The organism is Streptomyces sp. NPDC054770 (assembly GCF_053611985.1).
This window is the reverse complement of the sequence record NZ_JBSHBL010000027.1, coordinates 1-57,671: the sequence shown is the minus strand read 5'-3', so window position 1 is coordinate 57,671 and position 57,671 is coordinate 1. Positions and strand designations below refer to the sequence as shown.

Genomic DNA, 57,671 nt, shown 5'->3' with positions numbered 1-57,671 from the left:
TCCGACGTCCCCATCTCCTGCTCCCCCGCTTCCCCCCACTGTGTTCGTAATCCCAAACCCGGTTCGATATATCGACCGAGTTCCTTCCGTAAACAAAGAGATGTCGGCCCGTGTGCCGACGTATGGGTGAGGTGTGCAATGAAGCGCTCCGGGAGACTGCTCGCAGTCGCCACCACGGTCGCCGCCCTGGCGACGACGCTCGCCGCCTGTGGCGGTGGCTCCGGCTCGTCCTCCGCGGACGGGAAGGTGCACATCAAGGTCGAGGCGTGGAAGGGCGGCGGCGCGGAGCCCGCGAACGTCGCGGAGATCAACAAGGCCTTCGAGAAGGCCCACCCCGACATCAAGGTGGACTTCGAGTACATCACCGCGAACGACACCTACACGCAGAAGCTCCAGCCCGAGCTGCTGGGCGGCAAGGCCGGCGACGTGATCATGGTCGACACGGACAAGATGAACAAGTGGGGCGCCTCCGGCTACCTCGCCGACCTCTCCAAGGAGTCCTGGGCGAGCAAGGTCTCCGACGCCGCCAAGCCGTTCGCGACCAGCGACGGCAAGGTCCTGGCGATGCCGATGGAACTGATCGGCATCGGCCTGTACGCCAACATGGACCTGCTGAAGAAGGCCGGCATCACCGAGGTCCCGGCGGACTGGCCGACGTTCCTCGCCGACCTCGCCAAGGTCAAGAAGGCCGGCATCACCCCGATCGCGCTGCCCGACAAGTCCGGCTGGACCGGCAGCTCCACCTTCCAGGCCGCCGGTTCCACGCTCGTCTACCAGAAGAACAAGCAGTGGGACGCCGACTTCCTGGCCGGCAAGACCTCCTTCGGCACCGACTGGAAGAGCTCGCTGGAGCAGCTGAAGACCCTCGCGGACAAGGGGTACGTCAGCTGGAAGAACGAACTCGGCGTCGACGAGTGGTCGCAGGGCCCGCAGGACTTCAGCGCCGGCAAGAGCGCCTTCTGGTACCAGGGCGCCTGGCAGGTCTCCAACGTGGCGAAGGCCGGCTTCCCGGTCCAGTTCGCCCCCTGGCCGGGCGGCGCGGCCGGCACCAAGCCCAACGCGATGCTCTTCTCCGGCACCATGTGGGGCGTCAACTCCCAGTCGCAGCACGCCGACGCGGCCAAGGAGTACGTCGATTTCTGGTCGCAGAGCGAGAACCTCGCCAAGTACCTGGACGCCGAACACGCCGAGTCCCCGTTCACCGGCGGTACCACCCCGGACGCCACGGAGACCAAGACCTTCAACGCCGCCTTCAACGAGGGCCGTTACCGGGTCCTGCCGTCCAACTCCTGGTACGGCGCGACCGCCGAGACCACCGTCGGGTCCAAGATCCAGGCCTACCTGCTGGGCCAGGCCTCCGAGGCGCAGACGCTGAAGGACATCCAGACGGCGGCCTCCGCCAAGTAGACCGGCCGCCCAGTCCAGTCCCGTCCCGGGACCGCCGCGGTGCGGGTGCGGCCGCTTCCCCGCTCCTCTCGCCCGCCCCACCGCGGCCCCCGGCCAAGGAGGATCGATCCTCGTGTTCCACCGTCGGCGTGCCACCATGGCCGCCTTCCTGCTCCCGGCGATCGCCGTGTACAGCGTCTTCATGCTGTATCCGCTGGTCCGGGGCCTGTACCTGAGCTTCACCGACAGCCTCGGCGGCCCGGTCTCGCACTTCGTCGGGCTCCAGCAGTACCGGGCCATGGCGGACGACCCCGCCGTCTCGGCGGCCCTGTGGCACACCGTGCTCTACGCCGTGGTGGTCGTCGTCGTGCAGAACGGCCTCGGGCTGCTCTTCGCGTCGATGCTGTTCCGCCGGCCCCGGGTCCGCCAGGCGCTCAACGTCGTGCTGCTGACGCCGACCCTGATCTCCCCGGTGATGGCCGCGTTCATCTGGTCGTACCTGTTCGCACCCGGCGGCGGACTGAACGGCCTGCTCGACGCGGTCGGCCTCGGCAGCCTGAGGCATGTCTGGCTGGGGGACCCGCACACCGCGCTGTACGCGGTGGCCGCCGTCAACATCTGGATGTTCACCGGCTACTCGTGCGCGATCTTCCTCGCCAGCTACATGAGCATGCCGACCGAGTTGCTGGAGGCGGCCGCGCTGGACGGCGCCCGCGGCTGGCGGCGGTTCCGCAGCATCGAGTGGCCGCTGCTCGCCCCCGCCCTCACCGTCAACGTCACCCTCAGCCTGATCGGCTCGCTGAAGGTCTTCGAGTTCCCGCTCGTCCTGACCAACGGCGGCCCGGCCGGCGCCACCGACACCCTGACCCTGCTGGTGTACCGGAACATCTTCGGCGGCGGGAAGTTCGCCCTCGGCGTCGCGCTGTCGGTGCTGCTCCTGGTGACCGTGGTCGTCCTGTCCAGCGCCACCAACTCCCTGCTCAGGCTGCGCGAGCGGCGCATCTGACGGCGCCCGTCACGCCGTACGCCCCTGATGACGGCCGCTGTGACGCCGTACGCCCCTGACGACGGCCGCCGTGACGCCGTATGCACCTGATCGAACCGGACGGATCGCCACCATGACCTCTGAGACCTCCCCACTCCCCGCCACCGCACGCATCACCAGTCCCCGGCACCCGCGCCGCGCGGGCCGCCTGGGCAGCGGCCTCGGCACCGCCCTGCTGTGGCTGGGCACCGTGCTGTTCGTGCTGCCGTTCCTCTTCACGGTCGTCACCTCGCTGCGCACCGCGGCCGATGTCGCCCGCTCCCCGCTGGGCATCCCGCACTCCTTCACCCTGAAGAACTTCAGCGACGCCTTCCACCAGATCCACTACGGGCCGAGCACCCTCAACACCCTTCTCATCACCGGGCTCTCGTGCGTGTGCATCACCGTGCTGGGCTCGCTGGCCGGCTATCCGCTGGCCCGGATCACCGCGGGCTGGTCGACGGCGGTGTACCGGCTGTTCATCCTCGGCACCTCCATCCCCGTCTTCGTGGTGGTGGCGCCGCTGTACCTGCTGATGCGGGACATGAACCTGCTCGACACCTACGCGGGCGTCGTCTTCATCTACACCGCGATCAACCTGCCGCTGGCCGTGTTCTTCTACACCAGCTTCATCCGCTCGATCCCGGTCGACCTGGAGGAGGCCGCCGCACTCGACGGCTGCGGCGCCTTCCGCACCTTCTTCGTGGTCGTGCTGCCGCTGCTGCGGCCGGTCACCAGCACCCTGCTGACCTTCGTCGCCCTCCAGGTCTGGAACGACCTGCTGGTGCCGCTGGTGTTCCTCCAGGACCCGGGCAAACGCACCGTCATGGTGAACGCCTACTCCTTCATCGACCCGCACACCGTGCAGCCGACCACCCTGTTCCCGGCCGCCCTGCTCGGGGTGCTGCCGCTGCTGGTCATCTTCGTGTTCTTCCAGCGCCAGGTCGTGGCCGGCATGTCCGCGGGAGCGGTCAAGTGACCCTGCGCCCCGCCCTCACCCCCCAGCTGGCCGACACCCGCGTGATGGCCATCCTCCGCTCGGCCGACGCCACCGGGCTGCCCGCCGTCGCCCGCGCGCTCGCCGCCGGCGGGGTCACCTGCCTGGAGGTCACCCTCACCACCGCGGGCGCCCTGGACGCGCTCGCCCGGATCCGGGAGGAGCTGGGCACCGACGTCTCGGTCGGCGCCGGTACCGTCCTGACCCGGGCCGATCTGCGGGACGCGGTGGCCGCGGGCGCGCGGTTCCTGGTCGCCCCCAACGTCGAACCCGAGGTCATCGGCGCCTCCGCCGACCTCGGGGTCCCCTTCTACCCCGGCGCCTGGACGCCCACCGAGGTGGCCACCGCCTGGCGGGCCGGCGCCGCCGCCGTCAAGCTCTTCCCGGCCTCCACGGGCGGCCCCGCGCACCTGCGGCAACTCCGCGCGCCGCTCCCGGAGATCCCGCTCGTCGCGGTCGGCGGGGTGGGCCTCGCCGAGGCCGCGGACTACCTGGCCGCCGGGGCCTGTGCCGTGGGCGTCGGCAACCCGCTGCTGCGCGGTGCCGACCGAACCCCCGCCGACCCGGCCGCCCTCGACGCGCTCACCGGGAGAGCACGCGCCTTGCTGGAGACGGTCAGGTCCGCGACGCGGGCCGGGAAGGGCGACCTGTGAACGGTTCCGCGCACGACCCGCACGACCCGGAGGCGTCGCGGCAGCCCTACCTCGTCACCGTGGGCGAGACCCTCGCCGTCCTCTCCGCCGCCGAGCCCGGCCCGCTCACCATGGGCGCCGAGCTGCGCCTCGGGGTCGCCGGGGCCGAGTCCAACGTCGCCGTCGGGGTGAGCCGGCTCGGCGGGCGGGCCACCTGGATCGGCCGGGTCAGCGAGGACCAGCTCGGCGAACTCGTGCTGCGCGAGCTGCGCGCCGAGGGTGTGACCGCGCTGGCCGTCCGCGACCCCGCGCCGACCTCGCTGCTCCTCAAGGAGCGGCGCACCGCCACCCACCACCGCATGCGCTACTACCGCACCGCCACCGCCGGGGTCCGGCTCGCGCCCCAGGACATCCCGGAAGAGGTCGTCGCCGGCGCCGCGGTCCTGCACCTCACCGGGATCACCCCGGCCCTCGGCGACGCGCCCGCGAGCGCGGTCCGGCGGGCGGTTGGGATCGCCCGGGACGCCGGGGTCCTCGTCTCCTTCGACATCAACTTCCGCTCCCTGCTGTGGAGCGAGGAGGACGCCCGGCGGGCCGTACTGCCGCTGCTGCGCGACAGCGACCTGGTGTTCGCGGGGCCGCACGAGGCCCGCCTCGCGGTGCCCGACCTGCATGAGCCGGCGGAACTCGCCAAGGGGCTGTGCGAGTTGGGTCCGCGGGGTGCCGTGGTGAAGCTGGGCGCGGAGGGGGCGTACGCGCTCCTCGACGGGGTGCCCTACCGGCAGCCCGCGCTGCCCGTACGCGTGCACGACTCCGTGGGCGCCGGGGACGCCTTCGTCGCCGGCTACCTCGCCGAACTGCTGGCCGGTGAGCCGCCGGAGCGCCGGCTGTGCACCGCCGCCCGGCTCGGCGCGTTCGCCGTCACCACCACCGGCGACTGGGAGGGCCTGCCCAGACGCACCGAACTCGCTCTTCTCGACCACCATGACGACGTTCTGCGCTGACCGGCCTGCCGTGCTGACCGATGTATTGCGCTTCTGCCGCGCCGACCGACCCGAGGAACCCCCATGCCCACAGTTCTCGCCGGCTCCTACACCCCCGACACCGGCGGCGAAGGTGTCGGCCTCACCCCGCTGCGCCTGGCCGGTCCGGTGCTGACCACCGAGGCGGCGCCGGTTCCCGCGAGCGGCGCCTCCTTCCTGGCCGCCCATCCGGCCCTTCCCGTGGTCTACAGCACGCACGAGTCCACCGAGGGCGCCGTCTCCGCCTTCACCGTCGACGCCGCCGGGGTCACCGCCCTCGGCGTGCCCGTCGGCAGCGGCGGCGCCAACCCCTGTCACCTCGCCGTCCACCCCGGCGGCGACTGGCTGCTGACCGCGAACTACGGCACCGACACGCTGCCCGGCACGGTCGCCGTGCACCGGCTCGACGCGGCAGGCCGGATCACCGGGCCGACCGACGTGGCCGAGCACCGGGGCTCCGGGCCGGTCGCGGGGCGGCAGGAGGGCAGCCACGCCCACCAGGTCCTGGTCGACCCGGCGGGCCGGTTCGTCCTCGCCACCGACCTCGGCGCCGACGCGGTGTTCACCTACCGCCTGGACCCGGCGCGGGGCACCCTGGAACGTACGGCGGTGAACCGGCTGCGGACCGGTTCCGGGCCCCGGCACCTCGCGTTCACGCCGGCCGGTGACCTGGTGTTCAGCGCCGACGAACTCTCCTCGACGGTGACCTGCCATCGCTACGACCCGGAAACCGGCACCCTCGCCGAACTGTCCAGGGCGCCGGCCACGGCCGCCGGGGTGCCCAACCAGCCCGGCGGGATCGTCGTCTCCGACCGGTTCGTCTGGGTCACCAACCGGGGCGCCGACACCGTGGCCGCCTTCCGAATCGAAGGCACCGCCCTGGTGCCGCTCGGCGAGACGCCGTCCGGGGGCACCTGGCCGCGCGGTCTGACCGCGGTCCCGGGACACCTCCTCGTCGCCAACCAGCACAGCGGCACCCTGGCCGCGCTGCCGGTCCTGGAGTCGGGCGCCCTCGGCGAGCCGGTCGCCACGGCGGCCGTTCCGTCAGTGGTGTGTGCGCTGGCGGTGTGAGGCCGACTCCGGCAACCAGGAGCGGTAGCGGCGCAGTTGGCGGCGCGCCACCCACTGCTCGGACACCAGGGCGCAGGCCGGGCGGGTGGCGGGCGCCGGTTCGGCGCCGCGGGCCAGCCGGCGCAGCTGACGGCGGACCAGGGCCATCCCGGCCGCCGCGGCGAGCGTCTTGTCCGACCAGGTCACCGGGCGCATCCGGCGGTCCGCCCCGCCGCCCTGCCGCCAGCGCGCGGGCAGGTCCGGGGTCACCGCCAGCGCGGTACCGATCCCGACCAGGTCGACGCCGTCGGCCAGCACCTGCTCGGCCGTCTCCCGCCGGGTGATGCCGCCCGTGAGCATGAGGGGGAGCGGACTGCCGGCGGCCAGGTCCTTCGCCAGATCCAGGAAGTAGGCCTCGCGGGCCCGGGTGCGGTCGTCGGCGGGGCGGCCCGACATGGCGGGACTCTCGTAACTCCCGCCCGACAGCTCCACCAGGTCGACGCCGAGCGGTTCGAGCAGGGCGATCACCCGGCGGGCGTCGTCGACGTCGAAGCCGCCGCGCTGGAAGTCGGCCGAGTTCAGCTTCACCGCGACCGCGAACTCCGGCTCCACCACGGCCCGTACCGCGCGCACCACGTCCAGCAGCAGCCGCGCCCGGTTCTCCAGCGGGCCGCCCCATCGGTCCGTGCGCCGGTTGACCAGCGGGGACAGGAACTGCGACAGCAGGTAGCCGTGCGCCGCGTGGATCTGCACCCCGTCGAACCCCGCCCGCGAGGCCCGCTCCGCGGTGACCGCGAACCGCCGCACGGTGGCCTCGATCTGCTCCGGCGTCATGGCGGTCGGCCGGCCGAACCGTCTGCTGTGCCGGCCCATCTCGACGCCGACCGCCGACGGCCCCCACACCACGCCGGGCATGCCGGCCTGGACCTGACGGCCCGGATGGTTGATCTGCATCCACATCGCCGCGCCCCCGGACCGGCCGGCCCGCGCCCACTCGGCGAACGGCTCCAGCGGGGCGGCCTCGTCGAGGACGATGCCGCCCGGGCCGGTCAGCGCCTCGGCGTGGACCATGACGTTGCCGGTGATCAGCAGCCCGGCGCCGCCACCGCCCCAGCGCCGGTACAGGGACAGCAGCCGCTCGTCGGGCAGCTGTCCGGCCCCGGCCATGCCTTCCTCCATGGCCGCCTTCGCGATCCGGTTGCGCAGGACCGGTCCGGACCGCAGCCGCAGGGGCGAGAACAGGGGGCTCGACATCGGGGTCTCCTCTCGGCCGCCATAGAATGTGTACGGCGCCAACAATGTGTACGGCGCTCACATTAGGCACGCAATGTCAGCGCTGTAAACATCCCTGAGGGTGACCCATGCCACCACCGAGTGACTCGTACCATCACGGCGATCTCCGGGTCGCCTGCCTGCGCGCCGCCCGGGAGCTGCTGGAGGAGGACGGCAGCGGGGCGCTGTCGCTGCGGGCGGTGGCACGGCGGGCCGGGGTCTCGCCCACGGCCCCCTACCGCCACTACGCGGACCGCGACGCGCTGGTCTCCGCCGTCGCCGCCGAGGGCTACCGCGAACTCGCCGGATCTCTCGCGGCCGCCCATCCCGCGCCCGCGGCCCCCGACGACCTGGTCGCCGTCGCCGTGGCCTACGTGCGGTTCGCTCTCGACCACCCGGCCCTGTTCCGGGCGATGTTCGCGGAGCCCTGCGACCCCGGCAGTCCCGAACGCGTCGAGGCGACCGCTGTGCTCTCCGCGTACGTCGACACCCTCGTCCGCAACGCCTTTCCCGGCGGGAACCGGGACGGCCTGCCGACCGCGGTGTGGGCCCTGGTGCACGGGCTGGCATTCCTGCACCTCGACGGCAAGCTCGACGCCTCCGGTCCGGAAACGGTCACGCGGCAGGTCCGCGCCGCCGTCCACGCGGTGCTCGGCCTCGGATAGCCCGGCACCGGGCCGCGAACCCACGGCGCCGGCCTGGTCCGGGCGGTGGGTTCGCGCCCTCCGTCGGTCCGGCCCGGGCGCCGGGATCTCACCCGGCGTCGTCCTGCTGCCGTTTCCGTCGGTACGCGGCGACGAGGAACACCCAGATCTCGCTGACCGTGGGAAACGGCGCGACGGCGTGCCGGAGGCGTTTCAGCGGGACCTCGCCGGCGACCGCGACGGTGGCCGCATGCAGCAGCTCACTGACTCCGGAGCCGACCATGGTCACCCCGAGCAGCACGTCCCGGTCGACGTCGACGACCAGCCGGGCGTGGCCGGTGTAGCCGTCGGCGTAGAGGTTGGCGCCCTGGGCGGCGTTCAGGTCCAGGTCGACCGTCTCGACGCGGTGCCCGGCGGCGGCCGCCTGCTCGGCGGTCAGGCCCACCGCGCCCGCCTCCGGGTCGGTGAAGAAGACCTGGGGGACGGCGTGCCGGTCGGCGGTCGTGGCGTGGTCGCCCCAGTCCCCGTCGTCCAGCGGCAGCCCGGCGGCCCGGGCGCCGATGGCGTCACCGGCCGTCCGTGCCTGGTACTTGCCCTGGTGGGTGAGGAGCGCGCGGTGGTTGACGTCCCCGAGGCCGTACAGCCACGCCCCCTCGACACCGTCGACCAGGCAGGTCGTGTCCACGTCCAGCCAGGAACCGGGGGTCAGGCCCACGGTCTCCAGGCCGATGTCGTCGGTGTTGGGCGTACGCCCGGTGGCGAACAGGACCTCGTCGGCCTCCAGCTCGCTGCCGTCGTCGAGCGTGAGCGTCACCGGCCCGTCCGGATCCGGGCGGCGCAGCGCGGTCACCTGGACGCCGATCCGCACGTCCGCGCCGGCCTCGGTGAGTCCCTGGGTGACCAGTTCCCCGGCGAAGGCCTCCATGCGGGGGAGCAGCCGCCGCCGGACGAGCAGCGTGACCTGTGACCCGAGCCCCTGCCACAGCGTCGCCATCTCCACGCCGACCCCGCCGCCGCCGACCACGACGAGCCGGCCGGGCACGGTGCTGGAGTCGGTGCCGTGCCGGTTCGTCCAGGGCCGGGCCTCCTCGATCCCCGGGATGCCGGGCAGCGCAGGCCGGCTGCCGGTGGCGAGGGCCACCGCGTGCCGGGCGACGAGGGTCTGCCGGGCGCCGTCGTCCCGGCCGACGGTGACCCGGCGCGGCCCGTCCAGCCGGCCCTGGCCGCGGAAGAGGTCGGCGCCGATGGACTTGACCCACAGCGCCTGCCCGCTGTCGTCCCAGTCGGTGACGTAACGGTTACGGCGGGCGAAGACCGCGGCGTCGTCGAGCCGCCCGGTGACGGCCTGCCGGGCGCCGTCCACGCGGCGGGCGTCGGCGACCGCGAGGACCGGCCGCAGCAGCGCCTTGCTGGGGACGCAGGCCCAGTAGGAGCACTCGCCGCCGACGAGTTCCCGCTCCACGACCGCCACGGAGAGCCCGGCGGCCCGCGCCCGGTCGGCGACGTTCTGCCCGACCGGTCCCGCGCCCAGGACGATCACGTCGTACGTGCTGCCTTCCTCGGTTGTGCTCGGTTCTGTGCTCGGTTCGCTCATTGCTGCCTCGCATGACGATCGGTGCCGGTCCGAACTGTTCCGGGCCGCCGGGGCCCCGAGCCGTACGGGTCATGTAACCGCGGGACGTGTGCAGTTGATCGAGGTACGGCCATGCGTCCGGCGAAGAGCCGCCATAAGCGCCGCCTCTGGCCGCCTTCCCAGCCGTGACCAGCCCATACGCGGCGCCACCGGGCAGGCGGTGCTCCGGACCGGACTCCGGGCGGGCCGCTTATGGGGGTCATCGGATCCGCTGATGAGGACAGCGGAATCCCCGGAACGCCGCAGCCGCTGTGGACTCCCGTCGCCTCACGGACGAGGCGGCGGGACGATGGATTCGCCCCACTTTCCACACTTTAGGGACATCTCATGAGTTCTGCTGAACTGACCGGACGCGTGGCCCTGCTGACCGGCGCGACCAGCGGTATCGGCGCCGCGACCGCGACGCTGCTCGCCGAGCGGGGGGCACATGTACTCGTCGCCGGACGGGACGCGGACCGCGGCGAACGGGTGGTCGCCGCCGTCCGGGAGCACGGCGGCAAGGCGGACTTCCTGGCGGCCGACCTGCGGAACGCCGACTCGGTACGGCGCCTGGCCCGCGAGGCCACCGTGCTGGGCGGCGGCCGCGTCGACATCCTCGTCAACAACGCCGGCGTCTTCCCGTTCGGCCCGACGGCCCAGGCCCCCGCCGAGCAGGTGGACGCCGTCTACGACCTGAACGTGAAGGCGCCGTTCTACCTGGTGGGCGAGCTCGCCCCGGCCATGGCCGAGCGCGGGCAGGGCGCCATCGTCAACGTCAGCACCATGGTCGCCGAGTACGGCGTCGCGGGGATGGCGCTGTACGGGTCGAGCAAGGCGGCGGTCAACCTGCTGACCAAGTCGTGGGCCGCCGAGTTCGGCCCGCAGGGGGTACGGGTCAACGCCGTGGAGCCCGGCCCGACCCGTACCGAGGGCACCGCCGCCATGGGCGACGACCTGGACGCCCTGGCCGCACAGGCACCCGCGGGCCGGCCCGGCGAGGCGCGCGAGATCGCCGAGGCGATCGCCTACCTGGTGAGCGACGCGGCGAGCTTCGTGCAGGGCGCGATCCTGCCGGTCGACGGCGGCCGTACGGCCGTCTGACGCGCAGCGGGCGCGGTAGCCCCCCACTGCTCCCGCGCCCCTACCGCTCCCGCTCCCGCCGATCCCGCACCGACCGGTCCAGCGCGGCGACGAACCGGCCCAGGTCCCGTCGGCGCGAGTCGGCCGGCCACACCACCCAGGTGCGCCGCACCAGCGGCTGCCCGACCAGCGGCGACCAGGCCACCCGGTCGGGCAGCGGCTGCCGCCAGCCCGGCGGGGCCAGTGCGAAGGCCTGCCCGGAGGCGACCGCGGCCAGCTTCACGTCGGCGATCAGCGCCTGCCCCTCGGGGGCCTCGGGGCCGAGATCGAGGCCGTGGCCGCGCAGCACCGCGGTCAGCTCGTCGTACCAGGCGGGGCTGCCGGCGCGCGGGAACCCGACCCACTGCAGGGTCCCGAGCGCGTCGAGCGGAATGCCGTCGGGTCCGGCGAGTTCGGCGGCCCGCTCCGCGGCGACCAGCACACCGAGCCGCTCCCGTACCACGAGCAGCGCGTCGAACTCCGGCCCGGACGGCCGCTCCCGCAGCAGGCCGACGTCCAGCTCACCGGCCCGCAGCGCGGCCAGCTGCTCCGCCGTGGACAGATGCCGGGCCTGCACCCGGGTCTCCGGATGCGCCTCGGCGAGTTCGGCGAGCGCCGGGTCGAGCAGGCCGGGCGGCAGTTCCAGGGGGATCCCGACGCGCAGCGCCCCGCCGCCCGGACCGGCGTACCCGGCCATCACCCGCAGCGCCCGGTCGTGCCGGGCGAGCACCGCCCGTGCCTCGCCCAGCAGGGCGGTCCCGGCCTCGGTGGCCTTCGTCCCGCTGCTCCCGCGCGCCAGCAGCCGCACGCCCAGCTGCCGTTCCAGCCCGCCGATCGTCTGGGACAGGGCGGGCTGACTCACGTGCAGCCGCCGGGCGGCAGCCGACAGGCCGCCCTCCTCCACCACCGCGACGAACGCCCGCAACTCCCGCAACTCCATGCCGGTATGCCATCACGGCTGCGGACGCGAGGCACGCCGGGCACCCCGGAGTGACGGCGATCTGCCCCTTCGGGAGAGAACGCCCGTCCTCGGCACGGAGCGGGGCATGGGGCCGGGTCCGCCGCGTCTACGATGGGGCGCATGGCGTCTGCGGTCGGGCACGAACAGGGCGAGCCCGTGCGGGCCGGGGCCGTGACGCCTGCCGACGGTGCGGGTGACCTCGATCCCGACTCGGCCTGCTGGGTGCGGGGACTGTCCTCGGACGGGGCGGCCTACGAAGAGGCGTGCGCCCGGCTGCACGGCGAGCTGCTGCGGATCGCCAAGAGCGAACTGGCCAGGCGGCGCTCCCGGTACCGCTTCGACGGTCCCGAGGTCGACGACCTCGCCCACCAGGCCGCCGCGGACGCCCTCCTCGCCATCACCAGGAAGGTCGGCGACTTCCGCGGCGAGAGCCGCTTCACCACCTGGGCCTACAAGTTCGTCGTCCTCGAGGTGTCGGCGAAGATCGGCCGCCACTTCTGGAGCACGCAGCGGGTGGAACTCGACGGCGAGGACTGGGACCGGCTGCCCGACCGGCTCGGCGCGGATCCCGCGGGGTCGGCCGAGGCGCGTGCCCTCGCCGCCGCCGTGCGCGCGGCGGCGGACCAGGTGCTGACGCACCACCAGCGCCGGGTCTTCGTCTCCCTGGTCCTCGACGCCGTACCGCTGGACGCGCTGGTCCTGGAGCTCGGGAGCAGCCGGAACGCGGTGTACAAGACGATGTTCGACGCCCGGCGCAGGCTGCGCGACCACCTCGCGGCCCAGGGGTATGTGGACGCGATCCCCGGGAGGCGGTCATGACGAACCCGGACCGGCTCTCCGCGCGGGCGGCGCTGGAGCGGTTCCTGACCACCGACCCGAGGGACGTGGGCTGCGAGGAGGCGCTGCGCGTGCTCCACGTGTACGCCGACCTCAAGGCCGCCGGAGAGGATCCCGGGCGGCACTGGCCGGGAGTCGCGGCGCACCTGCGCGCCTGCGGCCCCTGCGACGAGGACTACCGGGGGCTGCTCGCCGCCGTCATGGAGACCTGAGACCTGAGACCCGGGACCTGAACCCGGGCCTCAGGCCCGTCGGCGAGCGGCCTGCCGTCAGGAGGCGGCGATGCCCTCGCCGCCGGCGGCGCCGGGGACGACGACCGAACCCACGTGGGTCAGGGAGCCGTCGCGGTCGACGCGGAACCCGTCGACGCCGCCCGCCTTGCCGGTCTGCACGTACAGGAAGCGGCCGTTCGAGGAGACGTCGGCGTCCACCGTCCCGGCGCCGGTCGCCGTGGTGCCGACGGCCTTGAGCGCGCCGTCGGTGCCGACGCGCAGTCCGGACAGGGTGCCGCTGCCCGCGTTGGAGGCGTAGACGTGCGCGCCGTCACGGGTGATCCAGCAGGTCGCCGCCTGGCCGGTCGCCACCTCCGAGACCTTGGTCAGCCGCAGGTCCGCACCGACCCGGAAGGTGGCGACCGAGTTGGTTCCCGCCTCGGTCACCACCAGCCGCCCGCGCGCGTCGAAGGTGAAGCCGAACGGCACCGCGCCGGGGGTGGACGTGACCACGGGACGGGCCCCGATGCCGGACCGGCTCACCGGGAACACGTCTATCGAGTTGGCGCCGGCCTTCGTGGTCACCACCAGCGCACGGCCGTCCGGGGTGAAGGAGAGCTGCCCGGGGGTGTGCGTGAACTGGGGGGTGGCGGCCGGGTCCAGGCCGAGGGAGCGATGCCAGGCGGGCACCTTCACCAGCGAGCCGTGCACGTTCCGGAAGCCCTGCACGGAACCGCCGCCCAGCGCGTTGAGCACGTACACCAGGTCACCGTGGACGGCCACGCTGACCGGGAAGTCGCCGCCCGACGACACAATCTGACGGCGGACCAGCTTGTCGCCCTTGACCGAGAACACCGTGACCGTGTCGCTGCCGGCGTTCACGGCGTACAGCAGGCCGTGCGCCCTGTCGTACGTGAGCGACCCCTGCGAGGCGAGGTGGTCGACCGCCGAGCCGTCGAGGACGCCGCCGAGCCCGCCGGTCCGGTACACGCCGCTCTTGTGCAGCGTCCCGTCCGCGGAACGGCTGTAGGCCACCACGGCGTTGCCCTGCACCCCGTCCGTCTGGACGAACACGGCGGCGCGGGGACCGCCGGAGTAGGCCGAGGCGGGGCCGGCGCTCAGTGCGGCAGCCGCCGCGGCGGCCACGGCCACGGCGGCCGTCACGGCGGCCTTCGACTTCTTGCCCATCGTCATCGTTCCTGTGCTCCTGTCGACGCGGCGGCAGCGACCGCCGCCAGTGACGCGAGACCGGTTCGGCCTCACATCGGATCTGCGTCGTCGGCGCCGGCGTTCTTTCCTCGCCCGGGGGTGACGAAATATCTCTGTAAGAACTGGGAGCACAGGGCGGGGCTCAAGCGGGGCCGAGGTGGATGACGACCTCGCGCACGGCGGCCTCGACCGCCGCGGTGACCGCGCGACGGCGCATCGGGGCCGGTACGGCATCGATGTGAAATACGCGCTTGGCCCGCGACCGGGAACGCCGGACGGCCACTGCTGTCCCGGTAGCGAGCCGCCAGTGCCACCGACGATGATGGCTTGATCGGTGAGTTCTGACACCGGTTGTCCTTCGGCGGCGACACCGTCCGGTACGGGAGGCGATGCCGTTTTGCCCCGCACGCGAGGGCCCGGACGGCCTCCCGCTATTGCGGTGCGACGGCTTTGATCCAGTCCTCGACGGCAACCACATCTGCCCACTGCGGGAACAGCTTTTCGGTGAGCATCCGGTGCACCTCGGGGTCGGTGTCGAGGCAGGCATCCGCCAGGACGGTGAGGTCGAAGTCCAGGTCGATGGCGTGCCACAGGGTGGACAGCACTACAGCGCTGGTGGCGATGCCGGCGAGAACAAGGCTGTCGATACCGCGAGCCCTGAGCACCAAGTCGAGGTCGCTGCCCGAGAACGCGCTTCCCCGCCTCTTGGTGACCACGACGTCGCCCTGCTGGGGCGCGACGTCGTCATGGATCTCGGTGCCAGGGGCCCCCTCGGTGAACAGGCCCGCCCGTACGGCGTTTGTCATCACCCTGTTGCGGGGGCTGACTTCTGGATCGCCCGGCCGTAACCCGATCACCACGTAGATCACGGTGATACCTGCGGCCCGGGCACCGTCGATCGCCCTGCGCAAGCGCGGCAGATACCCGGAGCCATCATCGGCGATGGCCACGACGTCCCGCTGGACGTCCATCACCAGAAGTGCGCTGTTCGACATGCCTGCCGTCCCTTCTCCGTTGGGAACACGAGCAAGTCTGGTGGATCAACCGAACTGCGACGGAGGTTTCGGGGATCCTCGCAGCGTCGCGCCGCAGTGCGCTGCGTCATCTGGGGACCGGACTGTTCCGGTGTGCTCGGTCGCGCAGAACAAGCAGGGTCCAGCCTCGGCCGGCTGGATCGAGCGGTCTGGTCGCGGCGGTGAAGAGTTCTGCGACTCGGCGGTAGGAAAGCCTTCCTCGACCGGTGACCGGACAGCGGTCGGCTGCCGGTGTGGCGGCGGGGGCCCGTCGGTCCGTGACGAACACCGGCCCCGCAGTGCGCCCGGCCAGCAGCATGGGTAGCAGGCGTGCCGTGCCCGGTCCGTGCGAAGACACGACGCAGAGTCTGACCGCGGCTGCTCTGAAGGTGACAAGGCATAGGAGGACAACCAGTGCTTGACGATGCCAGCAGCATCAACCCGAACACGAACCCTGCTTCTGCAGTCCCGCAGGTCAACGCCTGGAGGGCCAGGGCCTCGGCGGCCTCCCCGAGCCACCTGCGGCGCTTCGACGCGCCCGTACGGCACGTCCTGCTCGCGGCCCTGCTGTTCCAGCGGCAGCGGGAGATCACCGACACCCTGGTGGAACTGCTGAACTCCACCGTGCAAGCTCCGCGGCAAGTCCTCCTACAGCAACCACTACCGCAGCGGCCTGATGAAGCTCCTGGAGGTGCTCGATTCTCCTGACGACTTCGAGGCCCGCCGCGCGGAGTACTGCGAGAAGTTCAACAAGCCGCGCGACGCCAAGCTGTTCATCGCGCCGCTCCAGAGCGAAATGCGCACCGAGCTGTCCGCCCTGGACACCAAGCTCCCGAAGCGCCCCGAGCCGGCCGCTGCGTAACCCGACAGTGCCCAGAACACCAGAGGACCCCGGCTACGGTCGGGGTCCTCTGGCGTCGTAGACGAGACGCCTTCGATCCGAAAGCCACTGGCGGGCGGCCTGGGGCCCGCCGGCCGGTCGGGAGCGTGGAGGGGGCGGCTCCCGGCCGGGCGGCGGCGTGCCGCCGGCCCGTGCCGTCGGCCTGAGGGGAGGGTGCGTCGGCCGTGGTGCGGGCGGTGGCGGCTTCCGTACCGCCCGCGGCCCGGTCCTCCCGGGTGCCGGGCCCGGCGGTGCCCCCGTGTGTGTCGGCTTCCTGCGGGGCGCCGACCACCGACAGCCAGAGTGGACTTCCGGTCAACGGCCGTCACGTCCTGTTCCGTTCAGCGGACCGGCACCGGCCCACGGTCCGTGCGGCCCGTCGGTCCGCCGCGTCCCGGAGACCGAGGGGATCGCGGTTGAGTAAGGTAAGCCTAAGTTTATTTGTCTTGTTGTTGAGGAGGGAGGCTCGATGACGGACTTCGTGACCACCCCGCGCCGGGCGGTGGCGGTGACGCTCGCCCGGGTGCGGCTGGGGGCCGGCGGACCGCCGGTCGCCGTGCGGGTGGCGGACGGCAGGGTCACTCATGTCGTACCGGAGCAGGGGGCCGTCGAGTCCGCAGCGGGGGAGCGGGTTCTCGATCTGGACGGGCGGGTACTGCTGCCGGGGCTGTGGGACGCCCACGTCCACCTCGCCGAGTGGGCGAGCGCGCGCCGTCGGCTCGACCTCTCCGGAACCGCCTCCGCGCGCGAGGTCGCCGACCGGGTGCGCGCACACGGCCGAACGGCGCCCGGCGCGGGGACGGTGCTGTTCGGGTACGGCTTCCGGGACGGGCTCTGGCCCGACGCCCCGGACAAGCGGCTCCTCGACGCGGCCCTGCCGGACCGGCCGGTCGTCCTGGTCAGCGCCGACCTGCACGCCGTGTGGCTGAACTCCGCCTGCCTGGCCCTGGTCGGCCGGGCCGACCACCCGAGCGGACTGGTCAGGGAGCACGAGGGGCACGAGGTCCTCTCGGCCCTGCCCGAGGTGCCGGCCGACACGCTGGACGGCTGGGTCGCCGATGCCTGCCGGGCCGCCGCCGCCCGCGGGGTCACCGGAGTCATCGACTTCCAGTACGGCGACACCGTGGGCGCCTGGGAGCGGCGCTCGGCACGGTTCCGGCCGGCGGTACGGGTGTCCGCCGCCGTCTACCCGAGCCACCTGGACGCGGCCGTGGCCCGCGGGCTGCGCACCGGGTCCGGGGTCGGCGAGCCGGGGGGCCCGGTGCGGGTCGGCCCGCTCAAGCTGTTCACCGACGGCTCGCTCAACACCCGTACCGCGCTGTGCCGTGACCCCTACCCGGGGCTTGAGAACACGGACGGCTCGCACGGCATCGAGCAGACGGCACCGGACGAGTTGGTACGGCTCATGCGCCGGGCCGCCGCACACGGCATCGAACCCGCGGTGCACGCCATCGGCGACCGGGCCAACACCGTCGCCCTGGACGCCTTCGAGGCCGTGCGCTGCCGCGGCCGGATCGAGCACGCGCAGCTGCTGAGCCCCGAAGACCTGCCGCGCTTCGCCGAGTTGGGGGTGACGGCGGGGGTGCAGCCGCGGCACGCGACGGACGACCGTGACGTGGCGGACCGGTACTGGGCCGGCCGTACCGGACGCGCCTTCGCCTACGCCGACCTGCTGGCCGCCGGGGCGCGGCTGGAGTTCGGCTCGGACGCCCCCGTCTCACCGCTCGACCCCTGGCTGGCCGTCGCCGCGGCCGTCGCCCGCACCGACGACGACCGTCCCGCCTGGCACCCGGAGCAGCGCCTGCCGGTGCGGGACGCGCTGGCCGCGGCGGCCCGCGGGCGTCGGCTCATCAGGGTCGGGGACCCCGCCGACCTGGTGGTCGTGGACGTGGACCCGTCGGCGGCGGACCCGGACACGCTGCGCGCGATGCCGGTGCACGCCACGATGACGGCCGGCCGCTGGACCCACGGGCCGTACTGACACGGCCCGTCCTCGACGGGCATCGGCCAACCCGTGGCCCGGCCGGGACCGTACCGTCCGGGCCACGGGAGCGGGGGGAGGGCGGCGGAGGGTCAGGCCGCCGTCGCCCGGTCGGCCAGCAGGGAGCCGTGGATCTCCTGGGCCCGGACCGCCACGGTCGACAGCAGGGTGCTGGTGAGGCCGTGGGTGTGCTCGGTCCCGCCCTGGAGGTAGATGCCGGCCGCGACCTCCGGCGCCGTCTCCACGCGGTGGTCCCGGCCGACCCGGATCGCGTCGCCGTCGTCCTTGAGGCACAGCTTGGCCGCGTCGCCCATGAGCGCGGCCAGGTCCCGGGGCCGGTAGCCGGTGGCGAGCACCAGGACGTCGGCGGGCAGCGTCTGCTGTTCGCCGGTGGGCAGGAACTCGACGGTGATGTCGAGACCACCGTCCGTGCCGTCCGTGCGGCCCCCGCCGGGTGCTCCGGGTGTGACGGCGCGGACGCGGGAGACGTTGAGGAAGCGCAGCCGTTCCCGGCCCGCCACCTTCTCCCGGTAGGTGGTGGCGTACAGCGACTCGATCAGATCCATGTCGACGACCGAGTAGTTGGTGGAGCGGTGGTAGTCCAGCAGGGACTGCTTGACCGCCGACGGCGCGGAGAAGTAGACGTCGACCGCCTCCGGGTCGAAGATCCGGTTGGCGAACGGGCTGTCGTCGGCCGGTGTGTAGCCGTACTTGGCGAAGACCGAGCAGACCTCGGCGTCCGGGAACGTGCGGTGCAGGTAGTCCACCGTCTCCGCGGCGCTCTGCCCGGCACCGAGCACGACCGCCCGCCGCACCGGCGTGCCCGTCGCGGCCAGTTGCTCGGCCCGCGGTATCAACTCGCTGTTGTGCCATACCCGTTCGGCCAGTTCCAGCCCCGGCGGCACATGCGGCTCCAGGCCCATCGCCACGCTGATGTTGCGGGTGCGATGCGTCACGATGGCTCCCGGGCGGGCCGTGTCGCGGCAGGTGACGTCGAAGAAGGCGACCCGGCCGGCGTCGTCCCGTACCGGGTCCACCGCGATCACCTCGCTGCCATAGGACACCAGATGCGCGACGCGTGCGGCCGCCCACTCGAAGTACTCGTGGAACTCCATCCGCAGCGGGAAGAGCGTCTTCTGGTTCAGGAAGTCGATCAGTCTGCCCTGTTCGCGCAGGAAGCAGAGGAAGCTGTAGTCGCTGGTCGGGTTGCGCAGGGTGACGAGGTCCTTGAGGAAGGAGACCTGCATCGTGGCGTCGTCGATCAGCATGCCCCGGTGCCAGCCGAACCGCGGCTGCCGTTCCAGGAACAGGGCGTTGAGACGGCTGTCCGCCGCCAGACCCGTGTTGTGCTCCTCAACCGCTATGGACAGAGCGAGATTTGACGGGCCGAAACCGATTCCGATGATGTCGTGGACGACGTCGGAACCCATGACCGGTGATTTCACCTTTGCATCGCCTCCCTCAGGCAGACCCATGCTAGATAAGGTAAGGCTTACCTAGCAATGGAGTCAGTGAAGGGAAGGACCGTCATGCGGGTCGTCATGCTCGGCTACCAGACCTGGGGTCACCGCACGCTTCAGGCGTTGCTGGACTCCGATCACGAGGTGGTTCTCGTCGTCACCCATCCGAGGAGCGAGCACGCCTACGAGAAGATCTGGGACGACAACGTCGCCGAGCTGGCCGAGAAGCACGACGTCCCGGTGCTGCTGCGCAACCGCCCCGACGACGCCGAACTCCTCGCTGCCGTAAGGGAGTCCCGGCCGGACATCATCGTCGCCAACAACTGGCGGACCTGGCTGCCCCCGGAGCTCTTCGACCTGCCCCCGCACGGCACCCTCAACATCCACGACTCCCTGCTGCCGGCCTACGCCGGGTTCTCCCCGATCATCTGGGCGCTGATCAACGGCGAGGAGCGGGTCGGGGTGACCGCGCACCGCATGAACGCCGAACTCGACGCCGGGGACGTCCTGGTGCAGCGCTCGGTGCCGGTCGGACCCACCGACACCGCCACCGACCTCTTCCACCGCACGGTCGGCCTGATCGCGCCCATCGTGCGCGAGTCGCTCGACCTGATCGCCGCCGGCCGGGACGCCGGTCAGTGGGTGCCGCAGGACCGCGGCCGCGCCAGCTTCTTCCACAAGCGGTCCCTGGAGGACAGCCGCATCGACTGGACCTGGCCCGCGGAGCGCCTGGAGCGCCTGGTACGGGCCCAGTCGGACCCGTACCCGAACGCCTACGCCTTCCACCGCGGCGAGCGGCTCAGGATCGTCTCCGCCGCCGTCTCCGAGGGGCGTTACGGCGGCACCCCGGGCCGGATCTTCATCCGCGAGGGCGACGGCGTGGTCGTCGTGGCGGGCGCCGACGCCCACACCGGGCGCTGCCGGGGGCTGCTGGTCCGGCGGGTGCGCACGGACGACGGGACGGAGCACGCGGCGGCGGACTACTTCCGCACCATGGGCGGGTATCTGACGTCGCGTCCCTGAGCGCGGTCCCGACCCCGGCCGCCGGCTCAGTCGACGGCGGCCGGTACCGCGCCCTGGGCGTCGCGGGCGCCGTCGTCATGGTGGTGGCGGCCCAGCGGGATGACCATCGGGGTGCCGCTGACCGGGTCGGGGGTGATCCGGCAGCGGAGGTCGAAGACGTCCTCGACGGTCGACTCGGTGACCACCTCGGCCGGTGTGCCCTGGGCGGCGATGCGGCCGGCCTTCATGGCGATGACGTGATCGGCGTACCGGCAGGCCTGGTTGAGGTCGTGCAGCACCATGACCACCGTGCGGCCCTCGCGCCGGTTGAGGTCCGTGACCAGGTCCAGTACGTCGATCTGGTGGGCGAGGTCGAGATAGGTCGTCGGCTCGTCCAGGAGCAGTACGGGGGTGCCCTGGGCGACGGCCATGGCGATCCAGGCGCGCTGCCGCTGGCCGCCGGAGAGCTCGTCCACCGGCCGGTCCGCGAGCTCGGTCAGCCCGGTCGCGGCCAGCGCGGCCCGTACCGCCTCCTCGTCCGCCGCGGACCACTGCCGCCACCAGGTCTGGTGCGGGGAGCGCCCGCGGTTGACCAGGTCGGCCACGGTCAGCCCCTCCGGCGCCACCGGTGTCTGCGGCAGGATGCCGAGTGTGCGGGCGAGTTCGCGGGTCGGTATGGAGCGCAGCGCGGAGCCGTCCAGTTCGACGACGCCCTGACGCGGGGCCAGCAGCCGGGCGAGGGCGCGCAACAGCGTCGACTTGCCGCAGGCGTTCGCCCCGACGATGGCGGTGATCCGGCCGGAGGGCACGGTGAGGTCGAGGTCCGCCACCACCGGCCGCCCGTCGTAGGCGAGATGGAGCCCGCGGGCCCGCAACTCGGGCCCCGGGGCGTGCCGTTCGGGGGCACCCGGCGGGCGCGGGTCGGTGGTCGACATGGGACATCAGCCTCCAGATCCGGCGCGGTTGGCGCGGACGAGCAGCCACAGCAGGACCGGCGCGCCGAGGGCGCCGGTGACGATCCCGACCGGCAGTTCCGTCCCGGGGACCGCCTCGCGGGCGAGGAGGTCGGAGCCGAGGACGACGAACGCGCCGGTGAGACCGGAGACGAGCGGGGGCGGTGCCGAGGTGCCGGCCAGCCGCAGCGCGATCTGCGGGCAGGCCAGGGCCACGAAGGCCACCGGTCCGGCCGCCGCCGTACCGAAGGCGACCAGGCCCACCCCGGTCAGCAGCAGCGCCAGCCGGACCGGCTGGACGGGGGTGCCGAGCCCGGCGGCCACGTCGTCGCCGAGCTGGAGCGTGCGCATCCAGCGGCCCAGGCCGAGGGTGACGGGCAGCAGGACGACCAGGGCGACCGCCAGGGAGTCGACCTGGCCCCAGGTACGGCCGTTGAGGTTGCCGACCAGCCAGCCCAGCGCCTCCTCGGCCTGGAACCGGTTGCCCCGTGCCACCAGGAAGTCGGTGGCGCTGGTGCAGATCCACGAGACGCCGATGCCGACGAGGATGATGCGGTAGCCGGTGGCCCCGCCCTTCCAGGCGAGCGCGTACACGAGCAGTGCGGTCGCCAGGGCGCCGAGCAGTCCGACGGTGGACAGCCCGAGCCCGCCGGCCCAGCCGAGCACCACCGCCGCCACCACCGCGGTGCCGGCGCCCTCGGTCAGCCCGATCATGTCGGGGCTGGCCAGCGGGTTGCGGGTCATCGTCTGGAACACCGCACCGGAGACCCCGAAGGCGATGCCGACCAGGAGGCCGGTCAGGGCGCGGGGCAGCCGCAGGTCCCGTACGACGACGAGCGTCCCGGGGTCGCCCACCCCGAAAAGGGCCTTGACGACGTCGGGCAGGCTCACCGGGTAGTCGCCGAGGGCCAGGCCCCAGCAGAACAGCGCGAACGCGCCCACGCCGACGAGCACTCCGGTCAGCACCAGGCGCGGCCGCAGCATGCCGGAGACCGGGGGCACGGCCAGCCGGAACGGCCGGTCGCGCAGCGCGGGCCGGGCGGGAGCAGTGAGAGCAGGAGCAGGCGAGGGAGCGGGAGAGGGTTGTGCGGGCACGCTCATACCTCCGCGAGTTTCCGGCGGCGGACCAGGGCGATGAAGAACGGGCCGCCGAGGAAGGCGACGAGGACACCGGCCTGGATCTCGGTGGGCCGGGCCACCATCCGGCCCGTGATGTCGGCGGACAGCAGCAGGACCGGCGCCAGCGCGGCGGACAGCGGCAGCAGCCAGCGGTGGTCGGGTCCGATGCCGGCGAACTGGGCGAGCAGCCGGGCGATGTGCGGGACGACCAGGCCGAGGAAGACCACCGGGCCGATGACGGCGACCGAGGCGCCGGTCAGCAGCACGATCGCGGTCACCCCCTGGAGCCGTACCAGGCCCAGCCGCCGGCCCAGCGAGGCGGCCACGTCGTCGCCGAGCGCCAGGCTGTTCAGGGCCGGGGCGCAGGACAGGGCGAGGACCGCGCCGACCGCGAGGAACGGCAGGATCCGCACCAGGTCGCCTGAGTCCTGGTCGGCCAGGGTGCCGGCGGACCAGTAGCGGTAACGGTCCAGCGCGTCCTGGTCGGTGAGCACCACGGCACTGGTCAGCGACGACAGCAGCGAGGTGACGGCCACTCCGGCGAGCGCCAGCTTCGCCGGGGTCGCCCCGGAGCGGCCCAGCCGCCCCAGGAAGAAGACCAGGACGCTCGCGGCGAGCGCCCCGGCGAACGCGAACCACACGTAGCCGTACAGCGATCCGACCCCGAACACCGCGACCGACACGACGATGGCGAAGGACGCGCCCGCGCTCACCCCGAGGATGCCGGGGTCGGCGAGGGGGTTGCGGGTCAGGGCCTGCATCAGCGCGCCGGACATGCCGAGCGCGGCGCCCGTGGTCAGGCCGAGCAGGGTCCGGGGGATGCGCACCGACCAGATCACGTTGTCGACCAGCCGGCTCGGCGGATGCCCGAGGACCGAGCGCACCACCTGGTCGAGCGGGACGCTCAAGGCGCCCAGCGCCACGGAGAGCAGGGACAAAAGGACCAGGAGGGCGACGATCAGTGTCACCAGCACCGTGGTGCGAAGCCTTCTGCCTGAAGCCACTTGCCGGTCTCCATGCCGTCGTCCGGTGGACCGCGAACAGTCCTGATAGCAGGTTAGGTGAGCATAACCTCAGTGGCTGTGACTTGGGCCGCTGAAGTCATATTGACCCTGTTGAGTTAGGCAATCCTTACCTTACTATGCGAGCGGTCGCGGCTCCGCTGAGCCGTTCCACACCTATGGGGAGGCACGGGCAGCTGTGTCGGGCAACACGCGTTCTTCCGCACCTTCTTCCGCGGCTTCGGCTTCGGTCTCGGCTCCGGCTTCGACTCCGACTTCGACGGCGCGGACGGCATCCACGGAGAAGTACTGGCGGGAACGGTTCGCCGCACCGGCACCGGAGACCTCACTGCCGTTCGACCTCCCGCATCCGGTACGCCCGCAGGAGCCCCGGCCGCGTGCCGTCCGCACGGCCACGCTCACCGGGACGGCCGGAACGGCCGACGAACCCACCCTGCTCGCCGCCTTCGCCGCCCTGCTGCACCGGTACGGCGGCGGCGCGGCCCAGGACCTGACGGTCGCTCACCAGGGGCTTCCGCTGCGGCTGGTGGTGCACGGCGCCCTGCCGTTCGCCGAGTTGCGCGAGCACGTCACGAGCGTCCACGCACAGGCCGCCGCCCATCGGCTGCCCACCGCGGAGCTGCTACGGCTGCTCGCCCCCGAACCCGGCCGCGGCGGCGCCCTGTTGTGCGCCGTCGGCTTCGGCACCGCCCCCTGGGGCGACGGCGGCCCGCTGGACCTGGCGCTGTCCGTGAGCGACGGGGAGGTGCGCGCGGACTACGCCACCGACCTCTTCGAGCCCGCCACCGCCGACCGGATCCTCGGCCACTTCGCCACGCTCCTCGCCGACGCCCTCGACCGGCCCGGCACCCCGGTCGCCGACCTCGAACTCCTCGGCGCCGACGAGCGGCAGCGGATCCTGGCCGACTGGAACGACACCGCGCACGACGTGCCCGCGCTCACCTGGCCGCGCATGTTCGCCGACCAGGTCGCCGCCCGCCCCCACGAAGTGGCCCTCGTCCACGGGGACGTCCGCCTCACCTACGCCGAACTCGACGCCCGCTCCGCCCGGTTGGCACACGCCCTGGTCGCCCGGGGCGCCGGACCCGAGCAGGTCGTGGCGCTCGCCGTACCCCGCTCCGCCGACATGATCGTCGCGGAGGTCGCCGTACTGAAGACGGGCGCTGCCTACCTCCCCGTCGACACCGACTACCCGGCCGACCGCATCGCCTACATGCTCGACGACGCCCGCCCGGTCTGCCTCGTCACCACCGCCGACATGGTCCCCGACCTGCCGCCGGGCACCGACCCGCTGGTCCTGGACGCCCCGGAGACCGCCGCCGAGCTGGCCGCTCACCCGGCCCACGACCCCGCCGGCGCCGACCAGTTGACGGTCGCGCACGCCGCGTACGTCATCTACACCTCCGGCTCCACCGGCCGCCCCAAGGGCGTGGTGCTCTCCCACGCGGGCGTCGCCAAGCTGGTCGCCACCCAGCGCGAGCGGTTCGGGATCGGCCCGCACAGCCGGGTCCTGCAGTTCGCCTCGCCCAGCTTCGACGTGGCCTTCTGGGACCTGTGCCTCGGCCTGCTCTCCGGCGGCCGGCTGGTCGTCGTACCCGCCGACCGCCGGGTGCCCGGCGCGCCCCTCGCCGACTACGCGAACGAGCACGGCATCACCTTCATGATCCTGCCACCCGCCCTGCTCGCGGCCATGCCCGAGGACGTCCAACTCCCGCCCACCGCCACTCTGCTGGCCGGCACCGAGCGCGTCTCGCCCGAACTGGTCGGCCGCTACGCGCGCGGCCGGATGATGTTCAACGCCTACGGACCCACCGAGGCCACCACCAACTCCACCCTCGGCCGCTGCGACCCGGACACCCCGGCCGGCACCATCGTGCCCATCGGCGTCCCCGACCCGGGCACCCGCGCCTACGTCCTGGACGACCGGCTGCGGCCGGTACCCGCCGGAGTGGTCGGGGAGCTGTACCTCGGCGGCGCCGGACTCGCCCGCGGCTACCTCGGGCGGCCCGCCCTGACCGCCGAACGGTTCGTCGCCGACCCGTTCGGCGCGCCCGGCGAACGGCTCTACCGCACCGGCGACCTGGTCCGCTGGAGGTCCGACGGACGCCTTGAGTTCCACGGCCGTGCCGACAGCCAGATCAAGATCCGCGGCTTCCGTGTCGAGCCCGGCGAGATCGAGTCGGTGCTGCGCGCCCACCCGGCCGTCGACCAGGCCGCCGTCGTGGTCCGCGAGGACCGCGCCGGCGACCGCCGCCTCGCCGCCTACGTCGTGCCCGCCCTGGACTCCCCGGCCGGCACCGCAGGGGCCGCCGAGGCCGTGTCCGACTGGAAGGACCTGCACGAACTCCTCTACTCCGCCGCCGGATCCGACGGCTTCGAGGAGAACTTCGCGGGCTGGAACAGCATGTACGACGGCCTGCCCCTCCCGCTCGCCGACCTGCGCGAGTGGCGGGACGCGACCGTCGCCCGGATCCGCGAACTGCGGCCCCGCCGGGTCCTGGAGATCGGCGTCGGCAGCGGCCTGCTGCTCTCCCGGATCGCCCCCGACTGCGCCGAGTACGTCGGCACCGACCTCTCCGAGGAAGCCGTACGCGCACTGCGCGCCCAGGTCGACGCCGTACCGGAACTGGCCGGCAAGGTCACCCTGCACGCCCGCCCCGCGCACGAGCTGACCGGCCTGCCCGCCGGCTACTTCGACACGATCGTCGTCAACTCCGTCATCCAGTACTTCCCGAGCGCCGACTACCTCGCCGACGTCCTCCGCTCGGCGGCGCAACTGCTCGCGCCCGGTGGGTCGTTGTTCATCGGTGACGTCCGCAATCTGCGGCTGCTGCGGACCCTGGCCGCCGCCATCGAGTCGGGCCGGGCCCACACGGAGCACACGGAGTCCACCGACGACAAGGAAGCCCTGCGTGCCGCCGTCGACCGGGCCGTGGCCTGGGAGGGCGAACTCCTCGTGGACCCGGACTACTTCGCGACCCTGGACGGCTTCACGGCCGACATACGGATCAAGCGCGGCACCCACCACAACGAGCTGACCCGCTACCGGTACGACGTCGTGCTGCGGCCCGGCACGGCGGCGACGGCCGTCCCGTCGCAGTCGCAGTCGCAGGACCTTGCGTGGTCCGCGCTCGGCAGTCCGGACGCCCTCGCCGAGCGGCTCGCCGGTCTGGACCCCTCCGCCCGTCTCCGCGTCACCGGCATCCCCAACGCCCGCCTCGCCCCCGACCTGGCCGCGCTCGGCGCCCTCGACGACAGCAGCCGCACCGGCAGCGCCGGCGTCGACCCGGAGACCCTGTACGAGACCGCCGCCCGGCACGGCTGCCGGGCCGGCCTCACCTGGACCGCGGACGCCGAGGACGGCAGCTTCGACGCGGTGTTCGGGCGCGGCGCCGACACCCCGCTCGGCCCGCTGTACGTCCCTGGCCAGGCCCACCCGCACGCCAACCGCCCGGCGCCGTTCCGCAACGTCACGGCGCTGATGGCCGGGCTGCGCGCACACGCCGCCGAGTTCCTGCCCGAGTACATGGTCCCGGCCGCCCTCGTCCCGCTGGACCGGCTCCCCGTCACCCCCAGCGGCAAGCTCGACTCCGCCGCCCTGCCGGTCCCGGACTACGGCCTGCTCAGCTCCGGGCGGGCCCCGCGCACCGAACGCGAGCGCCTGCTGTGCGACCTGTACGCACGCGCCCTGCGGGTGCCCTCGGTGACCGTCGACGACGACTTCTTCGCGCTCGGCGGGGACAGCATCGTCGCGATCCAGCTGCTCGTCCTGGCCCGCCGGGCCGGTCTGGAGCTGACCCCGCGCGACGTCTTCCGGCACCGCACGGTCGCCCAGCTCGCCGGCGTCGCCCGCACCGCCGACACCGCCGAGGACCCGTCCGCCGCCCCCTGGGACCCGCCGCCCGCCGAAGAACTCGCCGCACTCCAGGGCGACGACCCGCTCACCGTCGCCGAGGTCCTGCCGCTCGGCCCGCTCCAGGAGGGCTTCTTCTTCCACGCCCTCGTGGACGGCGCCGAGCACGACGCCTACGTCGTCCAGCAGGTGCTCGAACTCGCCGGACCCGTTGACGGCACCCTCCTCCGGCAGGCCGCCCAGCGGCTCCTCGACCGGCACGCCCCGCTGCGCGCCTGCTTCCGCCAGCTCCCGGACGGCCGCCCGGCCCAGCTCGTCGCCACCGGCCTCGACCTGCCGTGGCGCGAGGTCGACCTGTCCGCCCAGGATCCCGCCGTCCGCGCGGGCCTCGCCGAGGCCGTCGCCGCCGACGAACGCGCCCGCCGCTTCGACCTCGCCCGCCCCCCGCTGCTGCGCTGCGCCCTGGTCCGCCTCGCGGATGACCGCAGCCGCCTGGTGCTGACCTTCCATCACATCGTCGCCGACGGCTGGTCACTGCCCGTCCTGCACCGCGAACTTCTGTCCCTCTACGGTGAGGTGCCCGCCCCGCTCCCCGAAGTCGCCCCGCACCGCGGCTACCTGGCCCGCGTCGCGCGCGCCGACCGGGAGGCCGCCCGGGACGCCTGGCGCGCCGCCCTCGCCGGCATCGACGAGCCCACCCGCCTGGTCGAGACCCCGGCCGCCGGACCGATCGAGCCCGCGCAGCTCCGCGTCGAACTGCCCGAGCGCACCACCGCCCGGCTCACCGCCCGCGCCCGCGAGCACGGCGTCACCCTCGGCACGGTCGTCCAGACCGCCTGGGGCCTGCTCCTCACCGGGCTGACCGGCCGCCAGGACGTGGTCTTCGGCACCACCGTCTCCGGCCGCGACGCCGCCGTGCCCGGCATCGAGTCCATGGTCGGCCTCTTCATCAACACCCTGCCCACCCGGCTGAGCTGGGCCCCCGCCGACACCCTCGGAACCGTTCTGGAACGCCTCCAGCAGGAGCAGAGCGCCCTGCTGGACCACCAGCACCTCGGCCTCGCCGAGATCCAGCGGGCCGCCGGACACGCGGGCGGCGGCGAACTCTTCGACACCCTGGTGGTGTTCGAGAACTACCCCGCCGAACCGGACCTCGCCGACCCGACCGGCACGGTCCGCCTGGCCGGGCACGCCTTCCACGACGCCGTGCACTATCCGCTGGCCCTGATCGTCAAGCCCGGCCGACGGCTCGACCTGCGCCTCAAGCACCACACGGACCGGGTCTCCGCCGAGGCGGTGCGGCTGCTCGCCGACCGGCTCACCCTGGTCCTGGACGCCCTCGCCGAGGACACCGCACGCCCGGTGGCCGCCCTGGACCTGCGCACCGAGGCCGAGCGGGCCGCCGTACCGGGCGAGGGTGAGCGTCGCCCCGTACCGCCGACCACGCTGCCCGCCGCGATCGCCGCACAGACCGCCCGCACCCCCGACGCCACCGCCGTCGTGTACGAGGGCACCACCCTCACCTACGCCGAACTCGACGCGCGCGCCGAGGCGTTGGCCCGCCGCCTGCGCGCCCGCGGCGCCGCCCCCGACCGGTTCGTCGCCGTCGCCGTGCCCCGCTCCGCCGAGCTGATGGTCGCCCTCCTCGGAGTGCTGAAGTCGGGCGCGGCCTATCTGCCGGTCGACCTCGACTACCCGGCCGACCGCATCGCGTACATGCTCACCGACTCCGGCGCCCGGACCGTCGTCACCACGGCACGGGACGCCGTACGGCTGCCGGCGGTGGACGGACTGGAGGTCGTGCACGTCGAGGAGGACGAGGAGCCGCAGGACGTACCGCGGTCCGCACCCCTCACCCCCGACCACCCCGCCTACCTCATCTACACCTCCGGCTCCACCGGCCGCCCCAAGGGTGTCGTCGTCACCCACCGCGCCATCGGCAACCGGCTCGCCTGGATGCAGGGCGCCTACGGACTCGCCGCCGGCGACCGGGTGCTGCAGAAGACCCCGTCCAGTTTCGACGTCAGCGTCTGGGAGTTCTTCTGGGCGCTGCACGAGGGCGCCGCGGTCGTGCTCGCCGCGCCCGACGGGCACCGCGACCCCGCCTACCTGGCCCGGCTGATCCGGGCCGAGGGTGTGACGACGATGCACTTCGTGCCGTCGATGCTGGACGCGTTCCTCGCGTCGGAGGAGGTCACCGCCGATCCCGCCTGGGCGGCCGGCCTGCGCCGCGTCTTCAGCAGCGGCGAGGCCCTGTCCGGCGCGGCGGCCCGGCGCTGGCGCGACCTGACCGGCGTACCGCTGCACAACCTGTACGGCCCCACCGAGGCCGCCGTCGACGTGACCCATCACGCCTACGACGGCGCGCCCGGCACCACCGTGCCGATCGGGCGGCCCGTGTGGAACACCGGCCTGCGCGTCCTTGACGCCTGCCTGCGCCCGGTGCCCGACGGGGTGCCCGGCGAGCTCTACCTGACCGGCGTGCAGCTGGCCCGCGGCTATCACCGGCGCCCCGCGCTCACCGCCGACCGTTTCGTCGCCGACCCGTACGCGACCGCGCCCGGCGCGCGCATGTACCGCACCGGCGACCTGGTCCGCCGCCGCCCCGACGGCGTCCTCGACTACCTCGGCCGCACCGACCGGCAGGTCAAGCTGCGCGGCAACCGCATCGAACTCGGCGAGATCGAGGCCGCGTTGACCAGCCACCCGGCGGTCGCGCGCGGTGCCGTCGTCGTCCGGGACGGACGTCTGGTCGCCTACGCGGTCCCGGTTGCCGGTGCCGTCGCCGACCCCGCAGACCTGCGCGCCGCCCTCGCCGAGGCGCTGCCCGCGCCGCTGGTTCCGGAGGCGTACGTCGTCCTCGCCGACCTGCCGCTCACCCCCAGCGGCAAGCTCGACCAGGCCGCGCTGCCCGCCCCCGAGGCCGAACGCGCCGCCCGCCGCGAGCCCGCCGGGCCCCTGGAGCGGCGGCTCACCGAGATCTTCGCCGCCGTCCTCGGCGTCGCCGACGCCGGCCCGGACGACGACTTCTTCCGGCTCGGCGGCGACAGCATCAGCTCCATCGGCGTCGCCAGCCGGGCCCGCGCGGCAGGGCTTGACCTCAGCCCGCGCGACGTCTTCACCCACCGCACGCCCGCCGCCCTCGCGGCCACCGCGGGCACCGCCACGGCAGCCGTCCCCGCCGCCGCTGCCGCCTTCACCCTCACCGACGCCGAACACGCCCGGATCCGCGCCCTCGCCGCCCCGGCCGCCGTCGCCGACGTCTGGCCGCTGGCCCCCCTCCAGGAGGGCCTGTTCTTCCACTCGGCCTACGACCAGGGCGCGTTGGACGTCTACACCGTCCACGAGACCTTCGACTTCGCCGCCGGTCTGAACCCGGCCCGGCTGCGCGCCGCCGCCCGCACGATCCTGGACCGCAACCCGGGTCTGCGCGCGGGCTTCACCAGCGAAGGCCTCGACCAGCCCGTGCAGTTCATCGTCGAGACCCCGGAAACCCCGGAGATCCCGCTCGACGAGGTCGACCTCTCCCGCCTCCCGGTCGCCGAACAGGACGAGCGGGTCCGGGAGTTGACCGAGGCCGAGCGCAACCGCCGCTTCGACCTGTCCGCGCCCCCGCTGTTCCGGCTGCTCCTGCTGCGGCTCGGCGCCGAGCGCGGCGACCGGCTCGTCATCGGCCGGCACCTGATCCTCTGGGACGGCTGGTCGGCCTGGCTCTTCCTCGACGAGCTGTTCGCCCTGTACGAGACCGGCGGCGACGCCTCCGCGCTGCCCGACCCCGGCAGCTACCGGGACTACCTGACCTGGCTGGACCAGCAGGACGACACGGCCGCCACCGCCGCCTGGCGCACCGCGCTGGCCGGCCTGGAGGAACCCACCCTGCTGGCCCCGACGGCACCCGACGGCCTCGAACCGGTCATCCCCGACCAGCTCGACGTCCGCCTCACCGCCGAACTCGGCGACCGGCTGCGGGAGACCGGCCGGGTCCACGGCCTCACCCTGAACACCCTGCTCAACGCGGCCTGGGGGCTCACCCTCGCCTCCGCCACCGGCCGCCCCGACGTCGTGTTCGGCACCACGGTCGCCGGCCGGCCCAGCGAGGTCCACGACGTCGAGAACATCATCGGCCTGTTCCTCAACACCGTCCCCACCCGGATCGCCCTCGACCCCGCCGAGCCGGTCGTCGACCTGCTCCGCCGCGTCCAGGGCGAGCGCCTCGACCTGATGCCGTACGAGCACCTCAGCCTCGGCGTGCTCCAGGCCGAGACCGGGCACCGCAAGCTGTTCGACACGCTGTTCGTGCTGCGCAACAACGACACCGAGGACCGGCTGGCAGAGCTGCGCACCCGGCACGGCGCCACCGCCGTCGCCAACGTCGACGCCACCCACTACCCGGCCAACCTCGTCGTCACCCCCGGGCAGCGGATCACGGTCACCCTGACCCACCGGCCCGACCTCGTCCCGGCCGACCGAGCCCGCGCCCTGCTCGACCGCTTCACCCTCCTCGTCGACCGCCTCACCGCCGACCTCACGGCACCCGTCGGCTCCCTCGACCCGCTGCTGCCCGCCGAACACGCGGCCCTGCGCGAGGAGTGGGCGGCCGGCCGGGTCGAGGTCCCCGAGGAGACCATCGCCGACCTGCTGGCCAGCCAGGCCGGGCGCACCCCGGACGCCCGCGCCCTCGTCCTCGGCGAACGCGCGCTGACGTACGCCGAACTCGACGCGGCCGTCAACCGGATGGCCCGGCTGCTCATCGAACGGGGCGCCGGTCCCGAGCGGGTGGTCGCGCTCGGCCTGGGCCGCTCCCTGGACATGGTGGTCGCGCTCTTCGCCGTCCTGCGTACCGGAGCCGCCTACCTTCCCCTGGAACTGGACCACCCGGCCGACCGGCTCTCCCTGATGCTGGCCGACGCCCGCCCGCTGCTCCTGCTCTCCACCGCCGCCGTCTCCGCGACCCTCGACGGCGACGACCTGCCGCGCGTCCTGCTCGACGACCCGGTGGTACGGGACGAGCTGGCCGGCCTCCCCGACACCCCCGTCCGGCGCCGCTTCAGCCTCGAACACCCCGCCTACGTCATCTACACCTCCGGCTCCACCGGCCGCCCCAAGGGCGTCGTCACCCCCTACCGGGGCCTGACCAACATGCAGCTCAACCACCAGAAGGAGATCTTCGAGCCCGCGATCGCCGCCGCGGGCGGCCGGCGGCTGCGGATCGCGCACACGGTGTCCTTCGCCTTCGACATGTCGTGGGAGGAACTGCTCTGGCTGGTCGAGGGCCACGAAGTGCACGTCTGCGACGAGGAGTTGCGGCGCGACGCGGAGGCGCTGGTCGCCTACTGCGAGCAGCACCGCATCGACGTCGTCAACGTCACGCCCACGTACGCCCGGCTGCTGATCGAGCAGGGTCTGCTGGAGGGCCACGTCCCGCCGCTGGTCCTGCTCGGCGGCGAGGCGGTACCGGAGACGGTGTGGGCGGCCCTGCGCGACACCGACGGCACCTACGGATACAACCTGTACGGGCCGACCGAGTACACCATCAACGCCCTCGGCGGCGGCACCCTCGACAGCCCCACGCCCACCGTCGGCAAGCCCATCCGCGGCACCCGCGCGCACCTCCTGGACGCCTGGCTGCGCCCGGTGCCCGACGGCGTCCCCGGCGAGCTGTACATCGCAGGCATCGGCCTGGCCCGCGGCTATCTCGACCGGCCCGGCCTGACCGCCGAGCGGTTCGTCGCCGACCCGTTCGGCGCGCCCGGCGAGCGCATGTACCGCACCGGCGACCTGGTGCGCCGGAGCCCCGACGGCAACCTCGACTTCCTCGGCCGCACCGACGACCAGGTCAAGATCCGCGGCTACCGCATCGAACCCGGCGAGATCGAGACCGCCCTCAGCCGCCACCCGCTGGTCTCCCAGGCCGCCGTCGTGGTCCGCGACGAACGCCTCGTCGGCTACGTCGTGCCCTCCGGCGCCGACCCCGCCGACCGCACCGCCGACCGCATCGCCGCCGAGGCCGCGCAGGTGGGGGAGTGGCAGGAGATCTACTCCGACGAGTACGAGGAGATCGGCACCGCCGTCTTCACCGAGCAGTACGACGGCTGGGACAGCTCCTACGACGGCCGGCCCATCCCCTTCGAGCAGATGCACGAGTGGCGTGAGGCCACCGTGGCCCGCATCCGCGCCCTGAACCCGCGCCGCGTCCTCGAAATCGGCGTCGGCTCCGGCCTGCTGCTGTCCCGGCTCGCCCCGGAGGCGCAGGAGTACTGGGCGACCGACTTCGCCGCCCCGGTGATCCGCAAGATCGGCGCGGAGCTGAGGGCCCGGGATCCCGAGCTGGCTTCCCGGGTGGAGCTGCGCTGCCGGCCCGCCGACGACCTCGGCGGCCTGCCCGCCGGCCACTTCGACACGATCGTCATCAACTCCGTCATCCAGTACTTCCCGAGCATCGAGTACCTCACCGCCGTCATCGACGGCGCCATGGAGCTGCTCGCACCCGGCGGCGCCCTGTTCGTCGGCGACGTCCGCAACCTGCGGCTCGCCCGCACCTTCCACACCGAGATCCAGCGCGCCCGGGGGACGGCGGACGCCGACCTGGAGCGGGCGGTGGAGCGCGGGCTGCGCCTGGAGAAGGAACTCCTGGTCGACCCGGACTACTTCACCACCCTCGGCCACGGCGTCGACCTGCGCACCAAGCGCGGCCGGCACCACAACGAACTGACCCGGCACCGCTACGACGTCGTCCTGTACGCCGGTGAGCCGGACGTCCGTCTCGAAGACGCCCCGACGGTCGAGTGGAGCACGGCCCACACGGTGGGCGAACTGGCGCAGGGCGGCCTGACGTCCGAGGCCGTCGGCCATCTCCTGGACGGCATCCGGCAGTTGACCGCGCGGGTCGGCGAACGCCCGGGCGCGGAGTGGGCCGCCGCCCTGCGCGTGACCGGCATCCCGGACGGCCGCACCGCCGGGGACGGCATCGACCCGGAGACCCTGCACGCGCTCGGCGCGGGCGCCGGATACCGCGTCCTGACGACGTGGTCGGAGCGCACCGGCACCTACGACGCCGTCTTCCTCACCACCGAGACGGCTGAACACCGCCTCACCGGAGGCCTGTTCCGCCCCGGCGGCGGTACCGCCCCCTACGCCAACGACCCCACCGCCGCCCGCGAGACCGCCGCCCTGGTCCGGCGGCTGCGCGAGGACCTCGGCCGGGAACTGCCCGAGTACATGGTCCCGGCCGCCTTCGTCACCGTCGAGGGCCTGCCCATGAACGCCAACGGCAAGCTGGACGTGCGCGCGCTGCCCGAGGCCGAGCCCGCCGTCGCCCTCGGCGGCGGCCGCGGCCCCCGCACCCCGCAGGAGGAGGTGCTCTGCCGCCTGTTCGCGGAGGTGCTCGGGCTGCCCGAGGCCGGTGCGGAGGACAACTTCTTCGACCTAGGCGGCCATTCGCTGCTCGCCACCAGGCTGGTCAGCCGCGCCCGCACCGAACTGGGCGCCGAACTCGCCATCCGCGACCTCTTCGAGGCCCCCACCCCCGCCCGGCTCGCCGCCCGCGTCGGCGCCGCGAGCCCCGCCCGGCCGCCCGTCACCCCGGTGACCGACCGGCCCGCCCGGATCCCGCTGTCCCCGGCCCAGCGCCGGCTGCTGCTCGTGGAGGAGATCACCGGCAGCGGGGTCGCCTACAACTTCCCGCTGGTCTTCCGGCTGCGCGGCGACCTCGGCACCGAGGCCCTGCGTGCCGCCCTGCGGGACGTGGCCGTCCGCCACGAGGCGCTGCGCACCGTGTTCCCGGCCCACGACGGGGAGCCGTACCAGCGGATCGTCCCCGCCGAGGACGCGCACCCGGCCCTCACCGTCACCGAGGCCACCGAGGCCGAACTGCCCGCGCTGATCGAGGCGGCCCAGCGCCGCCCCTTCGACCTCACGGCCGAACTCCCACTGCGCTGCGAGGTGTTCCGGCTGGCCGACGGCGACCATGTGGTGGCCGTCGTCCTGCACCACATCACCACCGACGAGTGGTCCGACCGGCCGTTCCTCGCCGACCTCGACACCGCCTACGCGGCCCGCCGCGCGGGTGCGGCCCCGGACTGGGCGCCGCTGCCCGTGCAGTACGCCGACTACACCCTCTGGCAGCGGCAGCTGCTCGATGCCACCGGCGAGACCCAACTCGCGTACTGGCGGGATGCGTTGCGCGGGCTGCCCGACGAGCTGACGCTGCCCGCGGACCGGCCGCGCCCCGCCGGGCCGACCGGCCGCGGCGGCAAGGTCCGCCTGGAGCTGCCCGCCGCCACCGGCCTCGCCCTGCGCGACCTCACGGCGGCCACCGGCACCAGCATGTTCATGCTGTTCCAGGCCGCGACCGCCGCCCTGCTGCAGCGGCAGGGAGCGGGCGACGACATCCCCCTCGGCGCACCCGTCGCGGGCCGTACCGACGAGGCGCTCGGCGACCTGGTGGGCTTCTTCGTCAACACCCTGGTACTGCGCACCGACCTGTCCGGCGACCGGCTGACGTTCCGTGAACTCCTCGGCCGGGTCCGGGAGTCGTCGCTGTCCGCCTTCGAGTACCAGGACCTGCCCTTCGACCGGGTGGTGGAGGCCCTCAACCCGCCCCGGGTGGCCGGCCGCAACCCGCTCTTCCAGGTCATGCTCGGCTACCACCACCGGCCCGACGGCGACCCCGACGTGCTGGGCCTGGCCACCGAGTGGTCCGACATGGACACCGGCATGGCCAAGTTCGACCTGCACTTCACCTACGCCGACGAGTCCGACCGCGTGGTCCTGCTCCTGGAGTACGCCACCGACCTCTTCGACCACGGCACGGCCGAGGCTCTGGCCGACCGCGCCGTCCGGCTCCTCGCGCACGCCGCCGCCGAACCGGACGCCCCGCTCGCGGACCTGGACCTTCTCGACGAGGACGAGCGGGCCCGTGTCCTGACCGGCTGGAACGACACCGCGCGGCCCGTCCCGGACCTGACCCTCCCCGAGCTGTTCCGCGCCCAGGCGGCCCGCACCCCCGACGCCACCGCCCTCGTCTTCGAGGAGCAGCGGCTCAGCTATGCCGAACTGGACGCCCGGGTCGAGCACACCGCCCGGGTCCTGGCCGGTCTCGGCGCGGGCCCGGAGCGGACCGTCGCCGTCGCCCTGCCGCGCTCGGCCGACCTCGTCGTGGCCCTCCTCGCCACCCACCGCGCCGGTGCCGCCTATCTGCCGCTGGACCCGGACTACCCGGCGGACCGGCTCGCCCTCATGGTCGAGGACGCCCGCCCGGTGTGCGTGATCCGCGACGCCCTGCCCACCGGCCCGGAGGGCGAACTGCCGGCGTCGTACGACCCCCGGCACCCGGCGTACGTCATCTACACCTCGGGCTCCACCGGCCGCTCCAAGGGCGTGGTCGTCCCGCACGAGGGCATCGCCAACCGGCTGCTGTGGATGCAGGACACCTACCGACTCGGAGCCGGCGACCGGGTGTTGCAGAAGACGCCGTCCAGCTTCGACGTGTCGGTGTGGGAGTTCTTCTGGCCGCTGATCACCGGCGCCACGCTGGTCGTCGCCCGGCCCGAGGGCCACCGCGACCCCGCCTACCTGGCCGCGCTGATCCGCGAACAGGACGTCACCACCGTCCACTTCGTGCCCTCCATGCTCCAGCTCTTCCTGGAGGAGCCGACGGCCGCCGGCTGCACCGGCCTGCGCCGCGTGCTGTGCAGCGGCGAGGCGCTCTCGGCCGCCCTCACCCGCCGCTTCCACGACCTGCTGGACGCCGAACTGCACAACCTGTACGGGCCGACCGAGGCGTCCGTCGACGTCACCGCGATCGAGATCGCCCCCGGCGCGACGAGCGTCCCCATCGGCCGCCCGGTGTGGAACACCAGCCTGTACGTCCTCGACGGGGCCCTGCGCCCGGTGCCGCCCGGTGTCGCGGGGGAGCTGTACCTGGCGGGCGTGCAGCTGGCCCGCGGCTATCTGGACCGGCCCGGGCTGACCGCCGAGCGGTTCGTCGCCGACCCGTACGGCGTGGCGGGCAGCCGCATGTACCGCACCGGCGACCTGGCCCGCTGGACTGCCGACGGCACGGTCGAGTACCTCGGCCGCACCGACGACCAGGTGAAGGTGCGCGGCTTCCGCGTCGAGCCCGGCGAGATCGAGGCCGTGCTCGCCGCTCATCCGTCCGTCGCGCAGGCCACGGTCACCGTGCACGGCCAGACGCTCGTGGCCCATGTCGTCCCCGCCGCGGGCCCGGTGGTGGACGCGACCGCCCTGCGCGGCCACGCCGCCGCCGCACTCCCCGCCCACATGGTGCCCGCCGCCTACATCACCCTCGACGCGCTGCCGCTCACCCCGAACGGCAAGCTCGACCGCAAGGCCCTGCCCGCCCCCGAGTTCACCGCGGGCACCGCAGACGGCACCGCGCCGCGCACCCCGCGCGAGGAGATCCTCGCCGCCCTCGTCGCCGACGTCCTGGGACGCGAACGGGTCGGCGTGCACGACGACTTCTTCGCGCTCGGCGGCCACTCGCTGCTCGCCATGCGTCTGGTCAGCCGCGTCCGCAGCGCACTCGGTACGGAACTGACGGTCCGGGACGTCTTCGAGGCGCCGACCGTGGCCCTGCTCGCCGCCCGCACCGACACCTCCGCCGCCGGGTCGCGTCCCGCGCTCGCCGCCCCCCGCCCCCGCCCCGATCTGCTCCCGCTGTCCTCGGCGCAGCGCGGGCTGTGGCTGCTCGCCCAGGTCGACGGCGCGAGCACGGCGTACAACCTCCCCTCGGCCTGGCGGCTGACCGGCCCCCTCGACCGGGCCGCCCTCCAGGCCGCCCTGAACGACGTGGCCGCCCGGCACACCCCGCTGCGGACCGTCTTCCCGGCGGTCGACGGCGTGCCGTACCAGCGGATCCTGGCCGATGCCCAAGTCCCTCTGGAGGCAGCCGCGTTCGAGGACCTCGCGTCCCGCGCCGCACACGTCTTCGACCTGGAACGCGAACTCCCGTTCCGTGCCACCCTGTTCGAGACCGGGCCCGGCGAGCACGTCCTGCTGCTCCTGCTGCACCACATCGCCACCGACGAGTGGTCCGACCGCCCGCTGCTCGCCGACCTCGCCACCGCCTACGCGGCCCGCACGGCCGGGCGCGCCCCCGACTGGGCTCCGCTGCCCGCGAGTTACGCCGACCACACGCTCTGGCAGCGCGACCTGCTGGCCGCCACCGAGCCGGATCTGCTCGCCCACTGGACCGAGGCCCTGCGCGGACTGCCCGCCGAGCTGAACCTGCCTGCCGACCGGCCGCGGCCCGCCGAGCCCAGCGGGCGCGGCGGCACCACCGGCTTCACCGTCCCGCCCGCCCTGGCCGGCGCCCTGCGCGGCCTGGCCCGCGCCCACGGCGTCAGCATGTTCATGGTGGCCCAGGCCGCGGTGGCCGCGCTGCTGCACCGGCTCGGCGCGGGCGACGACATCCCGCTCGGCGCCCCGGTGTCCGGGCGGTCCGACGAGGCCCTCGAAGACCTGGTCGGCTTCTTCGTCAACTCCCTGGTGCTGCGCACCGACCTGTCCGGCGACCCCACCTTCGCCGAGCTGCTGGTCCGGGTCCGGGACACCGACCTGGCCGCCTACCAGCACCAGGACCTGCCCTTCGAACGGCTGGTGGAGGCCCTCAACCCCGAACGCTTCCTGGCCCGGCACCCGTTGTTCCAGGTGATGGTCGTCCACCTCACCGGACAGGGCGAAGGACCCGCGCTGCCCGGACTCACCGTCCGCCGTGAGAGCGTCGGGCAGGACAGCGCCAAGTTCGACCTGAGCTTCGACTTCGTCGAGCAGGGCGAGCGCGTCGACGGCTGGATCGAGTACAGCGCCGACCTCTTCGACGAACGGACCGCCGAACTCCTCGCCCGCCGGCTGGAGTCCCTGCTGGCCCAGGTCGCCGCCGACCCCGGCCGCCGCGTCGGCACCCTCGACGTGCTGCGCGACGACGAACGCGCCCGCGTGCTCACCGACTGGAACGACACCGCGCGGCCCGTCCCGGACCTCACGCTCCCCGAACTGTTCCGTGCCCAGGCGGCCCGCACGCCCGCCGCCACGGCCGTCGTCTTCGAGGACACCGCACTCACCTACGCCGAACTCGACCGGCGCGTCGAGCGGCTCGCCCACACCCTGGCCGCGCACGGAGCCCGCGCCGAGACGACCGTCGCCGTCGCCCTGCCGCGCTCCGTCGCCCTCGTGGTGACCCTGCTCGCCGTACACCGCGCGGGCGCCGCCTACCTGCCCCTCGACCCCGGCTACCCGGCCGAGCGGCTGGCGTACACGCTCACCGACGCCCGCCCGGCCTGCCTGGTCACGGGAGCGGACGTGGCCGTTCCAGACACCGGTGCGCCCCGCCTCACGGTGGCCGCCGACGGCACGCCCGACCTCCCGGCCGACGCCCCCCTGCCCACCGCCTACGACCCCCGCCACCCCGCCTACGTCATCTACACCTCCGGCTCCACCGGCCGTCCCAAGGGCGTGACCGTCCCGCACCTGGGCATCGCCAACCGGCTGCTGTGGATGCAGGACACCTTCCGACTCGGCGCCGACGACCGCGTGTTGCAGAAGACCCCGGCGGGCTTCGACGTGTCGGTGTGGGAGTTCTTCTGGCCGCTGGTCACCGGCGCCACACTGGTCGTCGCCCGGCCCGAGGGGCACCAGGACCCGGCCTACCTGGCCGCCCTGATCCGGCGCGAGCGCGTCACCACGGCCCACTTCGTGCCGTCCATGCTGCGCGCCTTCCTCGACGAGCCGGCTGCCGCCGACCGCACCGGCCTCCGCCAGGTGATGTGCAGCGGCGAGGCCCTGCCCGCCCCGCTGGCCGCCCGGTTCCGTCAAGTCCTGCCGGACACCCGCCTGCACAACCTCTACGGGCCGACCGAGGCGTCCGTCGACGTCACCGCGACCGAGGTCGCCCCCGGCGCGGCCTCCGTCCCCATCGGCCGCCCGGTGTGGAACACCCGCACCTACGTCCTCGACGCCGGCCTCCGCCCGGTGCCGCCCGGTGTCGCCGGGGAGCTGTACCTGGCGGGCGTGCAGCTGGCCCGCGGCTATCTCGGCCGCCCCGGGCTGACCGCGGAGCGGTTCGTCGCCGACCCGTACGGCGTGGCGGGCAGCCGCATGTACCGCACCGGCGACCTGGCCCGCTGGACCACCGACGGCGAGCTGGAGTACCTCGGCCGCACCGACGACCAGGTCAAGCTGCGCGGTTTCCGGATCGAGCTCGGCGAGATCGAGACCGTGCTCGCCGCCCACCCGTCCGTGGCGCACGCCACCGTCGTGGTCCGCGACGACCGGCTCGTGGCGTACGTCGTCGCGGCCCCCGGTGCGACGGCCGACCCCGCCGCCCTGCGCACCCACGCCGCGGCCGCCCTGCCCGAGTACATGGTCCCGGCCGCCGTGCTCGCCCTCGACGCCCTCCCGCTCACCCCGAACGGCAAGCTCGACCGCAGGGCGCTGCCCGCCCCGGACTTCGCCGCCGAGGTGACCGACACCCGGCCGCGCACCCCGCTGGAGGAGACCCTGGGCGCCCTCGTCGCCGAGGTGCTCGGCCTCGAACGGGTCGGTGTCGACGACGACTTCTTCGCCCTCGGCGGGGACAGCATCGTCGCCATGCAGCTGGTCGCCCGGGCCCGCGCCGCCGGGCTGGCGTTCAGTCCGCGCGACGTGTTCCGGCACAAGTCGGTGGCGGGCCTGGCCGCGGTGGCGACCACGGCCCTGGACGAACGGGACGAGCGGGCCGAGCGGGACGGGACCACCGCCCTGCTCGACCTCACCGACGCCGAACGCGCCGAGGCCGCCGCGCTGCCCGCCGGCACCGACGTACTGCCCCTCTCCCCGCTCCAGGCCGGACTGCTCTTCCACGCAGCCCTGGACTCCGGCGACGCGGGACCGGACGTCTACACCGTGCAGATCTCCTACGACCTCGAAGGCCCCGTCGACGCCGACCGGCTGCGCGCCGCCGCCCAGGACCTGCTCGACGCCCACGAGAACCTGCGCAGCGGCTTCCGGTACCTGGCCTCCGGACGCCCGGTGGCCGTCGTACCGCGCACCGCAGTGCTGCCCTGGCGGCAGCTCGACCTCACCGACGGCGCCGACCTCACCGACGGCGCCGACGGCTCCGCCGACTCCGCCGACTCCGCCGACGAGGCGGCCTGGGCCCGGCTGCTCGGGCAGGAGCGGCGCCGCTTCGACCCCGAACGCCCGCCGCTGCTCCGCCTGTTGCTGGCCAGGACCGGCCCGGACCGGCACCGCCTCGTCCTCTCGCACCAGCACCTGCTCCTCGACGGCTGGTCGCTGCCGCTGCTCACCGCCGAGCTGTGGGCGCGCTACGAGGGCCGCACCCCGCCACCGCCCGCCCCCTACCGTGCCCACCTGCGGCTGCTGGCCGCCCAGGACCCTGCCGACTCCGCCGCCTGGTCCGAGGCCCTCACCGGGCTCGCCGAACCCACCCGGCTCGCGCCCGCCGACCCCGACCGGGCCGCCGCCGTCCCGCACACCCACACCGTGCAGCTGGACGCCGGCCGCACGGCGGAACTGGAGGCGTTCGCCCGGCGCGCGGGTGTCACCGTCAACACCCTCGTGCAGGCGGCCTGGGGCGTGCTCCTCGGCCGGCTCACCGGACGCGACGACGTGGTGTTCGGCGCCACCGTGGCGGGCCGCGCGCCCGAACTCGCCGGATCCGAGGCGATGATCGGCCTGTTCATCAACACGATCCCGGTCCGGGTGCGGATCCGCCCCGAGGAGAGCACGGCCGCCCTTCTGGAACGGCTCCAGGACGAGCAGTCCCGGCTCATCGCCCACCAGCACCTCGGCCTCGCCGACATCCAGCGCACCGCCGGACTCGGCGAACTCTTCGACACGCTCGTGGTGTTCGAGTCGTACCCCGTGGCAGAGCCCGACCAGGCCCCGGGTGACGCACCACGCGTCACGGTCCGCGACCACCAGGACTCCACCCACTACCCGCTGGCCTGGGCGGTCGAGCCCGCCGAACGGCTGCGGGTGACCGCCGAGTTCCGCCCCGACCTGTTCGAGGCGGCCACCGTACGGCGGATCACGGACGCCCTGACCGGCCTGCTGACCGGCATGGCCGCAGACCCCGAGCGCCCCGTCGGACGGCTCGACCTGCTCGGCTCCGCCGACCGGTACACCGTCCTGGAGACCTGGAACGACAACGCCCTCCCGGCCGCCGAACGCCTCGGCACGGTACCGGAGCTGTTCGCCGCCCAGGCCGCCGCCACCCCGGACGCGGTCGCCGTCACCGACGGCCGCACCACCTGGACCTTCGCCGAACTCGACGCCCGCAGCACCGAGTTGGCGCGCGTCCTGGCCGGGCACGGCGCCGCACCCGAGCGGATCGTGGCCCTCGCCCTGCCCCGCACCGCCGACCACATCGCCGCGATCCTCGCCGTCATGAAGGCGGGCGCCGCCTATCTGCCCCTCGACCCCGACCTGCCCGGGGCCCGCCTCACCGGCATGCTCGCCGACGCCCGCCCGGTGCTGGTCCTGGCCACCGCCGGGACCGTCGGCACGCTGCCCTCGACGGACGTCCCCGTCCTGCGGATCGACGCCCCCGCGGACGGCCTTCCCCAGGCAGAGCCCACCGCCCCCGGTCCCGACCACCCCGCCTACGTCATCTACACCTCCGGCTCCACCGGCCGCCCCAAGGGCGTCGTCGTCACCCAGCGCGGAGTCGCCAACCTCTTCCACAGCCACCGCCACGACCTGCACGACCTCGCCAAGGAGCGCACCGGGCGGCGCCACCTGCGGGTCGGGCACGCCTGGTCGTTCTCCTTCGACGCCTCCTGGCAGCCGCAGCTGTGGCTCCTCGACGGACACGCCCTGCACATCGCCGACGACGACACCCGCCGCGACCCCGAACTGCTCGCCGGGTTCATCCGAGACCGGGGCATCGACTTCATCGAGGTCACCCCGTCCCTGCTCGCCCGGATGGCCGACAGCGGCCTGATCGGGCCCGGCGGCGAGTGCCCGCTCGCGCTGGTCGGCTTCGGCGGCGAAGCGGTACCCCAGTCGCTGTGGAGCAGGCTCGCCGCGCTCCGCGACACCGAGGCGGTCAATCTCTACGGCCCCACCGAGGCCACCGTCGACGCCCTCGTCGGCCGGGTCCGCGACAGCGCCCGCCCGGTCGTCGGCCACCCCGTCCACCACTCCCGCGCCTACGTCCTGGACACCGCCCTGCGTCCGGTCCCGCCCGGCGTCACCGGCGAGCTGTACCTGTCCGGACCCGGCCTGGCCCGCGGCTACCTCGGCCGGCCCGACCTCACCGCCGAACGCTTCGTCGCCGACCCCTTCGGACTGCCGGGGGAGCGGATGTACCGCACCGGCGACCTGGCCCGCTGGACCGAGGACGGGCTCCTGGAGTTCGCCGGACGCACCGACGACCAGGTGAAGATCCGTGGCTACCGGGTCGAACTCGCCGAGATCGAGGCCGCGTTGGACACCCATCCGGCCATCGCGCAGAGCGTCGTCGTGACCCGCGAACACCGGCCCGGGGTCCGGCAGTTGATCGCCTACGCGGTCTCGGTCGACGCCGACGGCACGGGCGGCACGGATGGCGCGGAGTTGCGCGCCCACGCCGCCGCCCGACTGCCCGACTACATGGTCCCGGCCGCCATGGTCGTCCTGGAGCGGCTGCCGCTGCTCTCCAACGGCAAGCTCGACCGGGCCGCCCTGCCCGCCCCCGACTTCACCGCGGCGGGCGGCGGCCGGGCCCCGCAGAACGACACCGAGCGCGCCCTGCGCGACCTGTTCGCGGACGCCCTCGGGCTGCCCGCCGAGGCGATCGGCACGGACGACGACTTCTTCGCTTTCGGCGGGGACAGCATCGTCGCCATGCAACTCGTCGCCCGCGCCCGCTCGGGCGGCCTGCGGGTCACTCCCCGCCAGGTCCTCCAGCACCGCACCGTCGCCGCCCTCGCCGCCGTCGCCGTCCCGCTGGGCGCGGGCGAACGGCGGGCCGCGCACGACGACGGCACCGGCACCGTCCCGCTCACCCCGATCATGCACGCCCTGCTGGACCGCGGCGGCCCCGTCGCCGCCTACCACCAGGCGGCCCTGCTGCGCACCCCGGCCGACCTCACCGAACCCGGCCTGCTGGCCGTGCTCGGGGCGCTCGCCGCACGGCACGACATGCTCCGGGCCCGGCTCGTCCGCACCCCGCAGCCCGCGCTGTCGGTACCCGCGGCGGCCGACACCGACGTACGGACCTGGCTCGCCCGGGTCGACGTGCGCGAGGCCGCCGCGTCCGAGGCCGCCGCGTCCGAGACCACTGCGTCCGGGGCCGCCCCGGGCGAGGCCGCGCTGCGGGACGCCATCGCCCGCCACGCACCGACGGCCCTGGCGGGACTCGACCCCGAGGCCGGGGCGATGGTGCGGGCGGTCTGGTTCGACGCCGGCCCGGACCGGCCCGGACGGCTGCTGCTCCTCGTCCACCACCTGGTGGTCGACGGCGTCTCCTGGCGCGTGCTGCTGCCCGACCTGGCCACCGCCTGGGCGGCGGTCCGCGGCGGCCGTACCCCCGAACTGGCCCCGGTGGAGCTGTCGTTCGCCCGCTGGTCTCGGCTGCTCGGCGCCCGGTCCTGTGAACCGGCCGCCGAGGACGAGCTGCCCTGGTGGACCTCCGCGCTCGCCGCGGGCGCCGACCTGCCCCTGGCCCGCCCGCTCGACCCGGCCCGGGACACCGTCGCCACCACCCGCTACCTGTCCCTCTCCCTGCCCGCCGCCGTCACCGGCCCCCTGCTGAGCCGGGTTCCGGCCGCCTTCGGGGCGAGCGTCAACGACGTCCTGCTCACCGCGTTCGCCCTGGCCGTCGGCGACTGGCGGGCCCGGACCCTCGGTGCGGCGAGCGCCGGCGGACCGGTCCTGGTCGACCTGGAGGGGCACGGCCGCGAGGAGGAACTCGCGGGCGACGCCGACCTGTCCCGTACGGTCGGCTGGTTCACCAGCGTCGTCCCGGTACGGCTCGACCCCGGTGCGTCCGGTCCGGCGGCCCTTGGCGGCGGACCCGCCCTCGACGCGGCCGTGGCCCGGATCCGCGAGCACCTCACCGCCCTGCCCACGGGCGGCATCGGCCACGGCCTGCTGCGCCGGCTCAACCCCGCGACCGGCCCGCTCCTCGCCGAACTCGCCGATCCGCAGATCGAGTTCAACTACATGGGCCGCTTCGACCGCCCCGCGGCCGCCGACTGGTCCTACACCGCCGAGGAGGACGCCGCCGACCTCGACGCCGACGCCGGCATGCCGATGTCGCACGCGCTCACCCTCAACGCCCTCACCGAGGACCGCCCCGAGGGGCCGGAGCTCAGCGCCCACTGGGCGTACGCGGCCGGACTCATCGGCGAGGACGCGGTACGGGAGCTGGCCGGGACCTGGTTCCGGGCGCTGGAGGCGCTGGTAGCACGCGCGGACGAACTGAACTGACCGACCGCACCCACCGAACCGACCGAAAGGCAAGGACCCGCTGACATGAGCAACCCGTTCGAGAACCCCGACGGCGTCTACTCCGTCCTCGTCAACGACGAGGGCCAGTACAGCCTGTGGCCCGACTTCGTGGACGTACCGGCCGGCTGGACGGTCGTCCACGGCCCGGCGGCCCGGCAGGAGTGCCTGGACCACATCGAGACGCACTGGACGGACATGCGGCCCAGGAGCCTGGTCGAAGGCCCCTGACAGACGCAGCGAGAAAGGGGGGGCGGCCCGGTGTCGAACCGGGCCGCCCCCCTTCTCCCTGCGCTCACGACGCCGGCTGTGCCACCTTCGTCGACGTCTTGCCGTCCACCGCCGCCGCCAGCTGCGGCACCAGGCGGTCCAGGACGTAGGGGATGCTCAGCACGGTCGACAGGGACACCGCGTTGCCGTAGTCGCTGGTCTCCTTGATGAAGACCTCACGGCCCTGCTTCACCACGTTCAGATCGCCGTAGACCGGGTCACTGTGCAGCTTGGTGACCGACGTGGTGGTGTCCGGCGCGATCCACACGGCCACGTCCTGGTCGAGCAGGTCGTAGCGCTCCTTGCTGATCTGGGCGCCGAACTGGTCCCCGATCACCTTGTCGAGGTCCTTGGGCAGCGCGAAGCCGAGGTCCGACAGGAGCCGGGAGCGCGGGTCCTGGCTGCCGTAGACGAACACGCCCTGGTACGGGGTCGCCATGACCGCCGTGGCCTTGGCGAACGCGGGGTTGGCCTGCTTGGCCGCCGCGAACCTGGCCTCGACGCCCGAGACCAGCGTCTTGGCCTCGTCGGCCTTGCCGAGCGCCTGCCCGATCTCCTCGGTCTGCTGCTGCCACGGCACGCCGTAGTCGTTGTACTGCTTCGGCTGGGCCACCACCGGCGCGAACTTCGACAGGCTCTCGTACTGCGCCTTGGTCAGCCCCCCGTACACGGCGAGGATCAGATCCGGCCTGAGCGCGGCGATCTTCTCCACCTGGGGGCCGGTGCCGGTGTCCTTGAGGACGGTCGGCGCGGGGGCGCTGCCGAGCTTGTCCTGGGCCCAGGGGCCGATCGCGCCCTTGTAGCCGCCCAGCCACTCGGTCGTGCCGACCGGGACCTTGCCGAGGGCCAGGACGGCGTCCTGGTCGGTGAGGCCGACGGTCACGATCCGCTTGGGTTCGGACTTGATGGTCGTACTGCCGAACTTGTGGGCGATCGTCACGGGGAACGAGCCGGCGGACGAGCCCTCCTTCGCGGCCGCGGACGAGCCGGAGGTGCCGTCGGAGTCGGTGGAGCCGCAGGCGACCGCCGTCGCCGTGAGCAGGAGTACGGAGGCGAGCAGGCCGGTGAGCCTGGACACTCTGGTGGCGCGGGGCATCGGCTGATCCTTCTGTTCTTGGCCGTTCTCGGCGATGGGGTCCGGCGGGGGCGGCTTGGTTCGGAGAGGGAGCTCAATGGGGGGCGGCGGGGGAGCGGTGGTCCGACCAGGCCTGCCACAGGGCGGCGTACCGGCCCCGGGCGGCGAGGAGTTCGCCGTGGCTGCCCTCCTCCACCACGCGGCCGTCGCTCAGCACGACCACCCGGTCGGCCGCGGCGGCCTGGCTGAGCCGGTGCGCCACGACCAGTGCGGTACGGCCGCGCAGCGCCTGCTCGGCGGCCTCGTCGAGGAGCCGGGCGCCGGAGCTGCCCGCCTCCGCCGTCGCCTCGTCGAGCACGACCACCGGCGGATCGGCCAGCAGCAGCCGGGCCAGGGCGAGTTGCTGGGCCTGGTCGGCGGTGAGCCGGTGCCCGCCGTCGCCGACAACCGTCTCCAGCGCCTCCGGCAGCGCCTCGGCCCAGCCGAGGGCGCCCACCGTGGCCAGCGCGTCCCGCAGCTCCTCGTCGTCCGCGTCCGGGCGGGCGAGGCGCAGGTCGTCGGCGAGCGGGCCGGCGAAGACGTGCACCTCCTGGGTGACGAGCCCCACCAGGCGGCCGGAGCCGTCCGGTTCGGCGCCGCCGACGTCGACCCGGCCGGCCTCCGGGCGGTGCAGTCCGGCCACCAGCCGGGCCAGGGTCGTCTTGCCCGCACCCGTGGTGCCGACCAGCGCGACCCGCTCCTTGGGCCGTACCGTGAGGTCGACGCCGTGCAGCACAGGACGGCCGGGCACGTACGCGTGCGAGACCCCGGTCAGCGTCACGGACGGATCGCCCGCCGCACCGGTCGTACGACCGCCCGTGTGCTCGTCGGCCGCGGGCGCCGGTTCGTCGACGACCCCGACCAGCCGGGCCAGTCCCGCCGTCGCCGACTGGGCGTCGTCAAGGAGCACCAGCGCGGTGTTGACCGGCCCGAAGAGGCTGTGGAAGTAGAGCGCGGCCGCCGTCGCCGTACCGACCGAGGAGGCGCCGGAGCGCACCAGCAGGAACCCGGTGACCAGCACGGCGGCGAGGCCCACGTACTCGGCGATGTGCAGCCTGCTGTAGAAGCGCAGCACCAGCCGTACCCCGCGCATCGTCAGCTCCACCGCCGTCCGCGAGCGCTCGGTGACCCGGCGGGTGTGGCCGTCCTGGAGCCGGTACGCCCGTACCGTCCGCGCCCCGCCGATGGTGTCCAGCAACTGCTGCTGCTGGGCGCCGGTGGCGATCCGCTCCCTCGCGTACAGGGGCACGGCGTTGCGCACGTACCAGCGGGCGGTGTGCGCCTGCACGGGCACCGCGAGCAGCGCGGCCAGCAGGAACCGCCAGTCCAGCAGGGCGAGGGCGGCCAGGGTCAGCACGATCGACAGCCCGGAGCGGGCCAGCTCGGGCAGGGCGGTGCGGACCGCGTCGGCGACCCGGGAGACATCGCGGGTGACCCGGGCGTTGAGGTCGCCCGAGCCCGCCCGCTCCAGCCGCTCCAGCGGCAGCGACAGGGCGCGTTCCACGAACAGTTCACGCAGCCGGGCGAGCGCGGTCTCGCCGAGCCTGGACACCAGGGACATGCCCAGCGCGGTGGTGAGGCCCTGCACCGCGGCGACCCCGGCGAGCGCGAGGACGGGCCGGGTGAGCGCGTCGGGGGAGCGGTGCTCCGTGACGACGTCCACGATGTGTCCGAGCAGCGGCTGGGTGAGCAGTCCGACGGCCGTGGCGACCATCAGGGTGCCGAAGCCGGCGGCCGCCAACGCGCGGTCGGGGCGCAGGAGTTCGCGGACGGCCGCGCGGGTGCGGGCGGGCGTGGCGGTGGGCAGCAGATCGCGTTCGGTGTCGTCCGGCCCGGCGGCGCGATCCGGTCCGGCGACGGGGTCCGGCCCTGCGACGGGGTCCGGTCCTGCGGCGGGGTCCGGTCCCGCGATGTGATCCGGCCCTGTGATGGAGTGCCCTGTGGTGGGGTCCGTCATGCCAGCACCGCCGTCCGGTAGGTCTCATGGGTCCGGGAGAGTTCCGCGTGGGTGCCCTCGGCGCCGACCCGGCCGCCGTCCAGCAGCACCACCCGGTCGGTGACGGCGAGCAGCGCCGGGCTGTTGGTCACCACGACCGTCGTACGGCCCTGCCTGAACTCCCGGAGCCCCGCGGCGATCCGGGCCTCGGTGACCGCGTCCACGGCGGTCGTCGGATCGTGTACGACCAGGACCGGGGTGCTGGCCCGCAGGGCCCGCGCCAGCAGGACCCGCTGCCGCTGCCCGCCGGACAGGGAACGCCCGCCCTCGCCCACCCCGGTGGCCGCGCCGTGCGGCAGCGAGCGGACCACCTCGTCGGCGTCGGCGGCGGCCATGGCGCGTGCCGTCAGTGAGTCGTCGGCCGAGCCCGTGGGGACCACGTTGCCGGCGAGGGAGCCCTCGAACAGCGCGGCGTCGTGCGCGGCGACCAGCACCGCGGCCCGCAGCCGGGCCGGGTCCAGCCGGGTCAGCGGCACACCGTCCAGCTCGACCGAGCCGGACTCCGGGTCGCTCTCCCGGCCCAGACAGCTCAACAGGGCCTCGGCGCAGGCCGGATCCGTCACCGCGATCCCGGTCAGCCGCCCGGCGGGCATGTCGAGGTCCACACCGTCGAGGCCGCCGAGCCGTACCCCGCGCAGCCGCAACTCCCCGCGCACCGCGTCCGGAACCGGCTCGTCCCCGCCCGTGACGGCGGGCCCCGCGGAGAGCACCTCGGCGATTCGGGTGGCGGAGGCGCGGCCCTGCGCCAGTTCGGCGTTGACCCAGGCGAACGTCTCCAACGGTCCGAGGAGGAACAGCGCCAGGCCGACGGCGGAGACCAACTGCCCGAGCGTGAGCGACCCGTCGAGCGCCAGCCGACCACCCACCCAGGCGATCAGCGCGATGAACCCGCCGGTGAGGGCCAGCACGAGCCCGGTCTGCCACGACTCGGCCCGCGCCGCGCGCAGGGTGGCCGCGAGGGAGACCCGGCTGGTACGGCGGTAGCGCTCGACCGCGGCCCGCTGCGCACCGAGCCCCTTCAACACCCGCAGCCCCGCCACCAGATCGGCCGCGACCCCGGCGGCACCGGCGGCCCGGTCCTGCTCGGCCTCGCTGCGCCGCTCCAGGGGCTTGCTGAGCAGATGCCCGAGCCACAGCAGCACGGGGGTGCCGAGCAGCACGATCAGACCGAGCGGAACGGACGTCAGCAGCAGCGCCACCGCACTGGCCGCGATGCCGGCGATGGCCGAAATCCCGCTCATCAGCGCCATGTTGACCGCTCCGACGCGCTTGGCGTCCTCGGTGGCGACGTTGGCCAGTTCACCGGAGAGCCGCTCCGTCTCGGCGCCGCCCCGGGGGTCGAGCACCCGGCGTACGACCGCCAGCCGAAGCTCGTGGGCGGCCTCCTCGGCTCCGCGCTCCCCGGCCCGCGCGCCCAGCCGGAAACTCCACGACAGGCACACGTACAGGACGGCCAGCACGGCCAGCCACCACACCAGGCGCCCGGCGTCCCGCCCGGCCACGGCCTGGTCGACGACGACACCGATGAGGACGGGAACCAGGGCCTCCCCGAGCTGGTGCACGCAACCGAGCGCCGCCCCGAGACCGACCCGCCGCCCCTGCCCTCTGACCGACCTGGCCAGGACATCCCGCCCCGACAGCTCCCCTGATCCCACCGGCCACCCTCCGGAGACGGTCAACTTAGGCAAGGCTACTCTAAGTAAATGTGGTCGCGTCAATCCCCGACTGCCCTCCACTCCACGCCCGTACCGGGCTCCGGCGGGGTCGGCAGGAGCCGCGCGCGCCATGCCACACGGCCCTCGCGGCGAGCCCTGCGGGCCCGGTCGACGGATAGGCTCCCGGTATGGATGTCCGTGTAGAGATCGTCCGGGAAGCAGGCGAGGAACTCGTCGACGCCTTCGGCCGGTTGCTGCCGCAGCTGTCCTCGACGGCCAAGCCCCTTGACCACGAGGCGATCGACCGGATGGTGTCGTGTGATGCCAACACGGTGCTTGTCGCCCGGACGTCCGAGGCGATCGTCGGAACCCTGACTCTGGTGCTGTTGCCCCTGCCGTCCGGGATGAGGGGCCGCGTCGAAGACGTGGTCGTCGACACCGCGGCGCGGGGCCAGGGGGTCGCGGCACTCCTGACCCGGGAGGCCTTGCGGATCGCCCGGGAGGCGGGTGCCCGGACGGTGGATCTGACCTCCCGGCCGGATCGTGCCGCGGCGAACCGGCTCTATGAGCGTCTTGGCTTCCGGGCCCGGGAGTCGATGGTCTACCGCTTTCCGATCGACTAGGGCCGGCCCTGTGGTCGGCTTCGCTCGACATGCATGCGATGCGGGGGCGCGATGAAGCTTCTCCTCACCGACTCCGGTGTCAGGAACGCAAGCATTCTGGCGGCGCTGGTCGATCTCCTGGGCAAACCGATCGCCGAGGCCGGCGCACTCTGTATCCCCACCGCAGGATACGGGGGCCCGCACGGGGATCCGGGCGGGCCGTGGCGTTTCAGCGGAAGCTCCCCGCATCCCATGACCGGGTTGGGGTGGAAGTCGGTGGGCGTGCTGGAACTCACCGCACTGCCCGACATCGACAAGGAACGCTGGGTCTCCTGGGTCCGGGAGGCGGACGTCCTGCTGGTGAACGGCGGCGACGCGCTCTACCTGTGCCACTGGATGCGGGAGTCCGGACTGGCCGGCCTCTTCCCGTCGCTGCACGACACGGTCTACGTGGGGCTCAGCGCCGGGAGCATGGTGCTGACGCCCCGCGTCGGGGAGCACTTCGTCGACCGGACGCCGCCCGCCGGGGACGACAGCATGCTGGGCGTCGTCGACTTCTCCCTCTTCCCGCACCTCGAGAGCCCGGACTGCCCGGAGAACACCATGGCCGAGGCGGAACGGTGGGCCGCCGGGATGAACGGTCCGGCGTACGCCATCGACGCTCAGACCGCCATCAAGGTGACCGACACCGGCGTCGAGGTCGTCTCCGAGGGGCACTGGAAGCTGTTCGACCCGGTGTCCTGAGCGGAGGGCGCCGCCAGCTCGCGCTACAAGGTCGCGCGGATCCTCGACGAGTGCCTGGAGAAGGGCACCGCCAAGATCGAGATCGCCGCCCGGACCAGCGGCCGCCCTGCTGGGCATCAGCTGGGGCCGGCCCCCCCCGGGCACCCCCGCCGACGCCGACCTCGCCGAACGGACCATTGGCATAGACTTTGACGTGCTCCGGCAGATCCCCGAGGTCATCGCCGTGGCCTGCGGCGAGTCCGAGGCCCGGGCCATCCACACCGTCCTGCGCGGCGGACCGGTGCACTCCCTGGTCGTCGACGACCGGGCCGCCCGCCGCGTGCCGGCCCTTCACTCCCGACAGGCCCAAGCCGCGTCCACGAGGCATCCTGACCCACAGGCGAAGAACGCGGATCCTCCGAGCCAGGAGGCGAACCGTGAAGACCACGGCCAGCGGGCATTCCACACCCGGCGGGGACCGACCCGCCGGGCCCGTCGACGCGGTGCTCTTCGACATCGGCGGCACGATCTACGACGACGAGCGCTACGTCCAGGCCCTGTACCGGGCGGTCACCGAGCTGGCCGGGAACGTCGACGAGGCCGAGTTCTGGGCGCTGTACGACGCCGAGCGCGAGAGCGGCGGCAGGCTGCTGCGCACCGCGTTCGCCCGGCGGTTCGTCCCCGGCGGGGACGGCGCACTGCTGCACCGGCACGTCGTCGAGCACTGGGAGTACCCGGTCGAGGCGCTCTACCCCGATGTCTGGCCGGTGCTGCCCGCGCTGGTGCGCCAGTACCGGCTCGGCATCGTCTCCCTCTCCCCGCCCCAGGTCAGGGAGGCGCTGCGCCGTGACGGCCTGTACGGACTGTTCGACGCGATCCTGCTCGGAGGCGGGCGCTACGAGAAGCCGGATCCCCGGGCCTTCCTCGCCGCGCTGGAACAGATGGGAGTGCCACCGGAGCGCGCCGTCTTCGTCGGCAACCGGCTCGACACCGACATCCGGCCCACGGCGCGGATCGGTATGCGCACCGTGTGGATGCTGCGCGGCGAGGCCCCACCGGCGCCGACCCGCGGCCAGCTCGCGGAGACCGACGCGGTGATCACCTCACTGACCGGGCTGCCGATGGCGCTGGCCCGGCTGACCGACCGCCCCGCCCCGGTGGCGGCACGGGTACGGGGCATGTCGACCGCCGCGGCCGACATCACCGGCCAGTACCGGGCCAGACAGCGGCTCTCCATCGTGAGCGCGGCCAGCATCCGTATCGGCAGCACTCTCGACGTGCGGCGGACCGCTCAGGAACTCGCCGAGGTGGCCACCGGGCACTTCGCCGACTTCGTCGTGGTCGATCTCTTCGAGTCCGTCCTGCACGGCGACGAGCCGGAGGCGCTCGCGGCCGCCGAGTCCGTCGTCCTCTGCCGGGCCGCGGCCAAGTCCGTCCTGCCCGGCTGCCCGGAGTCCGTGGTCGAGGTCGGGCAGCGGGCCCGGTACCCCGAGGACTCCCCGATGAGCCGTGCCCTGGCCACCGGAGAGCCGGCGCAGTTCTGGATGGGGGACCCGGCCATGCGGGGCTGGCTGACCACGGATGCCGCGCGCGCCCGCGTCGTGCGCGAAGTCGGTGTGCACGCTCTCGCCGTGGTGCCGATGGTCGCCCGCGGCACCACCCTGGGACTCGCCGAGTTCATGCGGCACCGGATGCCCTACGCCTTCGACGCGAACGATCTGCTCCTCGCCGAGGAGATCACGGCCAGAGCGGCCCTGGCCGTCGACAACGCCCGGCGCTACACCCGCGAGCGCAACACCGCGGTGGCGCTGCAGCGCAGCCTGCTCCCCCGGCTGGCAACCCGGCAGACGGCGGTGGAGGTCGCCGCCCGCTACCTGCCGGCCGACACCGAGGCGGGGGTCGGCGGCGACTGGTTCGACGTCATCCCCCTCTCCGGCGCCAGGGTCGCGCTCGTGGTGGGCGACGTGGTCGGCCACGGCATCCGGGCCTCGGCCACCATGGGACGTCTCCGCACCGCCGTCCTCACCCTCGCCGAGATCGACATTCCGCCCGACGAACTGCTCACCCAGCTCGACGACCTCGTCCTGCGCCTCGAACGCGAGGAGGGTCCGTCCGCCGAGTCGGTCGACGAACCGGAGGCCGAGGTCGTCGGCGCCACCTGCCTGTACGCGGTGTACGACCCGGTCTCCCGCCGCTGCACGCTCGCTCGCGCGGGGCACCCCGCTCCCGCCGTCGTGTACCCGGACGGCACGGTCGCCTTCCCCGACCTGCCGGCCGGCCCGCCCCTGGGCCTGGGCGGCCTGCCCTTCGAGTCGGCCGAGCTCGACCTGCCCGAAGGCAGCCTGATCGCCCTGTTCACCGACGGCCTCATCGAGACCGCCGACCGGGACGTGGACAGCGGACTGACCCGGCTGAGCAACAGCCTGCACCATGCTCCGCAGTCCCTCGAAGACGCCTGCGACAAGGTGCTGCGGGCGCTGCTCCCCGACACCCCCTCCGACGACGTCGCCCTGCTCCTCGCCCGCCCGCAGACCCTCCCCGGCGCGCATGTCGCGACCTGGGATCTTCCCTCGGACCCCGCGGTGGTGGGCCGCGCCCGCCGGCTGACGACCGAGCAACTCGCCGCCTGGGCGCTGGAGGAGATCTCCTTCGTCACCGAACTGGTGGTCAGCGAACTCGTCACCAACGCCATCCGGTACGGTCAGCCGCCCCTTCGACTGCGTCTGATCCGGGACATCAACCTCATCTGCGAGGTGTCCGACGGCAGCAGTACCTCACCTCACATGCGGCGGGCTCGCTCCTACGACGAGGGCGGACGCGGCCTGCTCCTGGTCGCCCAGTCGAGCGCGCGCTGGGGCACCCGCCACACCACGTCCGGAAAGACGATCTGGGCCGAGCAGACCCTTCCCGCACTTCCATGAGGTCACCGGCCGGCCGCCATGACCGCGACCTCGCCGGAGACGACCACGACCGGCACACCGTCGTCGTGCGCGAGTGCGGTGATCATCGAGTGGATCTCCGCCTCGGCGGGCGTGGCAGAACGTGGATGTGGGCTGTTCCGGTGAGCACCTACCCTTGACCCATGACCAGCAGCAGCGACCGGAGCCCGGCAGTGGACGTTCAAGGATCCAAGACCTACGAAGTCCGCACCTACGGGTGCCAGATGAACGTCCACGACTCCGAGCGATTGTCCGGGCTGCTGGAGGAGGCCGGGTACGTGCGCGCCCCCGAGGGGTCCGACGGCGACGCCGATGTCGTCGTCTTCAACACGTGCGCGGTCCGGGAGAACGCCGACAACCGGCTGTACGGCAACCTCGGCCGGCTCGCGCCGAGGAAGGCGGAGCGGCCCGGGATGCAGATCGCGGTCGGCGGCTGCCTGGCGCAGAAGGACCGCGACACCATCGTGCGCAGGGCCCCCTGGGTCGACGTCGTCTTCGGCACGCACAACATCGGCAAGCTGCCGGTCCTGCTGGAGCGCGCCCGGGTCCAGGAAGAGGCCCAGGTCGAGATCGCCGAGTCGCTGGAGGCGTTCCCCTCCACCCTGCCGACCCGGCGCGAGAGCGCCTACGCCGCCTGGGTCTCCATCTCCGTCGGCTGCAACAACACCTGCACCTTCTGCATCGTCCCGGCCCTGCGCGGCAAGGAGAAGGACCGCCGCACCGGCGACATCCTCGCCGAGATCGAGGCCCTGGTCGCCGAGGGCGTCTCCGAGATCACCCTGCTCGGCCAGAACGTCAACGCGTACGGCTCCGACATCGGCGACCGCGAGGCCTTCAGCAAGCTGCTGCGGGCCTGCGGGACCATCGAGGGCCTGGAGCGGGTCCGGTTCACCTCCCCGCACCCCCGTGACTTCACCGACGACGTGATCGCGGCCATGGCCGAGACCCCGAACGTGATGCCGCAGCTGCACATGCCGATGCAGTCCGGTTCGGACACCGTGCTCAAGGCCATGCGGCGCTCGTACCGGCAGGAGCGCTACCTCGGCATCATCGAGAAGGTGCGGGCCGCGATCCCGCACGCGGCGATCACCACCGACATCATCGTGGGCTTCCCCGGCGAGACCGAGGAGGACTTCGAGCAGACCCTGCACGCGGTGCGCGAGGCACGGTTCGCGCAGGCCTTCACCTTCCAGTACTCCAAGCGGCCCGGCACCCCGGCCGCCACCATGGAGGGCCAGATCCCCAAGGAGGTCGTCCAGGCGCGCTACGAGCGTCTCGTCGCCCTCCAGGAGGAGATCTCCTGGGAGGAGAACAAGAAGCAGGTCGGCCGCACCCTGGAGCTGATGGTCGCCGAGGGCGAGGGGCGCAAGGACGGCGCCACCCACCGCCTCTCCGGCCGCGCCCCCGACAACCGCCTGGTCCACTTCACCAAGCCGGACCAGGACGTCCGCCCCGGCGACGTGGTCACGGTCGAGATCACCTACGCGGCTCCGCACCACCTGCTCGCCGAGGGGCCGACTCTCGGCGTACGGCGCACCAGCGCCGGCGACGCCTGGGAGAAGCGGAACGCGGCCGAGGCGGCCAAGCCGGCGGGCGTGCTGCTGGGGCTGCCGAAGATCGGGGTGCCGCAGCCGCTGCCGGTGGCGACGGGCAGTGGCTGCGGCTGCGACTGAGGGCTGCCGCAACACGGGCGGAAAGGAGCATCACCAGCTCGTGGTGCTGGTGCTCACGTTGATCGACCTGACCGACGTGCTGATCGAGGACTGACCTCCGGCGGCCGTCGGCGTTACCCTGCCGATCATGCTTGTCGCCGCCGCAGTCTGCCCCTGCCCGCCCGTCCTCGTGCCCGAGGTCGCCCAAGGCGCTGCCCCCGAACTGGACGCCGCGCGTGCCGCCTGCGCCGACGCGCTGGGCGTGGTCGCCGCCGCCCGGCCCGACCTCCTGGTGGTGACAGGGCCCGCCGAACAGCCGGGGCGGGGCGTGTTCCCCCAGGGCAGCCGGGGCACGTTCCGGGGTTTCGGGGCCGACGTCGACGTACGGCTGGGCAGCGGCACGGCCGGCGCGGACGTCGGTGAACGGGAGCTGCCGCCCTCGCTCGCCGTCGGCGCCTGGCTGCTGGAGCGCACCGGCTGGGCCGACGCCCCCGTCGAGGGACTCGGCGTCGGCGAGCCCCTGGAGGCCGAGCGGTGCGTCCGGGTCGGCCGGGAGATCGCCGGCCGGGCCGCGCGGGTGGCGATGCTGGTCATGGGCGACGCCAGCGCCTGCCGCACCCTCAAGGCGCCGGGCTACCTGGACGAGCGCGCGGCCCCCTTCGACGCCGAGGTCGCCCGAGCCCTCGGCACCGCCGACATCGCCGCGATCAAGGCCCTCGACGCCGACCTGGCGTACCGGCTCAAGGCCGCCGGCCGGGCCCCCTGGCAGGTCCTCGCCGGTGCGGCGGAGGACGCGGACCTCGCCGGGGCCCTGCTCTACGACGACGCCCCGTACGGCGTCTGCTACCTGGTGGCGACCTGGTCCTGAGCACCCGCGGAAACGGCGGGCGGGCCGGGGTGGGGGGTCTCTGGGGCGGCCCCCCGTGTTATCCCGGGTACGCCCCGCTCAGGGAACCCGCGGCGGGCCCACCCGCCGGGGGGGGGCGGGGGGGGGGGGCGGGGTACCC

At 73.8% G+C, this 57,671-nt stretch carries 32 protein-coding genes and 1 pseudogene; 21 read left to right on the top strand and 12 right to left on the bottom strand.

What is annotated here, in order from left to right:
* Nucleotides 1-138: 138 nt before the first annotated feature.
* The 6 genes from ACWGKQ_RS23550 (at nt 139) to ACWGKQ_RS23525 (ending at nt 6,132) form a co-directional block, all read left to right on the top strand.
* Nucleotides 139-1,407 (top strand): ABC transporter substrate-binding protein, encoded by a 1,269-nt coding sequence (locus ACWGKQ_RS23550; protein WP_453293908.1) that lies wholly within the window; start codon nt 139-141, stop codon nt 1,405-1,407.
* 112 nt (nt 1,408-1,519) lie between these two features.
* Entirely contained in the window at nt 1,520-2,392 is an 873-nt protein-coding gene (locus tag ACWGKQ_RS23545; RefSeq protein WP_453293907.1) for a carbohydrate ABC transporter permease, read from the top strand.
* A 112-nt stretch (nt 2,393-2,504) separates the two neighbouring features.
* Nucleotides 2,505-3,389 (top strand): carbohydrate ABC transporter permease, encoded by an 885-nt coding sequence (locus ACWGKQ_RS23540; RefSeq protein ID WP_453293906.1) that lies wholly within the window; start codon nt 2,505-2,507, stop codon nt 3,387-3,389.
* Nucleotides 3,386-4,060, top strand: coding sequence for a bifunctional 4-hydroxy-2-oxoglutarate aldolase/2-dehydro-3-deoxy-phosphogluconate aldolase (locus tag ACWGKQ_RS23535; protein ID WP_453293905.1), 675 nt, complete (start codon nt 3,386-3,388; stop codon nt 4,058-4,060). Before ACWGKQ_RS23540 ends, ACWGKQ_RS23535 begins: the two co-directional genes overlap by 4 nt.
* The gene (locus ACWGKQ_RS23530) at nt 4,057-5,043 is read left to right on the top strand and encodes a sugar kinase (protein WP_453293904.1); all 987 of its coding nucleotides are present in this window, start codon (nt 4,057-4,059) and stop codon (nt 5,041-5,043) included. The genes ACWGKQ_RS23535 and ACWGKQ_RS23530 overlap by 4 nt, the downstream gene beginning before the upstream one ends.
* Before the next feature lie 63 nt (nt 5,044-5,106).
* Nucleotides 5,107-6,132: a lactonase family protein gene (locus tag ACWGKQ_RS23525; RefSeq protein WP_453293903.1), complete on the top strand. Its 1,026-nt coding sequence runs from the start codon at nt 5,107-5,109 to the stop codon at nt 6,130-6,132.
* Here ACWGKQ_RS23525 and ACWGKQ_RS23520 read toward each other — a convergent pair.
* Nucleotides 6,106-7,365 carry an NADH:flavin oxidoreductase/NADH oxidase family protein gene (locus ACWGKQ_RS23520; protein ID WP_453293902.1) on the bottom strand — a complete coding sequence of 420 codons (1,260 nt, stop codon included), beginning with the start codon at nt 7,363-7,365 and terminating at the stop codon, nt 6,106-6,108. The genes ACWGKQ_RS23525 and ACWGKQ_RS23520 overlap by 27 nt on opposite strands.
* Nucleotides 7,366-7,472: 107 nt before the next feature.
* On the opposite strand from ACWGKQ_RS23520, the gene ACWGKQ_RS23515 reads away from it, so the two are divergent.
* On the top strand, nt 7,473-8,048 hold the full coding sequence (locus ACWGKQ_RS23515) for a TetR/AcrR family transcriptional regulator (RefSeq protein ID WP_453293901.1): 576 nt from the start codon (nt 7,473-7,475) through the stop codon (nt 8,046-8,048).
* Between the two features lie 88 nt (nt 8,049-8,136).
* Here ACWGKQ_RS23515 and ACWGKQ_RS23510 read toward each other — a convergent pair whose 3' ends face one another.
* Nucleotides 8,137-9,621, bottom strand: a complete 1,485-nt coding sequence (locus ACWGKQ_RS23510; RefSeq protein WP_453293900.1) for a dihydrolipoyl dehydrogenase family protein — start codon at nt 9,619-9,621, stop codon at nt 8,137-8,139.
* Between the two features lie 366 nt (nt 9,622-9,987).
* On the opposite strand from ACWGKQ_RS23510, the gene ACWGKQ_RS23505 reads away from it, so the two are divergent.
* Nucleotides 9,988-10,740, top strand: coding sequence for an SDR family NAD(P)-dependent oxidoreductase (locus ACWGKQ_RS23505; protein ID WP_453293899.1), 753 nt, complete (start codon nt 9,988-9,990; stop codon nt 10,738-10,740).
* A 40-nt stretch (nt 10,741-10,780) separates the two neighbouring features.
* Here ACWGKQ_RS23505 and ACWGKQ_RS23500 read toward each other — a convergent pair whose 3' ends face one another.
* Nucleotides 10,781-11,698 carry a LysR family transcriptional regulator gene (locus ACWGKQ_RS23500; protein WP_453293898.1) on the bottom strand — a complete coding sequence of 306 codons (918 nt, stop codon included), beginning with the start codon at nt 11,696-11,698 and terminating at the stop codon, nt 10,781-10,783.
* A gap of 141 nt (nt 11,699-11,839) precedes the next feature.
* Between ACWGKQ_RS23500 and ACWGKQ_RS23495 the strand changes: the two genes are divergently transcribed.
* On the top strand, nt 11,840-12,538 hold the full coding sequence (locus ACWGKQ_RS23495; RefSeq protein ID WP_453293897.1) for an RNA polymerase sigma factor: 699 nt from the start codon (nt 11,840-11,842) through the stop codon (nt 12,536-12,538).
* Nucleotides 12,535-12,768, top strand: a complete 234-nt coding sequence (locus ACWGKQ_RS23490) for a hypothetical protein (protein ID WP_453293896.1) — start codon at nt 12,535-12,537, stop codon at nt 12,766-12,768. The genes ACWGKQ_RS23495 and ACWGKQ_RS23490 overlap by 4 nt, the downstream gene beginning before the upstream one ends.
* A gap of 57 nt (nt 12,769-12,825) precedes the next feature.
* On the opposite strand, the gene ACWGKQ_RS23485 is transcribed toward ACWGKQ_RS23490, so the two are convergent.
* Nucleotides 12,826-13,962, bottom strand: a complete 1,137-nt coding sequence (locus tag ACWGKQ_RS23485) for a lactonase family protein (protein ID WP_453293895.1) — start codon at nt 13,960-13,962, stop codon at nt 12,826-12,828.
* A 446-nt stretch (nt 13,963-14,408) separates the two neighbouring features.
* Nucleotides 14,409-14,972 (bottom strand): cysteine hydrolase family protein, encoded by a 564-nt coding sequence (locus ACWGKQ_RS23480; protein WP_453293894.1) that lies wholly within the window; start codon nt 14,970-14,972, stop codon nt 14,409-14,411.
* Between the two features lie 709 nt (nt 14,973-15,681).
* On the opposite strand from ACWGKQ_RS23480, the gene ACWGKQ_RS23475 reads away from it, so the two are divergent.
* Together ACWGKQ_RS23475 and ACWGKQ_RS23470 are read left to right on the top strand one after the other, a co-directional pair.
* On the top strand, nt 15,682-15,852 hold the full coding sequence (locus tag ACWGKQ_RS23475; RefSeq protein WP_453293893.1) for a hypothetical protein: 171 nt from the start codon (nt 15,682-15,684) through the stop codon (nt 15,850-15,852).
* A 487-nt stretch (nt 15,853-16,339) separates the two neighbouring features.
* Nucleotides 16,340-17,851 (top strand): amidohydrolase, encoded by a 1,512-nt coding sequence (locus tag ACWGKQ_RS23470; RefSeq protein ID WP_453293892.1) that lies wholly within the window; start codon nt 16,340-16,342, stop codon nt 17,849-17,851.
* A 92-nt stretch (nt 17,852-17,943) separates the two neighbouring features.
* On the opposite strand, the gene ACWGKQ_RS23465 is transcribed toward ACWGKQ_RS23470, so the two are convergent.
* Nucleotides 17,944-19,296, bottom strand: a complete 1,353-nt coding sequence (locus tag ACWGKQ_RS23465; protein ID WP_453293891.1) for a lysine N(6)-hydroxylase/L-ornithine N(5)-oxygenase family protein — start codon at nt 19,294-19,296, stop codon at nt 17,944-17,946.
* 84 nt (nt 19,297-19,380) lie between these two features.
* On the opposite strand from ACWGKQ_RS23465, the gene ACWGKQ_RS23460 reads away from it, so the two are divergent.
* Nucleotides 19,381-20,334, top strand: coding sequence for a methionyl-tRNA formyltransferase (locus ACWGKQ_RS23460; RefSeq protein ID WP_453293890.1), 954 nt, complete (start codon nt 19,381-19,383; stop codon nt 20,332-20,334).
* Between the two features lie 26 nt (nt 20,335-20,360).
* Here ACWGKQ_RS23460 and ACWGKQ_RS23455 read toward each other — a convergent pair whose 3' ends face one another.
* The 3 genes from ACWGKQ_RS23455 to ACWGKQ_RS23445 are packed head-to-tail and all read right to left on the bottom strand — an operon-like array spanning nt 20,361 to nt 23,389.
* Complete coding sequence (locus ACWGKQ_RS23455; RefSeq protein ID WP_453293889.1) at nt 20,361-21,248, bottom strand: ABC transporter ATP-binding protein; 888 nt, start codon at nt 21,246-21,248, stop codon at nt 20,361-20,363.
* Between the two features lie 6 nt (nt 21,249-21,254).
* Nucleotides 21,255-22,367, bottom strand: coding sequence for a FecCD family ABC transporter permease (locus ACWGKQ_RS23450; protein WP_453293888.1), 1,113 nt, complete (start codon nt 22,365-22,367; stop codon nt 21,255-21,257).
* Entirely contained in the window at nt 22,364-23,389 is a 1,026-nt protein-coding gene (locus ACWGKQ_RS23445; RefSeq protein ID WP_453293887.1) for a FecCD family ABC transporter permease, read from the bottom strand. Before ACWGKQ_RS23445 ends, ACWGKQ_RS23450 begins: the two co-directional genes overlap by 4 nt.
* A 346-nt stretch (nt 23,390-23,735) precedes the next feature.
* Here ACWGKQ_RS23445 and ACWGKQ_RS23440 point away from each other — a divergent pair, with 346 nt between their 5' ends.
* Entirely contained in the window at nt 23,736-45,695 is a 21,960-nt protein-coding gene (locus ACWGKQ_RS23440; RefSeq protein WP_453293956.1) for a non-ribosomal peptide synthase/polyketide synthase, read from the top strand.
* 45 nt (nt 45,696-45,740) lie between these two features.
* A complete protein-coding gene (locus tag ACWGKQ_RS23435) occupies nt 45,741-45,944 on the top strand; it encodes an MbtH family protein (RefSeq protein WP_453293886.1) in 204 nt (67 codons plus the stop codon).
* Between the two features lie 64 nt (nt 45,945-46,008).
* On the opposite strand, the gene ACWGKQ_RS23430 is transcribed toward ACWGKQ_RS23435, so the two are convergent.
* From ACWGKQ_RS23430 to ACWGKQ_RS23420, 3 genes are all read right to left on the bottom strand, one after another.
* On the bottom strand, nt 46,009-47,079 hold the full coding sequence (locus ACWGKQ_RS23430) for an iron-siderophore ABC transporter substrate-binding protein (RefSeq protein ID WP_453293885.1): 1,071 nt from the start codon (nt 47,077-47,079) through the stop codon (nt 46,009-46,011).
* 73 nt (nt 47,080-47,152) lie between these two features.
* On the bottom strand, nt 47,153-49,054 hold the full coding sequence (locus tag ACWGKQ_RS23425) for an ABC transporter ATP-binding protein (protein WP_453293884.1): 1,902 nt from the start codon (nt 49,052-49,054) through the stop codon (nt 47,153-47,155).
* The gene (locus ACWGKQ_RS23420) at nt 49,051-50,733 is read right to left on the bottom strand and encodes an ABC transporter ATP-binding protein (protein WP_453293955.1); all 1,683 of its coding nucleotides are present in this window, start codon (nt 50,731-50,733) and stop codon (nt 49,051-49,053) included. Before ACWGKQ_RS23420 ends, ACWGKQ_RS23425 begins: the two co-directional genes overlap by 4 nt.
* Nucleotides 50,734-50,936: 203 nt before the next feature.
* Here ACWGKQ_RS23420 and ACWGKQ_RS23415 point away from each other — a divergent pair, with 203 nt between their 5' ends.
* The 6 genes and pseudogenes from ACWGKQ_RS23415 (at nt 50,937) to ACWGKQ_RS23390 (ending at nt 57,532) form a co-directional block, all read left to right on the top strand.
* Nucleotides 50,937-51,371 carry a GNAT family N-acetyltransferase gene (locus tag ACWGKQ_RS23415; protein WP_453293883.1) on the top strand — a complete coding sequence of 145 codons (435 nt, stop codon included), beginning with the start codon at nt 50,937-50,939 and terminating at the stop codon, nt 51,369-51,371.
* A gap of 33 nt (nt 51,372-51,404) precedes the next feature.
* A complete protein-coding gene (locus ACWGKQ_RS23410) occupies nt 51,405-52,094 on the top strand; it encodes a Type 1 glutamine amidotransferase-like domain-containing protein (RefSeq protein ID WP_453293882.1) in 690 nt (229 codons plus the stop codon).
* Between the two features lie 106 nt (nt 52,095-52,200).
* Nucleotides 52,201-52,404: pseudogene (locus tag ACWGKQ_RS23405) on the top strand (sugar-binding domain-containing protein); the annotation flags it as partial.
* A 106-nt stretch (nt 52,405-52,510) separates the two neighbouring features.
* Nucleotides 52,511-54,994, top strand: coding sequence for an HAD-IA family hydrolase (locus tag ACWGKQ_RS23400; protein ID WP_453293881.1), 2,484 nt, complete (start codon nt 52,511-52,513; stop codon nt 54,992-54,994).
* Nucleotides 54,995-55,155: 161 nt separating this feature from the next.
* The gene (gene miaB, locus ACWGKQ_RS23395; RefSeq protein ID WP_453293880.1) at nt 55,156-56,685 is read left to right on the top strand and encodes a tRNA (N6-isopentenyl adenosine(37)-C2)-methylthiotransferase MiaB; all 1,530 of its coding nucleotides are present in this window, start codon (nt 55,156-55,158) and stop codon (nt 56,683-56,685) included.
* Between the two features lie 127 nt (nt 56,686-56,812).
* Nucleotides 56,813-57,532, top strand: coding sequence for a class III extradiol dioxygenase subunit B-like domain-containing protein (locus ACWGKQ_RS23390; protein ID WP_453293879.1), 720 nt, complete (start codon nt 56,813-56,815; stop codon nt 57,530-57,532).
* Nucleotides 57,533-57,671: the final 139 nt, after the last annotated feature.

Excerpts from the sequence above, each read along its gene's own strand:
- ACWGKQ_RS23550 (WP_453293908.1), top strand. The coding sequence starts at position 139 with ATGAAGCGCTCCGGGAGACTGCTCGCAGTCGCCACCACGGTCGCCGCC.
- ACWGKQ_RS23540 (WP_453293906.1), top strand. The coding sequence starts at position 2,505 with ATGACCTCTGAGACCTCCCCACTCCCCGCCACCGCACGCATCACCAGT.
- ACWGKQ_RS23525 (WP_453293903.1), top strand. The coding sequence starts at position 5,107 with ATGCCCACAGTTCTCGCCGGCTCCTACACCCCCGACACCGGCGGCGAA.
- ACWGKQ_RS23520 (WP_453293902.1), bottom strand. The coding sequence starts at position 7,365 with ATGTCGAGCCCCCTGTTCTCGCCCCTGCGGCTGCGGTCCGGACCGGTC.
- ACWGKQ_RS23515 (WP_453293901.1), top strand. The coding sequence starts at position 7,473 with ATGCCACCACCGAGTGACTCGTACCATCACGGCGATCTCCGGGTCGCC.
- ACWGKQ_RS23510 (WP_453293900.1), bottom strand. The coding sequence starts at position 9,621 with ATGAGCGAACCGAGCACAGAACCGAGCACAACCGAGGAAGGCAGCACG.
- ACWGKQ_RS23505 (WP_453293899.1), top strand. The coding sequence starts at position 9,988 with ATGAGTTCTGCTGAACTGACCGGACGCGTGGCCCTGCTGACCGGCGCG.
- ACWGKQ_RS23500 (WP_453293898.1), bottom strand. The coding sequence starts at position 11,698 with ATGGAGTTGCGGGAGTTGCGGGCGTTCGTCGCGGTGGTGGAGGAGGGC.
- ACWGKQ_RS23495 (WP_453293897.1), top strand. The coding sequence starts at position 11,840 with ATGGCGTCTGCGGTCGGGCACGAACAGGGCGAGCCCGTGCGGGCCGGG.
- ACWGKQ_RS23490 (WP_453293896.1), top strand. The coding sequence starts at position 12,535 with ATGACGAACCCGGACCGGCTCTCCGCGCGGGCGGCGCTGGAGCGGTTC.
- ACWGKQ_RS23485 (WP_453293895.1), bottom strand. The coding sequence starts at position 13,962 with ATGACGATGGGCAAGAAGTCGAAGGCCGCCGTGACGGCCGCCGTGGCC.
- ACWGKQ_RS23480 (WP_453293894.1), bottom strand. The coding sequence starts at position 14,972 with ATGTCGAACAGCGCACTTCTGGTGATGGACGTCCAGCGGGACGTCGTG.
- ACWGKQ_RS23470 (WP_453293892.1), top strand. The coding sequence starts at position 16,340 with ATGACGGACTTCGTGACCACCCCGCGCCGGGCGGTGGCGGTGACGCTC.
- ACWGKQ_RS23460 (WP_453293890.1), top strand. The coding sequence starts at position 19,381 with ATGCGGGTCGTCATGCTCGGCTACCAGACCTGGGGTCACCGCACGCTT.
- ACWGKQ_RS23455 (WP_453293889.1), bottom strand. The coding sequence starts at position 21,248 with ATGTCGACCACCGACCCGCGCCCGCCGGGTGCCCCCGAACGGCACGCC.
- ACWGKQ_RS23450 (WP_453293888.1), bottom strand. The coding sequence starts at position 22,367 with ATGAGCGTGCCCGCACAACCCTCTCCCGCTCCCTCGCCTGCTCCTGCT.
- ACWGKQ_RS23435 (WP_453293886.1), top strand. The coding sequence starts at position 45,741 with ATGAGCAACCCGTTCGAGAACCCCGACGGCGTCTACTCCGTCCTCGTC.
- ACWGKQ_RS23430 (WP_453293885.1), bottom strand. The coding sequence starts at position 47,079 with ATGCCCCGCGCCACCAGAGTGTCCAGGCTCACCGGCCTGCTCGCCTCC.
- ACWGKQ_RS23425 (WP_453293884.1), bottom strand. The coding sequence starts at position 49,054 with ATGACGGACCCCACCACAGGGCACTCCATCACAGGGCCGGATCACATC.
- ACWGKQ_RS23415 (WP_453293883.1), top strand. The coding sequence starts at position 50,937 with ATGGATGTCCGTGTAGAGATCGTCCGGGAAGCAGGCGAGGAACTCGTC.
- ACWGKQ_RS23410 (WP_453293882.1), top strand. The coding sequence starts at position 51,405 with ATGCGATGCGGGGGCGCGATGAAGCTTCTCCTCACCGACTCCGGTGTC.
- miaB (WP_453293880.1), top strand. The coding sequence starts at position 55,156 with ATGACCAGCAGCAGCGACCGGAGCCCGGCAGTGGACGTTCAAGGATCC.
- ACWGKQ_RS23390 (WP_453293879.1), top strand. The coding sequence starts at position 56,813 with ATGCTTGTCGCCGCCGCAGTCTGCCCCTGCCCGCCCGTCCTCGTGCCC.